General features: G+C 67.5%; 50 protein-coding genes (2 of these 50 cut by a window edge). 38 read left to right on the forward strand and 12 right to left on the reverse strand.

Annotated elements, in window-relative coordinates; translation table 11 throughout:
• Positions 1–215: the 3' end of an SDR family oxidoreductase gene (locus tag ACSQ19_RS09385; protein WP_435996528.1), read on the forward strand. It extends 790 nt beyond the left edge of the window; only the last 215 of its 1005 coding nucleotides appear in the window; its start codon lies beyond the left edge, outside the window; the stop codon is at positions 213–215.
• A gap of 174 nt (positions 216–389) precedes the next feature.
• Here the strand turns inward: ACSQ19_RS09385 and ACSQ19_RS09390 are convergent, their stop codons facing one another.
• Together ACSQ19_RS09390 and ACSQ19_RS09395 are read right to left on the reverse strand one after the other, a co-directional pair.
• Positions 390–575: a hypothetical protein gene (locus tag ACSQ19_RS09390; RefSeq protein WP_435996530.1), complete on the reverse strand. Its 186-nt coding sequence runs from the start codon at positions 573–575 to the stop codon at positions 390–392.
• Positions 576–958: 383 nt separating this feature from the next.
• Positions 959–1702 (reverse strand): CPBP family glutamic-type intramembrane protease, encoded by a 744-nt coding sequence (locus tag ACSQ19_RS09395; protein ID WP_435996532.1) that lies wholly within the window; start codon positions 1700–1702, stop codon positions 959–961.
• Between the two features lie 95 nt (positions 1703–1797).
• On the opposite strand from ACSQ19_RS09395, the gene ACSQ19_RS09400 reads away from it, so the two are divergent.
• The 3 genes from ACSQ19_RS09400 (at position 1798) to ACSQ19_RS09410 (ending at position 4583) form a co-directional block, all read left to right on the forward strand.
• Positions 1798–2811, forward strand: a complete 1014-nt coding sequence (locus ACSQ19_RS09400; RefSeq protein ID WP_435996534.1) for a L,D-transpeptidase — start codon at positions 1798–1800, stop codon at positions 2809–2811.
• Positions 2812–3028: 217 nt separating this feature from the next.
• Positions 3029–3790 (forward strand): hypothetical protein, encoded by a 762-nt coding sequence (locus ACSQ19_RS09405; protein ID WP_435996536.1) that lies wholly within the window; start codon positions 3029–3031, stop codon positions 3788–3790.
• A gap of 250 nt (positions 3791–4040) precedes the next feature.
• Entirely contained in the window at positions 4041–4583 is a 543-nt protein-coding gene (locus ACSQ19_RS09410) for a DUF2878 domain-containing protein (RefSeq protein ID WP_435996538.1), read from the forward strand.
• 59 nt (positions 4584–4642) lie between these two features.
• On the opposite strand, the gene ACSQ19_RS09415 is transcribed toward ACSQ19_RS09410, so the two are convergent.
• Positions 4643–6880 carry a CocE/NonD family hydrolase gene (locus ACSQ19_RS09415; protein ID WP_435996540.1) on the reverse strand — a complete coding sequence of 746 codons (2238 nt, stop codon included), beginning with the start codon at positions 6878–6880 and terminating at the stop codon, positions 4643–4645.
• Between the two features lie 374 nt (positions 6881–7254).
• Between ACSQ19_RS09415 and ACSQ19_RS09420 the strand changes: the two genes are divergently transcribed.
• A complete protein-coding gene (locus tag ACSQ19_RS09420) occupies positions 7255–9390 on the forward strand; it encodes a TonB-dependent receptor family protein (protein ID WP_435996542.1) in 2136 nt (711 codons plus the stop codon).
• Between the two features lie 11 nt (positions 9391–9401).
• Here the strand turns inward: ACSQ19_RS09420 and ACSQ19_RS09425 are convergent, their stop codons facing one another.
• Both ACSQ19_RS09425 and ACSQ19_RS09430 read right to left on the reverse strand, forming a co-directional pair.
• The gene (locus ACSQ19_RS09425) at positions 9402–10232 is read right to left on the reverse strand and encodes a polysaccharide deacetylase family protein (protein WP_435996544.1); all 831 of its coding nucleotides are present in this window, start codon (positions 10230–10232) and stop codon (positions 9402–9404) included.
• 2 nt (positions 10233–10234) lie between these two features.
• Positions 10235–11698 (reverse strand): glycoside hydrolase family 30 protein, encoded by a 1464-nt coding sequence (locus tag ACSQ19_RS09430; RefSeq protein ID WP_435996546.1) that lies wholly within the window; start codon positions 11696–11698, stop codon positions 10235–10237.
• A gap of 345 nt (positions 11699–12043) precedes the next feature.
• On the opposite strand from ACSQ19_RS09430, the gene ACSQ19_RS09435 reads away from it, so the two are divergent.
• The 7 genes from ACSQ19_RS09435 (at position 12044) to ACSQ19_RS09465 (ending at position 22251) form a co-directional block, all read left to right on the forward strand.
• Positions 12044–13054 carry a LacI family DNA-binding transcriptional regulator gene (locus ACSQ19_RS09435; protein WP_296279215.1) on the forward strand — a complete coding sequence of 337 codons (1011 nt, stop codon included), beginning with the start codon at positions 12044–12046 and terminating at the stop codon, positions 13052–13054.
• 342 nt (positions 13055–13396) lie between these two features.
• The gene (locus ACSQ19_RS09440; protein WP_435996549.1) at positions 13397–16432 is read left to right on the forward strand and encodes a TonB-dependent receptor; all 3036 of its coding nucleotides are present in this window, start codon (positions 13397–13399) and stop codon (positions 16430–16432) included.
• Positions 16433–16562: 130 nt separating this feature from the next.
• Positions 16563–18116, forward strand: a complete 1554-nt coding sequence (locus ACSQ19_RS09445; protein ID WP_435996551.1) for a tryptophan halogenase family protein — start codon at positions 16563–16565, stop codon at positions 18114–18116.
• Positions 18117–18129: 13 nt separating this feature from the next.
• The gene (locus ACSQ19_RS09450) at positions 18130–18831 is read left to right on the forward strand and encodes a SapC family protein (protein ID WP_435996553.1); all 702 of its coding nucleotides are present in this window, start codon (positions 18130–18132) and stop codon (positions 18829–18831) included.
• A 10-nt stretch (positions 18832–18841) separates the two neighbouring features.
• On the forward strand, positions 18842–19834 hold the full coding sequence (locus ACSQ19_RS09455) for a cupin-like domain-containing protein (RefSeq protein ID WP_436000920.1): 993 nt from the start codon (positions 18842–18844) through the stop codon (positions 19832–19834).
• A 22-nt stretch (positions 19835–19856) separates the two neighbouring features.
• Positions 19857–21365, forward strand: a complete 1509-nt coding sequence (locus ACSQ19_RS09460; RefSeq protein ID WP_435996555.1) for a tryptophan halogenase family protein — start codon at positions 19857–19859, stop codon at positions 21363–21365.
• A 16-nt stretch (positions 21366–21381) separates the two neighbouring features.
• The gene (locus ACSQ19_RS09465) at positions 21382–22251 is read left to right on the forward strand and encodes an NAD-dependent protein deacetylase (RefSeq protein WP_436000922.1); all 870 of its coding nucleotides are present in this window, start codon (positions 21382–21384) and stop codon (positions 22249–22251) included.
• Here ACSQ19_RS09465 and ACSQ19_RS09470 read toward each other — a convergent pair.
• Positions 22226–24409, reverse strand: a complete 2184-nt coding sequence (locus tag ACSQ19_RS09470) for a sensor domain-containing protein (RefSeq protein WP_435996557.1) — start codon at positions 24407–24409, stop codon at positions 22226–22228. The genes ACSQ19_RS09465 and ACSQ19_RS09470 overlap by 26 nt on opposite strands.
• Before the next feature lie 479 nt (positions 24410–24888).
• On the opposite strand from ACSQ19_RS09470, the gene ACSQ19_RS09475 reads away from it, so the two are divergent.
• From ACSQ19_RS09475 to hemC, 4 genes are all read left to right on the forward strand, one after another.
• Positions 24889–25611: an energy transducer TonB gene (locus ACSQ19_RS09475; protein ID WP_435996559.1), complete on the forward strand. Its 723-nt coding sequence runs from the start codon at positions 24889–24891 to the stop codon at positions 25609–25611.
• A gap of 120 nt (positions 25612–25731) precedes the next feature.
• A complete protein-coding gene (locus ACSQ19_RS09480; protein WP_299344288.1) occupies positions 25732–26418 on the forward strand; it encodes an alpha/beta hydrolase in 687 nt (228 codons plus the stop codon).
• A 95-nt stretch (positions 26419–26513) separates the two neighbouring features.
• A complete protein-coding gene (locus ACSQ19_RS09485) occupies positions 26514–27245 on the forward strand; it encodes a LytR/AlgR family response regulator transcription factor (protein ID WP_296279224.1) in 732 nt (243 codons plus the stop codon).
• A gap of 37 nt (positions 27246–27282) precedes the next feature.
• Positions 27283–28191, forward strand: a complete 909-nt coding sequence (hemC, locus tag ACSQ19_RS09490; protein ID WP_296279225.1) for a hydroxymethylbilane synthase — start codon at positions 27283–27285, stop codon at positions 28189–28191.
• A 16-nt stretch (positions 28192–28207) separates the two neighbouring features.
• Here the strand turns inward: hemC and ACSQ19_RS09495 are convergent, their stop codons facing one another.
• Entirely contained in the window at positions 28208–28954 is a 747-nt protein-coding gene (locus tag ACSQ19_RS09495) for a DUF481 domain-containing protein (RefSeq protein ID WP_436000924.1), read from the reverse strand.
• Positions 28955–29262: 308 nt separating this feature from the next.
• Complete coding sequence (locus tag ACSQ19_RS09500) at positions 29263–29601, reverse strand: hypothetical protein (RefSeq protein ID WP_435996562.1); 339 nt, start codon at positions 29599–29601, stop codon at positions 29263–29265.
• 595 nt (positions 29602–30196) lie between these two features.
• On the opposite strand from ACSQ19_RS09500, the gene ACSQ19_RS09505 reads away from it, so the two are divergent.
• A complete protein-coding gene (locus ACSQ19_RS09505) occupies positions 30197–31168 on the forward strand; it encodes a helix-turn-helix transcriptional regulator (RefSeq protein WP_296279228.1) in 972 nt (323 codons plus the stop codon).
• A 115-nt stretch (positions 31169–31283) separates the two neighbouring features.
• Here the strand turns inward: ACSQ19_RS09505 and ACSQ19_RS09510 are convergent, their stop codons facing one another.
• Positions 31284–31868: a lipocalin family protein gene (locus ACSQ19_RS09510; protein ID WP_299344299.1), complete on the reverse strand. Its 585-nt coding sequence runs from the start codon at positions 31866–31868 to the stop codon at positions 31284–31286.
• 142 nt (positions 31869–32010) lie between these two features.
• On the opposite strand from ACSQ19_RS09510, the gene ACSQ19_RS09515 reads away from it, so the two are divergent.
• The 13 genes from ACSQ19_RS09515 (at position 32011) to ACSQ19_RS09575 (ending at position 44525) form a co-directional block, all read left to right on the forward strand.
• On the forward strand, positions 32011–32325 hold the full coding sequence (locus tag ACSQ19_RS09515; protein ID WP_435996565.1) for a hypothetical protein: 315 nt from the start codon (positions 32011–32013) through the stop codon (positions 32323–32325).
• Between the two features lie 76 nt (positions 32326–32401).
• Complete coding sequence (locus ACSQ19_RS09520) at positions 32402–34507, forward strand: prolyl oligopeptidase family serine peptidase (RefSeq protein ID WP_435996567.1); 2106 nt, start codon at positions 32402–32404, stop codon at positions 34505–34507.
• A 65-nt stretch (positions 34508–34572) separates the two neighbouring features.
• The gene (locus ACSQ19_RS09525) at positions 34573–36744 is read left to right on the forward strand and encodes a S9 family peptidase (protein WP_435996569.1); all 2172 of its coding nucleotides are present in this window, start codon (positions 34573–34575) and stop codon (positions 36742–36744) included.
• A 252-nt stretch (positions 36745–36996) separates the two neighbouring features.
• Positions 36997–37401 carry a YbaN family protein gene (locus tag ACSQ19_RS09530; protein WP_435996571.1) on the forward strand — a complete coding sequence of 135 codons (405 nt, stop codon included), beginning with the start codon at positions 36997–36999 and terminating at the stop codon, positions 37399–37401.
• A gap of 40 nt (positions 37402–37441) precedes the next feature.
• Positions 37442–37651, forward strand: coding sequence for an LPS translocon maturation chaperone LptM (gene lptM / locus ACSQ19_RS09535; protein ID WP_435996573.1), 210 nt, complete (start codon positions 37442–37444; stop codon positions 37649–37651).
• Entirely contained in the window at positions 37644–38507 is an 864-nt protein-coding gene (gene dapF, locus ACSQ19_RS09540) for a diaminopimelate epimerase (protein WP_435996575.1), read from the forward strand. The genes lptM and dapF overlap by 8 nt, the downstream gene beginning before the upstream one ends.
• A complete protein-coding gene (locus ACSQ19_RS09545; protein ID WP_299344317.1) occupies positions 38504–39178 on the forward strand; it encodes a DUF484 family protein in 675 nt (224 codons plus the stop codon). Before dapF ends, ACSQ19_RS09545 begins: the two co-directional genes overlap by 4 nt.
• 41 nt (positions 39179–39219) lie before the next feature.
• On the forward strand, positions 39220–40098 hold the full coding sequence (xerC, locus tag ACSQ19_RS09550; protein ID WP_296279237.1) for a tyrosine recombinase XerC: 879 nt from the start codon (positions 39220–39222) through the stop codon (positions 40096–40098).
• A 185-nt stretch (positions 40099–40283) separates the two neighbouring features.
• Positions 40284–40835 carry an ATP-dependent protease subunit HslV gene (hslV, locus tag ACSQ19_RS09555; protein WP_056879246.1) on the forward strand — a complete coding sequence of 184 codons (552 nt, stop codon included), beginning with the start codon at positions 40284–40286 and terminating at the stop codon, positions 40833–40835.
• 38 nt (positions 40836–40873) lie between these two features.
• Entirely contained in the window at positions 40874–42265 is a 1392-nt protein-coding gene (hslU, locus tag ACSQ19_RS09560; RefSeq protein ID WP_435996579.1) for an ATP-dependent protease ATPase subunit HslU, read from the forward strand.
• Between the two features lie 95 nt (positions 42266–42360).
• Positions 42361–42699, forward strand: a complete 339-nt coding sequence (locus ACSQ19_RS09565; RefSeq protein ID WP_435996581.1) for a zinc ribbon domain-containing protein YjdM — start codon at positions 42361–42363, stop codon at positions 42697–42699.
• 43 nt (positions 42700–42742) lie between these two features.
• Positions 42743–44059: a DoxX-like family protein gene (locus tag ACSQ19_RS09570; protein ID WP_435996583.1), complete on the forward strand. Its 1317-nt coding sequence runs from the start codon at positions 42743–42745 to the stop codon at positions 44057–44059.
• A gap of 1 nt (position 44060) precedes the next feature.
• Positions 44061–44525 (forward strand): DUF2269 family protein, encoded by a 465-nt coding sequence (locus ACSQ19_RS09575; RefSeq protein WP_435996585.1) that lies wholly within the window; start codon positions 44061–44063, stop codon positions 44523–44525.
• Positions 44526–44542: 17 nt separating this feature from the next.
• Here the strand turns inward: ACSQ19_RS09575 and ACSQ19_RS09580 are convergent, their stop codons facing one another.
• Positions 44543–44998 carry a nucleoside deaminase gene (locus ACSQ19_RS09580; RefSeq protein ID WP_435996587.1) on the reverse strand — a complete coding sequence of 152 codons (456 nt, stop codon included), beginning with the start codon at positions 44996–44998 and terminating at the stop codon, positions 44543–44545.
• Positions 44999–45137: 139 nt separating this feature from the next.
• Here ACSQ19_RS09580 and ACSQ19_RS09585 point away from each other — a divergent pair, with 139 nt between their 5' ends.
• The 6 genes from ACSQ19_RS09585 to ACSQ19_RS09610 all read left to right on the forward strand — a co-directional run bounded on the left by ACSQ19_RS09585 (position 45138) and on the right by ACSQ19_RS09610 (position 53350).
• Positions 45138–46760 (forward strand): hypothetical protein, encoded by a 1623-nt coding sequence (locus ACSQ19_RS09585; protein WP_435996589.1) that lies wholly within the window; start codon positions 45138–45140, stop codon positions 46758–46760.
• 296 nt (positions 46761–47056) lie between these two features.
• On the forward strand, positions 47057–48676 hold the full coding sequence (locus tag ACSQ19_RS09590) for a hypothetical protein (RefSeq protein ID WP_435996591.1): 1620 nt from the start codon (positions 47057–47059) through the stop codon (positions 48674–48676).
• Positions 48677–48765: 89 nt separating this feature from the next.
• Positions 48766–49527 (forward strand): bifunctional demethylmenaquinone methyltransferase/2-methoxy-6-polyprenyl-1,4-benzoquinol methylase UbiE, encoded by a 762-nt coding sequence (ubiE, locus tag ACSQ19_RS09595; protein ID WP_296279245.1) that lies wholly within the window; start codon positions 48766–48768, stop codon positions 49525–49527.
• A 191-nt stretch (positions 49528–49718) separates the two neighbouring features.
• On the forward strand, positions 49719–51632 hold the full coding sequence (locus ACSQ19_RS09600) for a M1 family metallopeptidase (protein WP_435996593.1): 1914 nt from the start codon (positions 49719–49721) through the stop codon (positions 51630–51632).
• A 15-nt stretch (positions 51633–51647) separates the two neighbouring features.
• On the forward strand, positions 51648–52613 hold the full coding sequence (locus tag ACSQ19_RS09605; protein WP_435996595.1) for an alpha/beta fold hydrolase: 966 nt from the start codon (positions 51648–51650) through the stop codon (positions 52611–52613).
• Positions 52610–53350 (forward strand): hypothetical protein, encoded by a 741-nt coding sequence (locus tag ACSQ19_RS09610; protein WP_296279248.1) that lies wholly within the window; start codon positions 52610–52612, stop codon positions 53348–53350. The genes ACSQ19_RS09605 and ACSQ19_RS09610 overlap by 4 nt, the downstream gene beginning before the upstream one ends.
• Positions 53351–53440: 90 nt before the next feature.
• Here the strand turns inward: ACSQ19_RS09610 and ACSQ19_RS09615 are convergent, their stop codons facing one another.
• Together ACSQ19_RS09615 and ACSQ19_RS09620 are read right to left on the reverse strand one after the other, a co-directional pair.
• A complete protein-coding gene (locus ACSQ19_RS09615; protein WP_435996598.1) occupies positions 53441–54880 on the reverse strand; it encodes a diguanylate cyclase in 1440 nt (479 codons plus the stop codon).
• A 204-nt stretch (positions 54881–55084) separates the two neighbouring features.
• Complete coding sequence (locus tag ACSQ19_RS09620) at positions 55085–56017, reverse strand: carbohydrate kinase family protein (protein ID WP_299344349.1); 933 nt, start codon at positions 56015–56017, stop codon at positions 55085–55087.
• A 307-nt stretch (positions 56018–56324) separates the two neighbouring features.
• On the opposite strand from ACSQ19_RS09620, the gene ACSQ19_RS09625 reads away from it, so the two are divergent.
• Positions 56325–57371 carry a rod shape-determining protein gene (locus ACSQ19_RS09625; protein ID WP_192270868.1) on the forward strand — a complete coding sequence of 349 codons (1047 nt, stop codon included), beginning with the start codon at positions 56325–56327 and terminating at the stop codon, positions 57369–57371.
• A 115-nt stretch (positions 57372–57486) separates the two neighbouring features.
• Positions 57487–57671: the 5' end (the start) of a rod shape-determining protein MreC gene (mreC, locus tag ACSQ19_RS09630; RefSeq protein ID WP_435996601.1), read on the forward strand. 973 nt of this gene lie beyond the right edge of the window; the window shows 185 of its 1158 coding nt (coding positions 1–185); its start codon is at positions 57487–57489; the stop codon falls past the right edge of the window.

Genomic DNA, 57671 nt, shown 5'->3' on the forward strand with positions numbered 1-57671 from the left:
GCGTGAATGCGGTGGCGCCGGGCCCGGTGTGGACGCCGCTGAATCCTGCCGACAAGAAAGCAGAGGATGTGGCAACGTTCGGCAAGGACAGCGACATGGGACGCCCCGCGCAGCCGGAAGAAATCTCGCCAGCCTATGTGTTCCTCGCTTCGCCGATCACGGCGTCGTATGTCAACGGCGTGATCCTGCCCGTGATGGGGGGTCCCCGCGGCTGAACCAGCGGGATCTCCCTGCGGCCTTCGATGCAGTGCGATGCCGGTCCAGGACCCTGCGGTGCAGGCGAAGTCCGGACGGGGACAGCGTGGTCCGAGCGGTTGCTGTGCGACCCTCTTCACTTCGGGTGTTGGCGCAGCTCCGCGTTTTCGCAGAAGCTGGCACAACGCGATCCCTCAGGTCCCATGCTTCGCCTTGATGGTCTCCGTCGTCCGCTCACCGAAGACGACGCGCGGCGCTCGTGTTGCCTCTGGGCACGTCGGCATGATCGATGCGTCCGCGTTACGCAGTTGCTCGACGCCATAGACCTGCACGTTGCTGGTGACGTCGTAAATCAGGTCTTGCCCCTCTTTGGGGTGCATGCCGGATGCCAGAAGGTCACCGGTGGCAGGAGCGTGGCGGGGTCTCCGTGCGCACATCCGTGGCACCGTCGCCGACGCCCGTGCGTGATGCTGTCCGCCTTCGGTCGCCACACGCGCGGCTCGCTGGCACACGCAGCTATGCCGGCGCCTACGCCGTCGCATGGTGCAGGTCAATCAGCGTCGCGCAACACGTCGGCGCTGCGCGTGGACTTCTGCCCGGCAGGCGGTGTCGCCGCTGGCAGACTTCAGCTACGGCGATCCGGGCCTGCTGTTCTAGCCGGCGAAAAAGGAAGGGAATCTGGAGTGCGGATGCCGCGAGTGATATGTCGAGAGACTACGCAACCCTTTCCGCGTTCTTCCTCTTGACGATGACCACGCCCGTGTCAGTGCGACAGCGATCCCAGCAACAGTCCTGCCCCGAACAGCGTCCAGTCATTGAGCACATGCGCGCCGGTCGACACCCACAGATTCCGCGAGAACAGGTACGCCAGGCTCAGTACCAGCCGGGCGCTGCCGATGATCACCAGGCACTGCACCAGGTCCCACTGGTAGGTGGGCAGGTGCGCCAGCGCGAATGGGATGGCCGACAGTAGCCACGCCAGCACCAGGGCAGTGCGTCGCGCCAGCCTCATGCGGGTATGCAGCCACCACAGCAGTGCGAGCAAGGGCAGGATGGTCAGCAGCTCCTCGCCCAACAGCTGCGGCACCATCGCCGCGAACGCCATGACACGGGTGGCCGTATCCGCTTCGCCCATCGATTTGAACGCGGGATTGGCCGACCCATGGTCCATGCCGTTCAGCAGCAGCCCGATCAGCAGGGTGACCACCAGGTTCAAAGCGGCGATGCCGACCATCAGCAACAGGTCGCGGCCGCTGGGGCGATGGAACAAGGCCGTCCAGGCGCGACCGACAACGAGGGCCAGGGCGCACAGCGGCACGCCGCAGAAAAGCAGCACGGGAATCCACATGCCCCATGGCTGGGGAGGGCGTGTCCACGGTGCCACCAGCAGCCAGAACGCCAGCGCCACGCTCGCCATCACGACAAGCCATTGCGGACCGGAAAGGCTGACGGGCCTGCCGGCGTAAAAAGGAAAGTCGGGGCGATGCTGCAGACCGGGAGAATGCACGGGCGACTCCGGGAGTGAACGGCTGCATTTAAGCATGGGTCCATGCAATATGTGACACCACCTGATGCTCGTGCCATCTCGACAAGGACACCGCGATGATCCGGACCACACTGATCGCATGGCTGGGGCTCCTGCTGCTTCCCCTCTGTGCGCATGCCGTGCCGTCATGGGGGGCGAAGACTTCCAGCCCTGCCGGCACACCGCCGGCCGCACTCAAGCCCGGCGAATGGGTCTGGGGCGGCGATGCCAAGGACATGGGGCCTATGGCGGTGGTGGTCAGCCTGACCGAACAGCGCGCCTACGTGTACCGCAATGGCCTGTTGGTCGCGGTGTCGACGGTCAGCAGCGGCAAGCCCGGACATGAGACGCCGACCGGGGTGTTCACCATCCTGCAGAAGGACAAGGACCATCACTCCAGCAAGTACAACGATGCCCCCATGCCCTATCAGGAGCGCCTGACATGGGATGGCGTGGCGCTGCATGCCGGCGGCTTGCCGGGCTATCCCGAGTCGCACGGCTGCGTGCACTTGCCCACCGAGTTCGCACGACTGCTGTTCGACGCCACCAGCATGGGCATGGTCGTGGTGATCGCGAAGGAAGGGATGGCCCCTGAAGATCTCGTGCATCCTCCCGTCGCCAGCCCGATCGATCCCAGGACGGGGGCGGAGGACGCCGCCCCGCTGCTGGGCGCGGCCGAATCCTTCCGCTGGGAGCCGCAGAAATCGCCGACCGGTCCGCTGTCGATGGTGATGAGTACCGCGGACCGCCGCCTGTTCGTCTTCCGTGACGGCATCGAGATCGGACGCGCGCGTGTGGATTTCCGGGATGGTCCCGCGCCGCAAGGTACACACGCTTACCTCGTGTCCGGTGCCACGCCGGGTCAGGCGCCGACATGGCGCCGCATCGGCATTCCCGGCCGTGAGGACGAGGCCGGCCAGGAGGTCGCCGAGAAGGATGCGGCACGCATCGTGTTGCCGGCGGCTTTCACCGCTGCGGTCTTGCCGCTGCTGCGGCCGGGCGTCGTGCTGCTGCAGACCGACCTGCATGTGCTGCCGGAGACCACGGGCGCGACGGTACAGGTGCTCAACGGGGATGTGCCGACCCTGTAGCCACGCGTTCGGAGGTGGGTCTTCACGCTGCCGTGGTCGTCAGGAGGTGATGCTCGACCACGGTGGACGGCGAGCCTCACACCCGCTGCGCAGGTGGTAACGCGCATCAACGGGGACACGCACGTCAGGTGCGCCGCACGCAAGGAAGCACAACTCAGGCCCGATCGTTGATCCAGGCACGTACATCCCGAAGTCGAACCCCCTCAGGAGAATCGCCATGCGTAGTCGCCTTTCGCGTTCCGTCACTTTCTTCACCCTGCTGGCAGCGCCTTTCGTCGCAACCGCGCAGACGCCGCCCGATGTGGAAGACCTGGTCGGCGCGCGCGGTGCCGGCGGCGAAACCCAGCTGCAGTCGCGAGGCTATGAGCAGCGCGATTCCAACACCGTGCGCGACCAGCGTTTCACCTTCTGGTGGAACGCGAAGCGCAGCCAGTGCATCTCCGTCTCCACCATGGATGGCCGCTATGCCTCGATCCAGTCCGTGCCGGCCGCCAACTGTGGTGCGTCCGGGAGTGGATCAGGCGGCGCATCGTCGCGTCCATATTCGTCCAGCGAGCGCGACCCCAATTCGCTCGTGCTGGTCTGCTACGGCGCCGGCACGCGTCCGACGGTGACCAGCGAGCCGAACTACAGCTGGGACGACAAGCGCAACAAGTGGCACGAAGCCGATACCGTGCGCGCTACCACCGAAGGCTTCAGCAGCGACGTGCAGATCGAACTGTATGGCGACCACGGCCGGATCCACCTGGGTGCGCCGCTGATTCCGCCGATCAACTCGCACGGCGATCATGGCTGGTGGGATCTCGACAACCTGCAGGTCGGTTCCGACCGCATCACCGCGAGCTATCGCCTCAATGGCATGAACAAGCCGCGCCTGACCGTCGACCGCCGTTCCGGCCGCATCAACATCGAGGGTGGCACGACGTTCTCGGGCCAATGCGACATCGGCAACTATGGGGGGGGTCAACGCCGGTTCTGAATGAGCTCGACATGGCGGCGCCAAGGGAGTGGCGTTCGGTGCCGACACCGGCTGGCACTGGAACCACGTCGTGAGGTGTCAGCAGCACGTGCTGCGGTCGCTGTTGATCGGGATTGAAAAAGAGGAGTGCGAGAAAGGGGGCGATGCAACCCGCATCGCCCTCTCGCGTGCGAATGACGGAAGCCAGACAGGGCCTGCATCTGCCGCGTGAGGCCATGCGTATGTACGGCAGCCCTCACGGAACGACGCAATGCGTGCCGATGCGACACGTTTGATCCTCAATCTGCTCGGCAACCAGGTGGTGTGGTTCGTTGCCGTGATCGCCGCCGGGCGTGGACAGGCATGGCCCGGGGTGCTCGCGGCGTTCGCCTTTGTCGCGTTGCATCTGCGAAGCGCGCCGCGGCCCGGGGACGAGATTCGCCTGGTGGTACTCGCGGTGCTGTGCGGGGTGGTCGTCGACGGCGTGGCGGCGTGGCAGGGTTGGGTGGTCTATCGCGCCGCCACCTTCGGTAGCGCGATGGCGCCACCGTGGATCCTGGCGCTGTGGGCATCGCTGGCGGTCACGGCCCATACGGGCATGCGGTCGCTGCAACCGCATCCTTGGGCCGCCGCGTTGCTGGGGGGTATCGGCGGTCCCTTGGCCTACCTGGCAGCGACCCGCGGATGGGACGCCGCGCAGTTCCCCGTGCCAGCGTGGCGGGGCGTGTGCTGGCTCGCGATTGCGTGGGCGATGGCACTGCCTTTGTTGCTGGGTGTCGCGAGACGGCAGGTGACGCGCAGCGCGCTGCGTTGAGCGGCACGGGCCCGCGCGGTCAGCGTTCGGCTTTCTCCCGCAAGCCGTCTTCGTTCTTGTCAGTCGCGTATCCCGAAGGTCAGGCAGCTGCTGCCCTGCCACTGGATCTCGAGAGGCTCGCCGGCGTCTTCAACGGTTTCGACGGAAGGATCCTTGCCGCTGCCCAGGTTGAGTTGGCGGTCGGCTTGCTTGCTCACGCCGATCGTCACCACCAGCCGGCTGCCGGCGGCCAGCTTGCGTCCGATCACGCGCGTGTCCTTCACGACAAGGCGTTGGAGCTCGCCCGGCTGCAACAGGCGCCGCTGCCGCCGGTCTTCGCTGTAGCTCGCTCGTTGTAGCCACCATGCAAGATCGAGGTATTCGCCGTCCGCATTCCGTTCGTAGACGCCGATGGTCAGGTCGACATCTCGCTTGTTGACGGTGAAGTCGAGCACGCCACCGAACGGGCCCGCGAGTTCGATCTCCTGCATCACGGCGTCGCCCACGAATGCCAGGCCCAGGTGCGGATCCAGTCCGGTCGTGACAACCTGCTGCGGCGGTGCCCAGTCCGCGTCTCGGCGGTCGCTGAAGTCAACGCGTTGCGACGCCACAACGCCTGGACGCGATCGCGGGGAAAGCGTGTAGGTGTCGATCGTCGCGCCAGGCGCCAGACACCACGACTGCGTGCGTGTGGCCATCGTCTCCAGCGTGTCAGCATGGCGCCACGCATCGGCACCCATGACCTGCCAATTCACGCGGCCGGCGAGCAGGTCGGGTTTCGGTGCGCCTTTGAAGACATGATCGAACCAGGCTAACCGCAGGGCCTGGAGGTTGATGCGCGCAGCGGCATCCGGTGCATAGCCCTGCACGCTCGGAGGCACGCCCGCCTGCATGGTGATGTGTTCGTAGGGACCGATGACCAGCGTGTGGTCGGCGTCCGCGCGGTGGCGCAGGTGCTGGCGGAAATAGTGCAGAACGCCCGCCTGCGCACCATCGAAGTAGCCCGTCGTCGCCAACACCGGGACCCCGATACGGGCGTACTCCTCGCCCTGGGGGATCATCGACTGCCAATACGCGTCGTAATCCGGATGCTGCAGCCATTCCAGGAACAACGGATTCGCGCTGCCATCGACCTGTGGCCGATCCCGGTACGCGAGACCGCGGGCATAGGCCTCGCGGTCGAGCTTGAGCCAGCGTTCGCCATCGCCATACCGTGCGTTGTCCAGCCAACGGTTGCTCGCGGTGTACAGCGGCCAGGGATACATGAAGTTGAGGAAGACGTTGCCTTCCATGGGAATGTCGATGCCGGGCGCCGCCGAGGCGGATGTGGCGATGGCCTTCAATGCCGGCGGCAGGTGCTTCAGTGCCGCCCACTGCGCGAAGCTGTTGTAGCTGCCGCCGAACATGCCCACGCGTCCATCGCTCCAGGGCTGTGTTGCGATCCAGCCGATGACCGCGGCGGCATCGGTTCCGTCGTGCTTGAACGGGGCGATGGCATCCGGACTGCGGCCCTTGCCGCGACTGTACGCCACCGCGCCGACATAACCGTGCGCGGCCATCGTCTTGGCATCGCCCCAAGCCACGTCATCGTCGGCGTAGACGGTGAACTGCAGCAAGGTGGGCAGTCGAGGGGCCGCCGCCGGGCGTACGACGAGGGTGGCGATGCGTGCGCCGTCCGGCGTGGGCACCAGGACATCACGATCAATGCGGTAGCGAAGGGCGTCGTCTTCCCGTAGCGCATCCGCGAACAGCGGTTGCAGCGCCACGTAGACACGATGGACCTGGTACGCACGGATAAGGTCGATCGCGTCCGGCAGCGTGACGCGTCGTTTCCCCGCGATCTTCGCCAGTGCCGCATCCAGATCGCCGCGGACGCGCGTCACCGATGTTCCGAAGGCGAACTCCGCCTGCAGGGCTCTCCTGTCGTCGAGCGCACCGAACCGTTGCGCGAACGCGTGGCGCCACGCGTTCGTGAAAGACATTCCCTGCTGCGCCTGCAGGACGTTCGCGCGCGCGTGGATCTCGTACTGGAGGAAGACCGGCGGCTGCGACGGCGGATCGTTGCGCAGCAGGCGGAGTGCATCGATGCTTTCGATCGCCTGCGCGTACTGGCCGGCGACCATCTGCAGCCGGAATTGCGTGCCGAGATAGCGCGCCCGGTCCTCGTCCTGGTGCAGGCTGAGTACGTCCCGCGCGAGGCCGGGCATCGCTTGGTCGATGTCGCCACCTTGGAGTCCTGCAGGAACCGGCACTTCCGGTACCTGTGCGAACGACGGCAGACAGAGGATCGTAAGGATAAGTCCCAGCAGTAGTTTCATATCGGCCGGAGTCAGGCATACCGGCATGCAGCTTGGCATGCTGCCCTTGCAGCAGGGAAGTGACCAAGGCATGCCGGCGCGAGGCGATGCATCTCGTAACCTAGTGCGGTGCCGACCCAGTGCCTCCGGCATACTGATGGCCTACCGCCCGGATAGCGAAGCATGACGGTGTTGAGCAGAAGCATGGACATTGAAGTGCAGGCGATGGGAGGGTGCCGTGCAGCCAGCGGCGCTGTCGCCCCGGATCTGATTCGTACTGTTTCGCAGGAAGAGCGCGCTGGCAGCGGACCGTCGACCAGCCGTGCACTCGTCGTCAGTGTTGGAAGGCAACGCCGCGTAGACGTGCCTCGCCCGGGATTCGGAACGATGCGCGCATGCCGTTGAAGTCGCGCTTCTGGCCGCTGGTGTGCGCCGCCTTGTGGGCACGGGCCGCGGGGGCTGAGCCGGCCGAACAGCCCGTCTTGCCGGCGGAAACGCTTGATCGTGTGGTCGTGACCGCGACGCGCCTGGAAACGGTCGAGGCGTTCGACACGCCCGCATCCACCGGTGTCGTGGCACTGGGCGATGGCGGTGCACGTCCGCAGGCAGCGTTGTCGGAGGTGCTCGAGGGCATTCCCGGCGTATTCGCGCGCGAACGGCAGAACCTCGCCCAGGACACGCAGTTGTCGATTCGTGGATTCGGCGCGCGGTCGACGTTCGGCGTGCGCGGCTTGCGCCTGTATGCCGACGGCGTGCCGGCGACAATGCCGGACGGTCAAGGCCAGGTGTCGCACTTCAACCTGCTGAGCGCGGATCGCGTGGAGGTGTTGCGCGGACCCTTTTCCGCCCTGCATGGCAACTCGTCCGGTGGCGTGATCCACTTGTGGAGCGACATTCCTGACGACGGGCGCGAAGCGCGTGCGCAGGCCAGCGTCGGCAGCCACGACAGCACCGTGATCGGTGCGCGCGTGCGCGGCGCGGGCGACGTGCTCGGCTACTCGGTGTCGGCATCGGTACTGGATACGCAGGGCTTTCGGGACCACAGCGCCGCACGGCGGGAATCGCTCAATGCCCGACTGCGCTTGAAGCCGGGCGACGGCACGCTGGATCTGTTGCTCAACCATTTCGACGCGCCCGACGCCCAGGACCCACTGGGCCTGACGCGGGCGCAGGCATGGCAGGCACCGCGCCAGGCGGCGCCCGTCGCAGTGCAGTACGACACGCGGAAGTCCGTGCGCCAGGATCAACTGGGCGCGGTCTACGAACGGCCCCTCGCCGCCGGCCACCGGTTGCGCGCGATGGCCTACGGCGGCCGTCGCGATGTCGAGCAGTACCTCGCGCTGCCGATCGCGGCGCAGGGCAATCCGCTCAATTCGGGGGGTGTGATCGACCTGGCCAACGATTACGGCGGGGCCGATCTCCGCTGGTCATGGACAGGCGACCTGGCGGGCCGACCGTTCGAGCTGGCGGCCGGTATCAACGCGGACCGCCAGCGCCAGCATCGGCGTGGCTACGAGAACTTCGTCGGCGCCTCGCTGGGCGTGCGCGGTACGCTGCGGCGGGACGAACGCAACCAGGTCGGCAACGCGGACCAGTATGCACAGGCGTGGTGGCGCCTGGCGCCACGCTGGTCGCTGCTGGTCGGTGTCCGCCACAGCCGTGTCGACTTCCGTTCCGACGACGCTTACGTCACGGCCACCAATCCCGACGACAGCGGTCGCGTGGTGTACGAACGGACCATGCCCGTCGCGGGCGCGGTGTTCGCGCCCACCGATGCCTTCCGCATATATGCGTCCACGGGGCGCGGCTTCGAGACGCCGACCTTCAACGAGGTCGGCTACCGTGCCGACGGCGGTGCGGGCCTTGCGTTCGACCTGCGCCCGGCGACCAGCCGCAACACCGAACTGGGCGTGAAGTGGCGGGGCCGGCAAGGCGCGCGCGTCGAGGCGGCGGTGTTCCGCGCCGACACCGATGACGAGCTCGCAGTCGCGCGCAATGTCGGCGGGCGCAGCAGCTTCCGCAATGTCGGCGCCGCGCGTCGCGAAGGTGTCGAGCTCCAGGCGGACCTGCCACTCCATGAGGCGTGGCAGCTGCAACTCGCCTATACGTGGCTGGATGCGACATTCCGCGACAGCTTCCCCATCTGCACCGCGAGCGGTTGCGCCTCGCCTGTCGTGCAGGTCGTGGCCGGCACCCGCATTCCCGGCATCGCCCGCCAGCAGGCATCGGCACGCTTGCGTTGGCAGGGTGCGCAATGGAGCGTCGCTGCCCAGCTGTCGGCGATCGGCAACGTCACGGTGAACGATACCGGCAGCGAACGCGCGCCGGGCTACAGCGTGCTGAACCTGGAACTGGTGCGCGACTGGGCGCTGCGGCAGGGCCGGCTGCAGGCATTCGCGCGCGTCGACAACGCACTGGACCGGTTCCATATCGGTTCGGTCATCGTCAACGAAGGCAATGGACGCTTCTACGAACCGGGCACCGACCGCACGTTCACACTCGGGCTGCGCTGGCTGTGGGCGGAGGACTGATGCGTTGGATGTCAGCGCGTCGGCGTGGGTGCACCTGATCGGTGGGAGGCGACGTATTTCATGATGTCGATGAAGGGCGCCACCCAGTAGTCGTCGGGGTGCGCGGCGAGATAGCGCAGCAGTTGTTCGTGCGCTTCGCGCGACACGGCAAGGTGATCGCCGCCGATGCCGTGGAATGTGAAGTTGACCATGGTGCCCTGGCGCGCCGCCTGCTCGACGCGTGCGATCAGCTGGTCGCCGGTGACGCCTGCAGGTACATCCACCGGCACGGCGGCCAGGTCGATCGCCGCCATGTCGTCGATGACGCCCCCTTGCCCGAGCTTGATCGCGACGAACTCCGATGCGACGGCATCGACGTAGTTGCCATCGCTCGCCTGCGTATCGCCGCAGGGGACGGTCATCGTCCGCTCGGTCCTGCCATCGAGCATGGCCAGCATCGCGTTGGCCAGCCGCACCTGGTCGACCAGCTGGGCGATCGTGGTGGTATCCAGGTTGCGATGCGGGACGACCCAGCCGCGATCGGGTAGCGACGCCGAGCACGCATGGAACAGCGTGTGGTTGCCGAGCTCGTGCCCGTTGCGCGCAGCGGCCGCCCATTCGCGCTGGCGCGTGCGGAGCGTGTCCGACGCCAGGGTCAGATAGAAGCTCCCCTTCAGGCCGTAGCGATCGAGCGCCGGAATGGCGTGGTCGAGCTGCGAAGGGACGGCATCGTCGTAGGCCAGGCTCACCGCCGCCGTGCGTCCGTCGGGCCAGGGATACGGTTCGCCGGCCTGCGCGGCAGTGGCGGCCCCCGCCAGCGCCAGCAGGGCGAGCCGGGCGATCCCCCGCCGGAACGCGGACATCCCTACTGCACCAGCGTCTGGATCGCGCGCGCGGGAATCGTCACCACGCCCGAGGCCTGGCCGACGTAGAAGTTGTATGCGATCTCCTTGTCGGTCGGATTCATCACCACCGTCGCCAAGCGTCCGTCCGGGTTCACGAAGGACGTCGCCAGCAGCGTGCTGCGGCTGGTGGCGGTGCTGACGCGGCGCGCGTCGGGCCGGATGAACTTCGAGAAGTGGCCGATGTAGTAGTAGCTGGGCGTGTAGATGAGTTCCCCCGAGCGGGTGTCGGCGTGCAGTGGCGCGAAGCAGTAGTTGCCCACGTGGTTGGGGCCGCCTTTCTCGTCGAGCAGCATGTTCCAGTCGGTCCAGCCCACGGCGCCGTTGTTGAAGTCGTTGATCATCGACGTGCCGTAGCGTTCGGCGTTCGGCCAGTGCTGGTAGCGCGCGGGGTCGAACTTCTCCACGGCGGCTTCGGTCAGCAGCACCGGCTTGTCGGGGAAGGCTTCCGTCACCGCGGCCACGTTGCGGAACATGGGATCGAAGCCGGCCCATGTCTCGTACCAGTGGAAGCCCAGTCCCCATGCGTACTTCGCCGCTTCCGGGTCGCCCAGGATCACCTGTGCGCGGTACAGCATCATGTCGCGGTTGTGGTCCCACACGATGATCTTCTTGTCGGCGTAGCCCGCCGCGTGCATCGTCGGGCCCAGGTGCAGCTTGAGGAAGTCGCGCTCCTCTTCGGCCGTGTACAGCATCGATTCCCATGTCTGGGTGGCCATCGGCTCGTTCTGCACCGTGATGCCCCAGACCGGAATCCCTTCCTTCTCGTAGGCCTGGATGAACTTCACGTAGTAGTTCGCCCACGCCTGCCGGTACTCGGGCAGCAGCGCGCCCCCCTTGAGCATGTGCCCGTTGGTCTTCATGAAGGCCGGTGCGCTCCACGGGCTCGCGTACAGCGGCAACGCGCCACCCGCGGCGGCGATCGCCTGCTTGATCATCGGGATGCGCGCCTTCCGGTCATGGTCGACGGAGAACGTCGCCAGCGCCTTGTCGCCCTCGTCGATGTACGTGTAACTGGCGGAGCTGAAGTCGGAACTGTGGATGGTGGTGCGCGCCAGCGAGTAGCCGATGCCGTCCTTTCCGTCGTAGTACGCGCGCATGAACTCGGCCTGCTTCGCCGGCGACAGCGTCGCGTAGACCTCGGCCGTGGAATCGGTGATGGCACCCCCGATCCCCAGCAGGGGCTGGAATGTCTTCGTGGGATCGACGAAGACCGAGTTCTCGACCTCCGTCAGTCGGTGCCCCGCCGTCAGGGTGACGGTCCCGGTCTGGCTCAACCGGTGCGCGGTGCCCTGCGCCGTCGTGTAGAGGGTCACGGTGGCAGGTCGCATGGGCGTCTCCTTGGGTTCGGCGGCGCTGGCGCCTGTCCATGTGGCGGCGAGTGCCATGCCGATCGCGGCAGCGGAAGAGAGTCGCGTGTAGCGCATGCAGGAACCTCGCAGGGGTGGGAACGGTCCGATCCCGCGTCGCCGCGTCGGACGCGTGGTAGTTGACAGCGCTGTCATACCGTTGCTACATCTCGCTGTCAATCGATGGCTCGGGGTAGTGCGGGAAGCGTGCGTGCGTCGTGCTTTCCGTGCGCGTCGTACGCAGGCGCGTGTTGCCGTGCAGCACGTGTTTGCGTGCAAGGCGCCGAGGATCGAGTCGCCGGTCGGATGGCGTCGATGGCGAAGGGTGATGGGGGGCGGCGATGTGTATCCAAGCGATGGTCATCGCTGTCAGAATCCGGCGTCGTGCCGGGAGGGTGGTCGGAATGGAGTGGGAGCAACCCCATGCGTAGTCGGATCGAGGACGTGGCCGCCGCCGCCGGCGTGTCCATGAAGACCGTGTCGCGGGTGCTCAACAACGAACCCAACGTGCGCGAGGAAATGCGCCAGCGGGTGATGAAGGCGGTCGAGAAGCTGCAGTACCGGCCCAACCTCTCCGCGCGGAGCCTCGCCGGCCAGCGCTCTTACGTGGTCGCCCTGGTATACAACAATCCATCGCGCAACTACCTGATGGAAATCCAGAGCGGCATGCTGGATGCCTGCCGGGACCACCACTACAACCTGGTGCTGGCGCCGGTCGCTTCACCGAAGCAGCGCAAGGCCGACGACCTGAAGGTGGTGTTCGAGCATTTCGCGCCGGATGGCGTGGTGCTCATTCCCCCGCTGACCGACGACCCGGTGGTACTCGCGTTCCTCGAAGAACACCAGGTGCCCTATGCCAGCATCGCGCCCAAGCATCCGGAAGGCAGGATCGGCGTGATGATGGACGAAACCGCGGCGGTACTCGAACTGATGGCCGGCCTGGTGGCGCAGGGTCACCGCCGCATCGCGCACATCAAGGGTCCGCCCGCGCATGGTGCCTGCCAGTGGCGCTACAAGGGCTATCGCGACGCGTTGAAGCAGGCCGGCCTGGCCTACGACGCGGATCTGGTCGTGCAGGGCGCGTTCTCGTTCGAGTCGGGCATCGAGGCGGGCAATGCGCTGCTCGATCTCCAGCAGCCGCCCACGGCGATCTTCGCCGCGAACGACGACATGGCGGCCGGCGTGATCCGCGCCGCCTGCGAGCGCGGCCTGGTGGTGCCGCGCGACATATCCGTCTGCGGCTTCGATGACACGCCCATCGCACGGCACATCTATCCCGCACTCACCACCGTGCGCCAGCCCACCTCCGAGATGGGCAAGCTCGCGACGCTGCAGTTGCTTTCGCGCATCCGCACGGCCGGTGGCGGCGGCATGGTGCACGTCGAGCACGAAGTGCTGTTCCGCGAGTCGACGCAAAGCCCCGCCAGGCGCTGATCCCCGCGTGCCCGTCGCCGTGGCGTGGCTGCGTCGCGGCTCATGCTGCGTGCGTGCGATGGTCGACGCACATGCCATACCAATAGAAAACCTTACGTACGTTCCGGCGGAAATTCTTTCGCTGATCGATGGATGTGTGAGTTTCGAGAAAACGATTTCAGCTGCGTCGCACCATCAATTTCGCAGCTGAAAACAAGGGATTTTTCGCAAAACGAAAGCGGATTTCCGGAAAGTTGACAACGCTGTCAATCGCGCGTCCAATGCGCCCCAATGTAGGGGGAGGCGACAACCTGCGTTCCAGTCCAAGACATCGTTCGTGAATTTCCGGAGAGGGGAAAGTCCATGAAGCAAGTGCAATCCGTTCCAAGAAAGCGGGTGCTGACATCCGCATTGCTGCTGGTCATCGCAGGTCCCGCGTGGGCCCAGCAGTCCGAGCCGCAAGGCACCGCCACGCCGGCGCCGGCCACCGCCGAGCCGACCGAACTCGACACCATCGTCGTCACCGGTATCCGCGCCAGTCTCGAATCGTCGATGAACCTCAAGCGCGATGCGCAGGGCGTCGTCGATGGCATCGTGGCCGAGGACATCGGCAAGTTCCCCGATACCAACCTGGCAGAATCCCTGCAGCGCATCAGTGGCGTGTCGATCGATCGCACGCCCAGCGGCGAGGGCTCGAAGGTCACGGTGCGCGGCATCGGTCCCGATCACAACCTGGTGCTCCTCAACGGCCGCCAGATGCCCGGCGCGCTGTTGAACGGGTTCTCGGCATCCAATTCGCGTGCATTCGATTTCGCCAACCTGGCGTCCGAAGCGGTATCGGCCATCGAGGTCTACAAGACCGGCCTGGCTTCCAATCCGACCGGCGGCATCGGCGCGACGATCAACATCAAGACGGCCCGGCCGCTGGAAAGCGCGCCGCTCCTGAACCTGGGCGTCAAGACCGTCCACGACACGTCCAACGGCAACCTGCCCAAGATCATGCAGGGCGACGACTGGACCGGCGAGATGTCGGGCATCTTCAGCCAGACCTTCGCCGACGGAAAGTTCGGCATCGCCGTCAACGGCAGCTACCAGGAACGCGACAGCGGCTTCAGCCAGGTCGGCGTGACCGCCGGCTGGCGTACCCATTTCGGTGGCGAAGGCGGTTGGGGCGCGATCGCACCCGGCACGCCGGGCAACGACAACCTGCCGGGCCCGACCGATCTGTACTCGGTGCCGCAGAACCTCAACTACAGCGTCAACGGCATCCAGCGCCAGCGCACCAATGGTCAGGTCACGCTGCAGTGGGCGCCGTCGGATCGCATCACCACGACGCTGGACTACACGTACTCCGAAAACAAGATCCAGCAGCGCCGCAACGAGATGTCGGTGTGGTTCAACTTCGTCGGCCAGGAAAGCGCCTGGACCGACGGTCCGGCCGCAGGCCCGGTGTTCTACCGCGAACTCATCCCGTGCACCGGCACGCAGAATCCGAATGGCACCTACGAAGGGTGCAGCGACCTGGCGATGGCGGGCGGCATCAGCGCGACCAAGGCGGAGAACGAGTCGGTCGGCTTCAACGTCGAGTGGGCCGTCTCCGACGCGCTGGACCTGGCGTTCGACTACCACCGCTCCACCGCCGAACTCTCGCCGGACAGCGACTGGGGTTCGCAGGGCAACATCGGTACGGCCGCGTGGATCCGTGGCGATACCACCGTCTACTTCGACGGTGAGCTGCCGATCCTGAACTACACGCTGGCGCCGGGCGTCACCGGTGTCGATCCGTCGCAGGCGCGCGTCACCGGCCGCCAGTTCGTCAACGGCTATTCGCGCGGCGAAGTCGACCAGGGCCAGCTGAGCGGCACCTTCAAGTTCGGCGACTACTCCGACCTCAAGTTCGGCGTGGCCAACACGGAGGTCAAGAACCGTACCGCGTGGGGCATCAACGAAGCGGCCGACTGGGGCGGCATCGGGCTCGCGTCGGACTTCGACGACAGCCTGTGGCAGATCGACGACATGGCGCGTTACTTCGACGCGTTCCCGGGTTACAAGGATCCGCGTTTCAGCAGCCAGTTCCTGGTCTTCGATTACGAACGCATGCGCCAGGCCGTGGGCGAATTCACCGGCAGGCCCGACCTTGCCCGCCGCCCGGACGACTTCAATCGCGCCGACCTGCGGACCACCGAAAAGACCCGCAGCGCCTATCTGCAGTACAGCACCAGCTGGCAGACGCGCATCCCGATCAACCTGGCCGTGGGCGTGCGCTACGAGAAGACCGAGATCGAATCCGCGGCGCAGGTGGACACGCCGGTGCTCGTGCGCTGGGTGGCGGACAACGAGTTCTTCACCGACATGGGCGAGAAGACGTTCACCACCATGACCGGTGAGTACGACTATTTCCTGCCGAGCATCGACACCAGCTTCGAGATCACCGAGGACATGGTGCTGCGCGCCAGCTATGGCCACTCGCTCGGCCGTCCGGGCTGGCAGGACATCCAGGGCGGACAGACCGTCAGCCCGCTGCTGCGCGTCAACGGCGGCAGCGGCAACTCCGGCAATCCCAACCTGAAGCCGCTGCTCTCCAAGAACATCGACCTGTCGTACGAGTGGTACTACGCCGACGCCAGTTACTTCTCGGTGGGCTACTACCGCAAGAACATCTCGAACTACATCGACAGCGGCGCCGGCTCGTTCCAGGACACGCTCTTCAGCCTGCCGACGCCCGTCGGTGGCGCGTACTGGAACGCGGCGATCGCCGGCGGCTGCGGCAGCGCCGACGTGGGATGCATCCGCCAGTACATCTTCGCCAACTTCGATGGCCAGCCGGGCGTGGACAGCACCGCGGGCTCCAACGGCGAGATCACCGGCGTCCCCGGTGATCCGCTGACGGTGTACAACGTCACCATCCCGGGCAATGCGGGCTCGCACAAGCTCAACGGATTCGAGCTCGCCCTGCAGCACATGTTCGGCGACAGCGGTTTCGGCGTGGCGGCGAACTACACCATCGTCGACAGCGACAGCCTGTCCTACGACAACAATGCGAAGGGCCCGCAGCAGGTGCTCATCGGCCTGAGCGATTCGGCCAACCTGGTGGGCTTCTACGACAAGGGACCGTGGCAGGTGCGCCTGGCGTACAACTGGCGCGACAAGTTCCTCAACGGCCAGTACGACGGCGATGCCGCGGACCCTGCGAAGAACAACCCGGTGTATGTGGAATCATACGGCCAGTGGGACCTGAGCGTGGGTTACAAGTTCAGCGACCGCTTCACCGTGCAGTTCGAGGGCGTCAACCTGACGGACGAGACCGCGCGGCTCAGCGAGCGCAACGAGAACATCCTGTTCTACGGCACCCAGACCGGCCCGCGCTACATGCTCGGCTTCCGCTACAACTTCCGCTGACGTTCGACGACATGCCCGGGTCCGGCCAGGACCCGGGCAGCATCGCCCAAGCCGCTGGTCTCCAGCGGCTTTGGTTTTGGGGGCGGACCGTCCGGGTTCCGCCCGTCGGTTGCCAAGACGAGGTAGCGGCGTGGATTCTCCTGTCAGACATGTAGTCATTCTCGGCGGCGGTTCGGCCGGCTGGCTTACCGCCGCCGTGCTGGCCGCCGAACACCAGGCCGCATCGGCTGCCGGACTGCGGATCACCTTGATCGAATCGCCCGACGTGGCGACCGTGGGCGTGGGCGAGGGAACGTGGCCCACCATGCGCGATACCCTGCGCAGGACGGGCGTCAGCGAAACGGATTTCATCCGTGAGTGCGACGCGGCATTCAAGCAGGGCTCGAAGTTCGTCCGCTGGCGCGAAGAGGTCGAAGGCGACTACTACCACCATCCGTTCGTGCTGCCCCCGGGCTTCCTGGAAACCCATCTGGCCGCCGGCTGGATGGCGCACCGCGACGTGCCCTTCAGCCTGCTGACCTGCTTCCAGGCGCACCTGTGCGAGGCGGGCAAGTCGCCCAAACAGTTTTCCACACCGGAATGGGCGTCCGTGGCCAACTACGCCTACCACCTGGATGCGGCGAAACTGGGCGTCTTCATGCGGCGGCACTGCGTGGAGAAGCTCGGCGTGCGCCATGTGTCCGACCACATGGTCGAGGTGGTGGCGCACGAGAACGGCGACATCGCGGGATTGCTCACGCGCGAGCATGGCCTGATCGAGGGCGACCTGTTCGTGGACTGCAGCGGCATGCGCGCGCTGCTGATCGGCCAGCACTACGGTGTCGGGATCGAGTCGCAGAAGGACGTGCTGTTCAACGACCGGGCCATCGCCACGCGGGTGCCCTATGCCGACCCCACCGTCGAGATCGCCTGCCAGACGATCTCGACGGCGCAGGAGGCAGGCTGGATCTGGGACATCGGCTTGCAGAGCCGTCGCGGTATCGGCCACGTCTACTCCAGCACCCATACCAGCGACGAGGCCGCCGAGGCCGCATTGCGACGCTACATCGTGGCGACCGGTGGCCGCGAGCAGGACATCGACACGCTGCCGAAGATCGTGATCCGACCCGGCTTCCGCCGGGGGGCGTGGCACCGCAACTGCGTGGCGGTCGGACTCTCTAGCGGTTTCATGGAGCCCCTGGAAGCATCTTCGCTGGTGATGGTCGAGCTGGCCGCGGGCCTGCTCGCCGACCAGATGCCGGCCACGCGCGCCGCCATGGACATCGTGGCCAGGCGCTACAACGATACCTTCAGCTACCGCTGGGACCGCATCGTCGATTTCCTGAAACTGCACTACGTACTGAGCGAAAGGGACGACAGCGCCTACTGGCGCGACAACCGCCGGCCCGAGACGATACCCGAGCGCCTGCGCGACCTGCTCGCGTTCTGGCGCCACCAGCCCCCGTCGCGCTACGACCTCAACCGGGTCGAAGAGGTGTTCCCCTCCGCGAGCTACCAGTTCATCCTCTACGGCATGAGGTTCACGCCGGAGGCGCGGCCCACCACGCGTCGCATGGACGACGTGCGCCGTTCCGAAGAGTATTTCCGCCAGTCCGCCGACATCGCGAGGAAGATGCTGTCGGCGTTGCCCGGGCATCGCGAGATGCTCGATCATGTGATGACGCGCGGAATGCCGCGCATCTAGGACGAATGCCCGCATGCCACGACACGCCCAGGTCAACAACATCGACCACAGGGACCTGCGAATCGATACCCGGCGCGGCGCGCACCTGGGCGATGACGTCGGTTTCGCCGCCACGTTCCCCGCCGAGTTCCGCGACCTGCAGGCCTGCTATCCCATCGTGTTCCGCAAGGACGCACGGGGTGCGTTCTCGCCCGTCGCCCTGCTGGGGTTCGAGGAGGGACGCAACCTGTTCCTCGACGGCGAACGCTGGGACGCCCACTACCTGCCGCTGGCGATCGAGCGGCAGCCGTTCCTGATCGGCCGCGCCGGCGACGAGATGACGGTGCACATCGACCTCGACCATCCCCGGGTGGGCAGTGCCGACGGCCAGCCGCTGTTCCGCGAACACGGCGGCAACACCGAGTACCTGGACCGCATCGCCTCGGTGCTGCTCACGCTGCACAACGGCCTGGAGCGCGTGCCGGCGTTCGTCGATGCGCTGCTCGCGCTCGACCTGCTGGAATCGTTCGCGCTCGATGTCGAACTGGACGATGGGTCGCTCAACCGCTTGGCCGGCTACTACACCATCAACGAAGACCGCCTCCGCGACCTGGACGCGGCGGCGCTCGGCGGGCTGCATGCCGCCGGCCACCTGGAGCCGGTGTTCATGGCGGTGGCATCGATCTCGAACTTCCGCGGGCTGATCGACAGGATGAACCGGAGCCGTGCTCGCTGACGCTGAGCCCATCCGGGAGTTCCGCGGCGACGCGCGCGACGCCCTTTCCTTGCCGGCATCGTCGGGCCCCGTCGTCCTGCGGGGCCTGGTGGACCACTGGCCGATGGTGGCGGCTGCACGCGAATCCATGCGTGCGGCCGTGGCCTACCTGCATGGCTTCGTGCGCGCGGACGCACCCCCCGTGGTCGCGACGGTCGCGGCCCCCGCGACCGGTGGCCGGGTGTTCTACAACGAGGATATGAGCGGCATGGACTTCCGCCGGGAGCAGATCCCGTTGCCCACGGTGCTCGACACGCTGGTCAAGTACGCCGACCACGCCGCGCCGCCCATGATCTACGTGGCGTCGACGACCCTCGACACGTGGCTGCCGGGCTTCCGGCGCGAGAACGACCTGCCGTTGCCCGGGCGTGATCCGCTCGCGAGCATCTGGATCGGCAATCGCACGCGCATCGCGGCGCACCAGGACGTGCCGGACAACCTCGCCTGCGTGGTGGCCGGGCGCCGCCGCGTGACGCTGTTTCCCCCCGACCAGCTGCGCAACCTGTACATCGGTCCGCTCGACTTCACGCCGGCCGGGCAGGCGATCAGCCTGGTCGATTTCGCCGCGCCGGACCTGGTGCGCTTCCCGCGCTTCGCCGAGGCGATGCGGCATGCGCAGGTGGCCGACCTCGGGCCCGGCGACGCCGTGCTGATCCCCAGCCTGTGGTGGCACCACATGGAGGGACTGGAGCCGTTCAACGTACTGGTCAACTACTGGTGGCGCGACGTGCCCGACTGGATGGACACGCCGATGAACGCCCTGATGTACGCGCTGATGACGGTGCGCGACCTTCCGCGGCACGAGCGCGACGCGTGGAAGGACGTCTTCCGCCACTACGTGTTCGAGGCCGACGACGACACCGCCGCCCATATTCCCGAGCAGGCACGCCGCCTGCTGTCCCCGCTGGACGAGGCACGTGCGCGCGAACTGCGGGCACGCCTGCTCAAGCGCATCAACCGCTGACCGCAATCCCAGGAACCTGCCCGTGAGCAACGAGATCCACGATTCCAGCAACCGACCCGTGAAGCGCGTGGTCATCGCCGGCGGCGGCACGGCCGGATGGATGGCCGCGGCGGCGATATCGCGCGTACTGGGCAAGACGCTGGACATCACGCTGGTCGAGTCCGAGGAAATCGGCACCGTGGGAGTGGGCGAAGCCACCATCCCCACCTTGCTGAGCTTCCACCGGATGATCGACATCAACGAGCAGGCGTACATGTCGGCGGTGCAGGGCACCATCAAGCTCGGCATATCGTTCGAGAACTGGCTGGACAAGGGGCACCGCTACATCCACTCCTTCGGCTTCAGCGGCAAGGAGCGCGGAACCACGGGGTTCCAGCACTTCTGGCTGCGTGGCCGCCAGGAAGGCATGGCCAGCGGCTACGAGGACTACTGCCTCGAGCTGAAGGCGGCCCTCGGCGATCGCTTCGCGCATCTCCCCCATGGGGGGCTGCACTATGCGTACCACATGGATGCCAGCCTGTACGCGAAATTCCTGCGGGAATTCAGCGAGCGCCACGGCGCCCGGCGCGTGGAGGGCAAGATCGCCGAGGTGCTGACCGAGGCCGGCTCGGGTTTCATCACCGCGCTGAAGATGGAGAACGGCGACATCCTCGAAGGCGATCTCTTCATCGACTGCACCGGCTTCCGTGCACTGCTGATCGGCAAGACGCTGGGCGTGGGCTTCACCGACTGGTCGCACTGGCTGTTCAACGACAGCGCCCTGGCCACCCAGACCACGGCGGTGCGCGACGCGGTCCCCTACACCCGTGCCATCGCCGGCAAGGCCGGATGGCAGTGGCGCATTCCGTTGCAGCACCGGGTGGGCAACGGCATCGTCTATTCCAGCCGGCACATGAGCGACGACGAGGCGCGCGAAGAGTTCCTCGGCAGCGTCGAGGGCGAGGTCATCAAGCAGCCGTGGCCGATCCGCTTCCGGCCCGGGCAACGGCAGCAGTGCTGGGCGAAGAACTGCGTGGCGCTCGGCCTGGCCGGCAGCTTCATCGAGCCGCTGGAATCGACCACGATCCACCTGATCCAGCGCGGCATCGTGCACCTGCTGCAGAACTTCCCGCAGGTGGTCACCCAGCCGGCGATCGATGAGTACAACGCGCGCCTGGACGAGGAGCTGCAACACGTCCGCGACTTCGTGGTGATGCATTACCACCTCACCGACCGGCGTGATTCGCCGTACTGGCGGGAGATCGCGGAGATGGACATCCCCGCCACGCTGCGCCACCGCATCGACCTGTTCCGCGAGACCGGCACCGTCTTCCACGTGCCGGGCGAACTGTTCGGCGAGAACTCCTGGATCCAGGTGATGATGGGCCAGGGCATCATGCCCAAGCGCTACCACCCGACGGCGGACGCGATTCCCCCGGACGAGCTGCGCAGCTTCCTCGACGACATCCGCAGCCGCGTGGTGGGCACTGCCCAGCGGATGCCGGCGCACATGGATTACCTGCGCAGCTACTGCCCTGCGCCCCGGCCCTGAGCACGCCAGCCTGCGCATCGCCTATGCTGCGGGCATGAGCGATACGCGACTCGAGGATTTCGTGGCGGCGCACCGCCAGCTCTTCGTCCTGACAGGGGCGGGGTGCAGCACCGCGTCCGGCATCCCCGACTACCGGGACGAGCAGGGCGCGTGGAAGCGCACGCCGCCGGTGACCTACCAGGCCTTCACCGGCGACACCGCCACGCGCCATCGCTACTGGGCGCGCAGCACGATCGGCTGGCCGCGCGTGGCGACGGCACGGCCGAACGATGCGCATCGCGCGCTGGCGTCGCTGGAAGCCCAGGGGTGCTGCGAAGTGCTGCTGACGCAGAACGTCGATGGACTGCACCAGGCCGCCGGCAGCCATGCGGTGATCGACCTGCACGGGCGGCTCGATGGCGTCGTCTGCCTCGCCTGCGGCGAGGTGACGCCGCGCGCCGCACTGCAGGCCCGGTTGATGCAGGCCAATCCCGGATGGATCGACCTGCAGGCGGGGACGGCACCCGACGGCGATGCCGACCTGGAGGAAAAGGAGTTCGAGCGCTTCCACGTGCCTGCATGCGAAGCGTGCGGAGGCATGCTGAAGCCGCACGTGGTGTTCTTCGGCGAGAACGTGCCGCGCCAGCGCGTGGAAACGGCGATGGCCCACGTCGACCGGGCCGATGCGCTGCTGGTGGTCGGTTCGTCGCTGATGGTCTATTCGGGGTTGCGCTTCGTGCACGCGGCCGTGCGCAGACGGATCCCGGTGGTGGCAGTCAGCCTGGGCCGTACGCGCGCCGACGATCTGCTGCAGTTCCGCATCGCCGCGCCCTGTGGGGACGCCCTCGCCTTCCTGCTCGAACGCGAGGGCGGCGCAGCGGTCAGGCCTCCGGTGGTTGCAGGCTGACCCAACGTTCCAGCGAGTGCGGTGAAAGCGGGCGCGAGACGTAGTAGCCCTGCAGCAGATCGCAATTGAGCGAAGCCAGCACCGCGCGCTGCGCCGCATTTTCCACGCCCTCCGCCACCACCTTCAACGACAGGCTGTCGCCGATGCGCAGGATGGACGTCGTCAGCGCGCGTGCAGACTCGCTGTGCTCCAGGTCGCGCACGAAGCTCATGTCCAGCTTCAGTTCGCTGATCGGCAGGCGATGCAAATGGCTGAGGCTGGAGTAGCCGGTGCCGAAGTCGTCGATGGACAGGCTGACGCCCATCCGGTGGATCGCATCGATGTTGGCCAGCACTTCCGGCTTCTCCGCCAGCATCACGCTCTCGGTCACTTCCACCATCAGTTCGTCCGGCGACAGTCCGCACTTGCCCAGCACGTTGCCGATGAAGGCCGGCAGGTCCTGCTGCTCGAAGTTGATCGCCGACAGGTTGACCGAAACGCGCGGTACCGGCACGCCGCGACGGCGCCAGTCCGCCATCTGCGTGCAGGCCTCCTCCAGCGTCCACCGGCCCAGTTCGTCGATCAGTCCGCACTCCTCGGCCATCGGAACGAAGGTGGCGGGCGATATCTCGCCGATCTCCGGGTGTCGCCACCGCAGCAGGGCCTCCACGCCATGCAGGGTCGCGTCCTCGTCGAGTGCGACCTGCGGCTGGTAGTGCAGGCGCAGCTGGCCGCTGCGGACCGCCTCGCGCAGCGCATTTTCCAGCGCCAGGCGCTCCTGCATGGCCTGGTTCATTTCCAGGCTGTAGAACACGATGCGCGCGCCGCCTTCGGACTTGGCGCGGTACATCGCGATATCGGCGTGCCGCACGAGCGAATCGACGTCCCACCCGTCGGCGGGAAACATCGCCACGCCCACGCTGGCCTGCGGCGTCAGCATCATCCGCCCCGCGTTGAGCGGCTGGGACAGGCGCGCCATCAGCCGGTCCGCGAGATTGGCGGCTTCCTCGGCCGTGCGACCGGGGACGGCTAGGACGAATTCATCGCCCGCCAGCCGGGCCACCACGTCGCCGTCGCGGAGTTCGCCGCCGAGCCGTTTCGCCAGCTCGCGCAGCAGGGTGTCGCCGGCCGTATGGCCCTGGGTGTCGTTGACGATCTTGAAGCGGTCGATGTCGACGAACAGCAACGCCACGGGACTGTCGCTGCGTGCCGCGGCCAGCAGCATCTGCTCGACCTTGCTGTTGAACAGCGCGCGGTTGGGCAGGCCGGTCAGTGCGTCGAAGAAGGACAGCTGGTGCATGCGTACGCGGGCGCGCTCGCGTTCCATCGCCAGCGCGCACAGGTGCAGGCACACGTCGACCACGCGCTGGTGGAAGTCGTCCGGCGCGCGGTTTTCCCAGTAGTAGAGGGCGAACGTGCCCAGGACGCGTCCGTCGTTGCCCTTGATGGGGCTGGACCAGCAGGCGCGGATGCCGACGGCGAGGAAGGGTGCGTTGTAGGCCTGCCAGCGCGGGTCGCGTTCGATGTCGCTGCATTCGACCGGTTGTCCGCTCCAGGCCGCCGATCCGCAGGCACCGACCATCGGCCCGGCGAGTTCGCCATCGATCATCGCCCCGATGGTCTCGGGCAGGCTGGGTGCCGCCAGCGGACGCAGGCGGCCGTAGTCGTCCAGGCCGATCACCGAGGCCACCGCTTCCGGCATCACCTTCTCCACCTCCCGGCAGACCAGGGTCAGCACGTCGTGCACGGGCTGTTCGCGGACGATCGCCCCCAGCACCTTGCGGTGCAGTTCCTCGTGCAGCTTGCTGTGGGTAATGTCGGTGTAGACGCCGAGCAGATAGCGGCTGTCGCGGTCCGCATCGAACACCGGGTTCACTACCGCGGAAATCCACAGGGGCACGCCGTTCTTGGCGTACACCAGCAGTTCGGTGCGGTAGCCCTGCTGCGTGTGCAGCTGCCCGCGGACCCATTCGACCGTTTCCGGGTCGGTGTGCGGCCCGGCGAGGAAGTCGCTCGGGCGCCTTCCCACGACTTCTTCCTGCGTGTAGCCGAGCATGCGCGTGAAGCCCTGGTTGATCCAGGTGATGCGCGCGCTGTCGTCGCACACGACGATGGCGTTGTCGCTGTGGTCGATGACCCAGGACACATCGGGCTCGCCATCGGCGAGACGGGACGGCATGGCGATGGCAGTGGGCCTCACGGTCGGTTCTTCCCCAAGAACGGTTGCCGCCTGATGGACCGGGTTCGCCACCGTATTCCCTGTGCAGTCGTTCCCGAGAGGGACGATATACCGCGTTAACGGCCCGAGCTCGCCGCACTTTACCTGAAGTCCCGCGTGCTGCGGACCGCGGCGGCGCGTGCAAACGGTTCCAGCGATGGCCCGGCATCGGGCAGCCCGGCAAGGACCTCCCCGTGGACCCTTTTTCCGTCAGGGTCGCGGAGCATGACGCAGGGTGCGGACACGGCTGACGCACCCCGGTCATGAGCGCCGCCTAGGCTTGCCGGCCGCGAAAGGGGGTGCGCATGAGAACGAGCTGGGTGTGGATCGGGATGGGAGCCGTGCTGTGCATGACGGCGTGCCGGGAGGTCTCGCCGCCCCCGGCGGTCCTTCCGGCGGGAGCCTCGTCCGCGGGAATCGTGACGGTGGATGCCGGGGACGTGTCCACGGATCCCTATGCGCGCGCCACGCGCGCACTGTCCGAGCACCGGATGCTGTCGCCTGCCGGCAACAATGCCGTGGAGCACTATCTCGCGGCCCGCGCGGCGGCGACAGACCAGGGGCGCGCGGATGCCGCGCTGGCCGAGCTGCAGCCGTACGTGCTGATCGCGGCCGAGCAGGCGATCGCGCGCGGCGACGGCGTAGAAGCCGTGCGCTTGCGGAACCTGATCGAACGCATCGATGCGCGGGCACCCGCGCTGCCACGCTTGCGCGAGGCAGTGGCGACCCTCGCCCGCGCGCAGGCCGCCCAGGCGACGGTCGCCGTGCAGACCTCGACCATCGACGCCGCGGCGCCCGCCCGCTCCGCGGCGTTGGCCGCTGTCGCGCCTGCGACCACGGCCGTGCCGTCGAGGGACGTCGAATCCTCGCCGACATCGCCGCCGCCCGCGTCCACGCAAACAACCCAGGCGACGCAGGAAACGCCGCAGCTGCCCGCTCCACCCGACGCGACGCCTCGCATCGTCCAGGCGGCGCGCGTGCCGCGGCTGGTGCAGGACGCGCAACCCCGGTATCCGCTGCCCGCCCTGCGCGCCCGCATCGAGGGGCAGGCCGACGTGGCCTTCACCATCCAGCCGGATGGCAGCGTGCGCGACGTGCGCCTGGTGTCGTCGACGCCGTCCGGCATGTTCGACGCGTCGGCGCTGGCCGTCGCGCAGCGCTGACGCTTCGAAGCCACCGGCCAGGCCCATGCCTCGAGCCGCACCGTGCGGTTCCGGCTGCCGGACGCGGAGAAAGGCGGCGGCTGAGTGGTGTCCGTGCGCCTCTGCGGCGAGAATGGCGGCATGACGACCTCTTCCGCCTCCCCCATCCTCGATGCTGTCGAACAGGAAACCGGCCCCGCGCCTTCATGGTCGGTGCTGTGGCTGCATGGCCTCGGCGCCGATGGCCACGACTTCGCACCGCTCGTGCCCGAGCTGGTACGGCCGGGCTGGCCGGCGTTGCGGTTCGTGTTCCCGCATGCGCCCGTGCGCGCCGTGACCATCAACAATGGCGTGCGCATGCGCGCCTGGTACGACATCGTGGGCATGGACTTCCCGACGCGCGCGGACAGTGCCGGCATCGAGGAATCCATCGCCCACGTGGATGCGCTTATCGAGCGCGAGCAGGCACGTGGCATCGCGCCGGACCGCCTGCTGCTGGCGGGGTTCTCGCAGGGCGGCGCGATCACGCTGGCCGCCGGGCTTCGGCGGCAGGTGCCGCTGGCCGGGCTGATCGCGCTGTCGACCTATCTGCCGGGTGCCGCGCAGGCCGCAGGTCACCTGGCCCAGGCGGCGACGGCGCAACCGGTGTTCATGGCGCACGGTGCCGCAGACCCGGTGATTCCGCTGGTCCACGCGGAACAGAGCGCCCGGGTGCTCGGCGACCTGGGCTTTGCGGTGCAGTGGCACCGCTACCCGATGGCGCATCAGGTCTGCGCAGACGAGATCCGTGACCTCGGTGACTGGATGGCGCGGCGGTTTGCGTTGTAATTCCCCCGCGTCCCCGGAAGGATGACGCAGGGCGCGGCGATGGGTAACCTAGGCCGCGGGGGATCACGCCAACGTTCATCGAGGACGCCTTTGCCGTGAAAGTGGTCATTGCCGACGACGAGTCCCTCGCCCGCGAGCGCCTGCGCGCGTTGCTGGCCGAGCACCCGGGCATCGAAGTGGTCGCCGAGGCGGAGAACGGCCTGGACGCCTTGCAGGCCTGCTCGCAGCATCGCCCCGACATGGTGTTGCTCGACATCGCCATGCCCGGCGTGGACGGACTGGAGGCCGCCCGCCACCTGGCGGCGTTCGACCCGCGGCCGGCCGTGGTGTTCTGCACCGCGTACGACGAGCACGCGCTGTCGGCGTTCGAGGCCGCGGCCATCGACTACCTGATGAAGCCGATCCGTCCTGAGCGCCTGGCCGCCGCGGTCGAGCGCGCGCGTACCTTCATCGCCGGACGCGAAAGCCAGCCGCCCGCCGCCTCGAACAGCCAGCCGCGCACGCACCTTTGCGCACGCCTGCGCGGCAGCCTGCGCCTGATTCCGGTGGACGAAGTGCACTACCTGCAGGCCGAGGAGAAGTACGTGGTGGTGCACCACGCGCGCGGCGAGGACCTGATCGAAGAGTCGCTGAAGTCGCTGGAAGAGGAGTTCGGCGGCCGCTTCGTGCGCATCCACCGCAATTGCCTGGTCGCGCGCCACGAACTGGTCGAGATCAAGCGCATCGGCGATGGCCATGTCCAGGCCATCCTGCGCCACGGCAAGGCCCCGTTGGAAGTGAGCCGCCGCTGCGTGGCCGGCCTGCGCGAGACGGTCAAGGCGCTCTGATCGCCGCCGCGATGGCGGCATGCGGGATAATGGCCGCATGACCACCCTGCGCATCGCCACCCGAAAGAGCCCGCTCGCCCTCTGGCAGAGCGAACACGTCGCCGACCGCCTGCGTGACGCGCATCCGGGGCTGGCGGTCGAGCTGGTGCCGATGAGCACGCGTGGCGACGAGGTGCTCGACCGCTCGCTGGCCGCGATCGGAGGCAAGGGGCTGTTCCTCAAGGAGCTCGAACTGGCGATGCTGCGCGGCGACGCCGACTGCGCCGTGCATTCGCTCAAGGACGTGCCGATGGAGCTGGAAGGGCCGTTCGCGCTGCCCGCCATCCTGGCGCGAGCGGATCACGCCGACGCTTTCGTATCGAACCTGCATGCCGGCATCGACGCGTTGCCGCACGGCGCGCGCGTGGGCACATCTTCGCTGCGGCGGCAGGCGCAGCTGCGTGCGCAGCGGCCGGACCTGGCATTGGTCGACCTGCGCGGCAACGTCAATACGCGCCTGGCCAAGCTCGACGCCGGCGAGTACGACGCGATCATCCTGGCGTGCGCCGGCCTGGAACGGCTCGGGTTCGCCGCGCGCATCCGCGCGCGCCTGGACGCGCCGCACTGGTTGCCGGCGCCGGCCCAGGGCGCCGTCGCGGTCGAGTGCCGTGCCGACGATCCCGCGATGCACGCACTGTTCGCCGCGCTCGAAGACACCCCCACACGCATTTGCGTGGAGGCGGAGCGGGCGATGAATCGCGCCCTGCACGGCAGCTGCCACGTGCCCGTAGCGGCCTTCGCGCGGCGCGAAGGCGACGACCTGGTGCTGTCCGGGCTGGTCGGATCTGCGCAGGACGGCCAGGTCCTGCGTGCCGAGGCCCATGGCCCGCTCGCCGATCCCGACGCGCTCGGTCGCCGCGTCGCCGCTCGGTTGCTGGAGCAGGGCGCAGGCGCGTTCCTCGCCTGAGCGTCGTGCGGCGCGCTTACTTGAAGCGGTAGACCACGTTCATGGTGGTCAGCGTGTCGGTGCGCTTGCGGTCCGGCGCCACGTCGCTGTTGTGGCGCGCCTGCCAGCCGGCTTTCAGCGCCAGGTGGGAGTTCATCGTCACCGACACGCCCAGGTCATTCTGCGCGAAGGTGTTGTAGTCGCCCGACTCCACCAGCAGTTTGTTGACGATCTCGGTGTTCTCGCTCAGTGCGTAGCGCACGTCGATCAGGCCACGACCGATGAAACCGGCTTCCGTGCGCGCATCCAGCGTGTCGTAGGCACGGCGGTAGCCCGGCCCGACCTGCAGGTCCAGGTGCGCGCGTTCGTTTTCGATCACGCGGTTGCCGTAGCTCAGGCTGACCGACTGCTGCCGGCTGTAGGTGCCGAAATCGTCTTTCTCATGGCGCACCGAAGTGTTCAGCGTGCCGCGATCGTCCATCAGGTAGGCGCTGTTGGCGGTCACCGTGTAGCGATTGGCCGTGGTGCGCGTGTCGCGGACGGCACTGCCGTCTTCCTGCGTGCGCATGTATTCCGAACGCGAGTGCAGGCCAAACAGGCTGCCGCTGTGGCGCCATGCGCCGCCATCGGTGTAGGTCAGGTCCAGCCGTCCGTTGAAACTCTCGTTGTTGCTGTTGCCGCTGGCGGCGGCGAAGCCGAGTTCGCCCCCGCCGGTGAGCTTGGGGGTCGGCGGAGGAGGGGCGGCGGGTGTCGGGGGGGTCTCGGGGATGGGACGCACCGCCATCGAGACCACCGGAAGCGCCATGCCCTCCTGCTTGCCGAAACCCTTGCCCGCCTTGGGCGCGTCGACCTTTTCGTTGCGGGGCAGCAGCACATCGGTCGCGTGCGCCTGCAGTACACCGCTTGCCGACAGTGCAAGGGCGAGCAGGGTAAGGGGCATCCGGGGGGGCATGGCGGATCTCGCAGAGAGGAGTGACTGAAACCGGTTACATGGTAGGCAGGGCAGACGTCGGCCACAACCCAAGTGCTTGTTCCGATTCAGGTTCGCGGCCTAGATTCTGCCACGCCCGACGGCCTGTTCCCGGAACCCTGTCACGGTCGGCACCGGTCCCGGTATTCCCGCAGTTCCCACGCCAGCCGCCGGCGCCCCTCATCGCTGGTGTCGGTCAGCAGACCATGGACGTTGTCGTGCATGCGCGGGCAGGGGTCGGTGGTGTAGTCAGGCCCGGCCAGCATCCTGCCGATCGCCTGCAATCTCCTTTGCGGCGATGGTGGCTCTCGCATGTGGAAGCGGCCGCCGGAAGCACCGCCAGGTAGCCTCGGAACACGGCTGGCCATCAGTCCGGGCTGGAAATCGGTCGCCGGCGCGCTTTCCGCCGCCCAGACGGCGCCTTGCGCCAGATAGTCGGGTGTCGATGCGGAGATCGCCACATCCGGAGGCCGCTGCGTGGGATCCAGCGACCTCGCCACACGACCCGGGTCAGGTGATGGTGCGGAAGGATCGGCCGAGGGCGCAGGCGTCGCATGCGCATCGGGCGGCGATGTCGGCAGGGCAGGCTGTGCGTGTTCGATCCACCGCACTCGCAGCACGGGTGACGGGGAACTCTTCCCGACAAGCCACCCCGGGGGGCGTACCAGTACCCATGTCACCGCTCCGTGGATCAGCACCACGATCACGGCCGCCACGGCGCGGCTCCGGCCTTCTGCTGACATCCTGTCACCCCCGCATCGCGTTGGCGGAGTCTGTGGCATCCAAAATGAACTGCCCGTCATCCGCTCGGCACGGCGACCGGACGGGAGGCGGCGTCGACACAGTGGCGACGAAGCGTGGTGTATCCCACCGCGACAGCGCCTTCGGTCCGTGCGTTGAGGGTGCCGCGACGGCGAGGACACGCCGCATCACCAGGCACCGCACGGGCCGAAGCCGCCGCCGGCGTTCGCCCCTTCACCGTCTCCAACGGCAGGCAGGCGACGAAAACGGCCACCCGTCGGTGATAATCCTCGAACGCCCCCTGCCGTGCCGACCATGGACAAGATCGAACGCATCACCGCCCTTCACCGCATCCTGAAGGCCGCGCGCTATCCGGTCACCGTGAAGCGTCTGCAGGAGGAACTGGGTTGCTCGCGCGCCACGGCGTATCGCGACCTGGCGTACCTGCGCGATGCGTTGATGGCGCCGATCGAGGGCGACGGCGAAGCGGGTTTCCGTTACCACGCGGCCGAAAGCGAACGCTTCGAGCTGCCTGGCCTGTGGCTGAGTTCGGAAGAGCTGTACGCCCTGCTCGCCGCGCAGCAGCTGCTGGTGCGCACGGGCGGCGGCGTGCTGTCCGGTGCGCTGGCGCCGCTGCAGAAGCGCATCGAGGGGCTGCTGGCCGACCACGCCGGCGTCGACCAGTGGCCGGTCGACCGCGTGCGCGTCATCCCGCATCGCGGCCGCACGCTGGACGAAGCCAGCTTCCGCACCGTCGCCTCGGCCGTGCTGGAGCGCAAGCAGCTGCACTTCGAATACCGGGCACGCTCCACCGACGAGCGCACGCGCCGCACGGTGTCGCCGCAGCGCATCACCCACTACCGCGACAACTGGTACCTGGATGCGTGGGACCATGAGCGCAACGCGCTGCGCAGCTTCGCGGTGGACCGCGTGGGCAACGCGAGGATGGTCGATGAACCCGCCCGTGACCTTCCCAACGACGAACTCAACCAGCACCTGGCGTCGAGCTACGGCATCTTCTCCGGCGAACCGAAAGGCTGGGCGACGATCCTGTTCAGTGCCAAGGCCGCGCGCTGGGTTGCCGACGAGCAGTGGCACTCGAAGCAACAGGGCCGGCACCTGCCGGATGGCCGTTACGAACTGAAGATCCCCTACAGCGTCTCTCGCGAGCTGCTGATGGACATCCTGCATTACGGCGCCGATGCCGAGATCGTCGAGCCTGCCGTGCTGCGCGAGCAGGCGAAGGCACTGCTGGAGCTGGCCCTGTCGAACTACGAGAAGAAGTAACGCCGCAGGTGATACGGGCGTGGGAGCGAAGTAAGTCGCGACCACCTTCCGGATGGACTGAAAAACTTCGCGACTTGCGTTGCTCGCACGTGAGCGGTTTCCCTCGATCCGCTCGTCACGGCTCCTTCGGCGCTCCGAACCCCGGCGTCCCCACCTGATCCGGCACCTGCGGCACGCGTACCAGCTGGCGCGCATTGATGCCATGGTCACGCGCTTTCCTGACCAGCTCCTGGTAGGTGGCATCATCCATGGTGGCGTCCCGCGCGAGGATCCAGCCCATGTCGCGGCCGGGATAGTCCGCCATCACCCAGGAGTAGTCCGGCGCCACCTCGACGATGCGCCACTTGGCCGGCACGACGCCGACGAACCAGAGGGTCCATTCGCGGTTGCCGCTGTCTTTCTTCACCGATGCACGTGCATCGCGCTGTTGCTCGGGCGCGTCGAAGCTTTCCCGGTAGTGGTAGGCCACGGCGACCTTGTCCGTGTCGCGCAGTGCGTACTCGTACCGCGCCGCCACGTGGCCACGCTCGGCAAAGTACGGGATGTGCGCGATCACGCGCCACGTACCCATGAGGCGCGGCAGGTCGATGGCCGCGGGATCCTCCCTGACTGCGCCACGATGCCCGCAACCGGCGACCACGAAGAGCAGGCACGCGGACAGGACGAAGCGGGCGGCACGGGAAAACAAAAGCATGGGCATGTGGAACTCCGTTCTCCCCGTCATACGGACACGCTAGCCATCAGGATGCGACGGAGATGTTAACCGCTGATGTCGCAACGCGTGAGATGGACCTGCGCGACTGTGACGTCCAGCCGACATCACGTCACAGGAGTTCATCGCCATGTCCTTCGTTTCCTCCGTCTCTTCCGTCGCGGCATCGTCCGACCGTCCCGATGCGACGCTGGATCGCATGCTGCGCAGGCTGGTCCTGACCGGCGTGGCGCTGGTACTGCTGCTGCCGCTGGCGCGCGCCAGCACCGACGCGCTGGGTTGGCTGCCGTTGTGGCTGGTGGGGATGCCCACCGTGGCATGGTGGGCCCTGCACCGGTTCAGGTTGCCGGGGCTTGCTGCCGTCGCAGCGTCATCGCGGCGTCGTCGCGGTCCGCAGGCGCGCCGGCTGCGATCCGCGCCAGCGCGTCTGTCCCGGGCGGCCTGACCTTCGGCAGGGGGTGGCCTCCGGGCCTTGTGCTAGCGTGACATGTTCATGAACTGCACCTCCGGAGCCACCCCTCATGCCCAGACTCACCCACGCCTGCCTGGCCGCCGGCCTCGCTGTAGCGGGCGCCCTGTCCGCCCCCGCGCACGCCAAGGAGGCTGACGTGTCCAACGACCCGTATGCCTGGCTGGAAGACGTCGAGGGCCAGAAACAGCTCGACTGGGTGAAGGGCGTCAATGCCAAGGCCGAGGCCGAGATCGCCTCGACCCCGGCCTTCAAGCAGCTGGAAGCGGACATCCGCGCCATCCTCGATTCCGACGCCAAGATCCCCGGCGTGCAGAAGATCGGCGACTACTACTACAACTTCTGGAAGGACCAGCAGCACGAGCGCGGCCTGTGGCGGCGCACCACCCTGGCCGAGTACCGCAAGGCCCAGCCGCAGTGGGAGACCGTGCTCGACCTGGACGCGCTGAACAAGGCCGAGGGCAAGAACTGGGTCTGGCACGGCGCCGACTGCCGCAAGCCCGACTACGCGCGCTGCCTGATCGCGCTGTCGCGCGGCGGGGCCGATGCCGATGAGACCCGCGAGTTCGACCTGACCAACAAGAAATTCCTGGCCGACGGGTTCTACCGTCCCGAAGCCAAGGGCGCGCTGGGCTGGAAGGACGCCGACACCGTCTACGTCTACACCGACTTCGGTGCGGGCAGCATGACCAGCTCGGGCTACCCGCGCATCGTCAAGGAGTGGAAGCGCGGCACGCCGCTGGACAGCGCGAAGGTCGTCTACGAAGGCAAGCCGGACGACATGTACATCGCCGCGTACCACGACGACACGCCGGGCTTCCAGCGCGATTTCGTCAGCCGCACGCTGGCGTTCTACAACGACGAGCTCTACCTCCGTCGCGCCGACGGCACGCTGGCCAAGGTCGACGCGCCGAACTCCGCCAACAAGGGCGTGTTCCGCGAGTGGCTGACGCTGGAACTGCGCGAGCGGTGGACCGTCGGTGGCAAGACCTATGCGGCAGGCTCGCTGCTGGCAGCGAAGTTCGACGACTTCATGGCCGGCAAGCGCACGTTCGACGTGCTCTTCGAACCGACCCCGACGACCTCGCTCGCCGGCATGTCGGTCACCAGGAACCACGTCGTGCTGAACGTGCTGGACGACGTCAAGAACAAGCTCAGCATCCTGACGCCGTCGGCGACGGGGTGGAAGACCAGCGCCTTCACCGGCGCGCCGGGCTTCGGCACCATCAGTGTCAGTGCGGTCGACAGCGACGACAGCGATGCGGTGTGGATGACCGTCACCGACTACCTGACCCCGACCACGCTGTCGCTGGTCGAACTGGGCCAGCAGCCGGAACAGCTGAAGTCGATGCCGGCCTTCTTCGATGCCTCGGGCAAGAAGATCGAACAGCACTTCGCCACGTCCAAGGACGGCACCAAGATTCCGTACTTCCTCGTGCGCCCGGACAACCTGAAGTACGACGGCAGCACGCCGACGCTGCTGTACGGTTACGGCGGCTTCGAGATCTCGATGACCCCGGGTTACTCCGGCGGTGTCGGCAAGGGCTGGCTGGAGAAGGGCGGCGTGTACGCGGTCGCCAACATCCGTGGCGGTGGCGAGTACGGTCCGCGCTGGCACCAGGCGGCGCTGAAGGCCAATCGCCACAAGGCCTATGAGGACTTCGCGGCGGTCGCGCAGGACCTGATCGCCCGCAAGATCACCTCGCCGAAGCACCTGGGCATCCAGGGCGGCAGCAACGGCGGCCTGCTGACCGGCAACATGCTCACGCAATACCCGGAACTGTTCGGTGCGGTGGTGGTGCAGGTCCCGCTGCTGGACATGAAGCGCTACAGCCACCTGCTGGCCGGTGCGTCGTGGATGGCCGAGTACGGCAATCCCGACACGTCCGACTGGGAGTTCATCAAGACCTTCTCGCCGTACCACCTGTTCGACGCGAAGAAGGACTATCCGCCGACCCTGTTCATGACCTCGACGCGCGATGACCGCGTGCATCCCGGCCATGCCCGCAAGATGGCGGCCATGATGCTGGACGCCGGCAAGGACGTGCGCTACTACGAAAACATCGAGGGTGGCCATGGCGGCGCGGCGAACAACGCCCAGGCCGCGCACATGAGCGCGTTGGCCTACACCTTCCTCTGGCAACAACTGTCCAAGTAAGTGCCTGGCGCCCCTCCCTCGCGGAGGGGCGCTGCCATTGCAACCCGCAATCCCGGACCCCATCCATGAAGCCGACTTCCTTCCTGCTTGCCGCGACCGTCCTGATGAGCACACCGATCACCTCCGCGCTTGCCGCCAGCGCCACCCCGCCCGACGTGGCCAAGAAGCCGCACGTGGTGAAGGCGCCCCACGGTGCCGAGCGCAACGACGAGTATTACTGGCTGCGCGACGACAAGCGCGAGAACAAGGAGATGCTGGCGTACCTCAACGCCGAGAACGCCTACACCGACGCGGTGATGGCGCCGTTGAAGCCGCTGGAGGACAAGCTGTACGACGAGGTCGTCGCCCGCATCAAGCAGGACGATGCGAGCGTGCCTTACCGCGAGCGCGGCTGGTGGTATTACGCGCGCTTCGTGACCGGCAAGGACTATCCGGTGCATGCGCGCCGCAAGGACGCCCCGGGCATGGATGCGGTCTCCATCCAGAAGGCCAACGAGGCCGGCGATTTCGCCGGCGAGCAGGTGCTGCTGGACGTCAATGCGCTGGGCGCCGGCAAGGACTACTACAACGTCGGCGACTACGAGGTCAGCCAGGACAACCGCCTGCTCGCCTACGCCGACGATACCAATGGCCGCCGCCAGTACACGATCCGCTTCAAGAACCTGGACACCGGTGAACTCCTGCCGGATACGGTCACCAACGCCGAACCGAACCTGGTGTGGTCGGACGACGGCCGCACGCTGTTCTACGTCGACAAGGACCCCGAGACCCTGCTCAGCAAACGGGTGAAGTCGCATGTGCTGGGCACGCCGGCCAGCCAGGACTCGCTGGTCTACGAAGAAGAAGACGACAGCTTCTACATGGGCATCGGCCGCAGCCGCGACGACAAGTTCATCTGCATCAGCGTCGAGAGCACCGTGTCGTCCGAGATGCGCTGCACGCCGGCCGCGAGCCCGGGCGTGTTCACCGTGCTGGCCCCGCGCGAGCGCGATGTGGAATACCAAGCCGACCACCTCGGCGACCGTTGGGTTATCCGCACGAATGCCGATGGCGCGACCAACTTCAAGATCGTGACCGCGCCGACCGATTCGACCTCGCGCAAGGACTGGAAGGACTGGATCGCGCACCGCAATGACGTGTTCGTCGAGGGCTTCGAACTGTTCGACGGTTTCAGCGTGGTGGCCGAACGCGCCAATGCGCTGGAGAGCCTGCGCGTGATCAAGGCAGACGGCAGCAGCGACTACGTCAAGGCCGACGAGCCGGCGTACTCGATGGGGCTGTCGGCCAATCCGGAAACCGGCACCGACTGGCTGCGTTACAGCTACACGTCGATGACCACGCCGGCGACGACCTACGAGATCAACACCAAGACCGGCGAGCGCCGCCAGCTGAAGCAGCAGCCCGTGCCCGGCTACGACGCCTCGAAGTACGTGACCGAGCGCGTGTGGGCACCGGCCCGCGACGGCAAGACGAAAATCCCGGTGACGCTGGTGTACCGCAAGGACGTCGCCCGCGACGGCAAGGCGCCGATGCTGCAGTACGCCTACGGCAGCTATGGCGCGTCGATGGATCCGAACTTCAGCATCACCAACGTCAGCCTGCTGGACCGGGGCGTGGTCTACGCGCTTGCCCATATCCGCGGCGGCCAGGAAATGGGCCGCGCGTGGTACGACGACGGCAAGCTCTACAACAAGGTCAACACCTTCACCGATTTCATCGATGTCACCGACTACCTGGTGAAGGAAGGCTATGCCGCCAAGGACCGCGTGGCCGCGATGGGCGGCAGCGCCGGTGGCCTGCTGATGGGCGCGGTGTCGAACATGGCGCCCGAGAAGTACAAGGTCATCCTGACCTTGGTGCCGTTCGTCGACGTCGTCACGACGATGCTGGACCCCACCATTCCGCTGACCACCAATGAGTACGACGAGTGGGGCAATCCGGAAGAGAAGGGCTACTACGACTACATCCTCACGTATTCGCCCTACGACAACCTGCAGGCCAAGGCCTATCCGGCGATGTTCGTCGGCACCGGCCTGTGGGATTCGCAGGTGCAGTACTGGGAGCCGGCCAAGTACGTCGCCCGCCTGCGCGACCTGAACACCAGCAAGAATACGGTCGTGTTCCGCACCAACATGGAAGCCGGCCACGGCGGCAAGTCCGGCCGTTTCCGCCAGTATCGCGAGCGCGCGGAGATGTACGCCTTCATGCTCGACCAGCTGGGCGTGGCGTCGAAGTAAGCCGCCATGCGAGCACGAAGAAAGCCGGGGCAACCCGGCTTTTTTCTTTTTCACGGCCAGCCGATGAGCGGCGCTCCAGTGTTGCGGCCCTCCCGCCGATAACCCGGGGAGAACAGCAGCGGAACGGAGAGGTGGGCCATGGCGAGGTGGGGCGCGGTCGTCCGCTGCGCGCACGTCGTGTTCGCGCCATCGGCGGCGGATTTGGGGTACAAGGGCGCGGTGCCCGATACGTCTTCCCCCAGACCCCGCGATATGCCCGATCCCAGGCCCGCCCGGTTCCGCTGGGCTTGGTGGCTGCTGGCGTACGCCAGCCTGGGCATGGGCATCCTCGGCGTGTTCGTGCCCGGGTTGCCGACGACGGTCTTCATCCTGATCGCGGCCTATGCGGCCTCGCGCGGTTCGGACCGGTTGCATCGTTACCTGGTCACGCACCCGCGTTTCGGCCCGATGATCCACGACTGGCACCTGCATCGCGCGGTGTCGCGGCGCGCCAAGTGGGCGGCGACGTGGGCGATGCTCGCCTGTGCCGCCCTCCTGGTCACGCTGATGCTGTGGACCGGATCGCACCGGTGGTGGATGGTCGCGCTTCCCCTTGCGTGCATGGCCACGGTCGACGCATGGCTGTGGCGGCGTCCCGAGCCACCACGCCCCGACTGAGCGTCCACCGCATTCATCGGGCTGTGGCTATACTCGCGCCATGAACCGGAATGTCCGCCTTGTCCTTGCCGCCGCCGTGATGGCGGTCCTCTCCGCCTGCGGTGCCAAGGGCCCGCTGTTCATGCCGGAGAAGCCGGTCGAAGAAGCGCCCGTGGCCCCCGCCGACGCCGTGCCGCCTGCGACCGATGGCGTCCCCGCCGACCCGCCGATCGACCCCGCGACGGTGCCCGCCACCGACGGGAATGGCTGAGTCGACGCACGCGCGGAGCACGTCGATGCGTTTCACCAAGATGCATGGGGCCGGCAACGACTTCGTCGTACTGGACCTGCGCGACGGCCTGCCGCCCCCGGATGCCGCGCTGGCCGCATCGCTCGCCGATCGTCACCGCGGCGTGGGCTGCGACCAGATCCTGACCATCGAACCCCCTCGCAGCGCCGGCGCGGTCGCGGCCTACCGCATCTGGAATGCGGACGGCTCGCCTTCCCAGCAATGCGGCAACGGGGCGCGCTGCGTGGCGGCATGGCTGGTGCGCGATGGCGCTGCAGGTGACGTGGTCTTCCAGGTCGACAGCCCCGTGGCAGCGCACGCGGTGGAGCGCCTCGCCGATGATCGCTATGCGGTTGCGATGGGCGTCCCCGAGTTCGTGCCGGCGCGCATTCCCCTCCGCGGCTTCGACGACGCGCGCGCCGAGTACGACGCGGATGTGGACGAAGGCGTGCGGGTACGCTTCGGCGCGGTGTCGATGGGCAACCCACACGCGGTGATCGAGGTCCCGTCCGTCGATGCCGCCCCGGTGCTGCACTACGGCCCCTTGCTGCAACGCTCGTGGCACTTCCCGGAATCGGTCAACGTCGGGTTCGCCGAAGTGGTCGCGCGCGATCGCGTAGGCCTGCGCGTGTACGAGCGCGGCGTGGGCGAGACCCTGGCCTGCGGCAGCGGCGCCTGTGCGGCCGCGGCCGTGCTGATCCGTCGAGGTCGCGTGGATCGCGACGTCGCCATCGTGCTGCCGGGTGGCGAGCTCCGCATCCGCTGGCCGTCCGACGACGCGCAGGTCATCATGTCCGGGCCGGCGGCATTCGTATTCGAAGGGGAATGGAAAGCATGAGCGAGACACTCGAAAAACTGGGCGCCCACGAGGTCGCAGCGTGGCTGCGTCGCCACCCGACTTTCCTGAAGCAGTTCCCCGACCTCGCGCTGAGCATGGTGGTACCGCGCGACGAAGGCCCCACGGCGTCGCTGGCCAGCTATCAGCTGGAAGTCTTGCGCGACAAGAACCGCGAGTTGTCCAAGCGCCTCGGCGACCTGTTCGCCAATGCACAGGAAAACGAGCGCCTGGCCGTGCGCACGCACCAGCTGGCGCTCACGCTCATGAAACAGAACACCGCGGCCGACACCGTGCGCGCGATGGCGGCGTCGCTGGCCGAAGACTTCAACGGCGACCGCGTCAGCATCGTGCTGCTGCAGCCAGTGGCCGGGCTGGACGAAGGCGAGTGGCTGCAGGTCATCCCGGCCGACAACCCGCACATGGCCCCTTTCCGCGACTGCCTGCGCGACGGCGAGCCGATCTGCGGGCGCCTGCAACCTGAGAAGCATGTGCTGCTGTATGGCGCGCGCGCGGAAGAAGTGGCGTCCTCGGCGCTGCTGCCCTTGCCCGGCATCGGCCTGGTCGCCGTCGGCAGCCGCGATGGCAACCGTTTCTACCCCGGCATGGGCACGCTGTTCCTGCGCATGATGGGCGAGACGCTGGTGACGGCGCTGAAGCGGTTCGATGGTTGAGCGCGCGCTGACGCCCGTTGCGGGAATGACGGACCACCGGAATGTACGCAGTCGCCGACTTCCTTGCCCATCTCGAGGTCGAGCGCCGCGTCTCTGCGCATACGCTGGACGCGTACCGGCGTGACCTCGCCGCGTTGACGGAATGGGCACAGGCCCAGGGCATTGCCCACCTGGTGGAGGTGCATGCGGAGCAGCTGCGCACGTTCGTCGCCAGCGAGCACCGTCGTGGGTTGTCGCCGAAAAGCCTGCAGCGGCGGCTCTCGGCGTGTCGCAGCTACTACCAGTGGCTGTTGAAACATGGCCGCGTGGCCGCGAGTCCCGCCGCAGCGCTGCGCGCACCCAAGGCGCCGCGCAAGCTGCCGCAGGTGCTCGATGCCGACGAGGCCGTCCGGTTGGTCGAGGTGCCGACCGATGCACCCCTGGGCAAGCGCGACCGCGCACTGCTCGAACTCTTCTATTCGTCCGGCTTGCGCTTGAGCGAGCTGTGCGCCCTGCGGTGGCGCGACCTGGACATGGCCGGTGGCATGGTCACCGTGCTGGGCAAGGGCAGCAAGGAGCGCAAGGTGCCGGTCGGCTCGCATGCGCGCAACGCGCTGGCCGAATGGCGACAGGAGCGACCGTCCGGCAACGAGGGCTTCGTCTTCCCCGGCCGTGCCGAGGGTCCCCTTTCGCAACGCGCCGTGCAGATCCGCATCAAGCAGCTGGCGCAGCGGCAAGGCCTGTTCAAGCACGTACACCCGCACATGCTGCGTCACAGTTTCGCCAGCCACATCCTCGAATCCTCGGGTGACCTGCGTGGCGTGCAGGAGCTGCTGGGCCACGCCGACATCGCGACCACGCAGATCTACACGCACCTGGACTTCCAGCACCTGGCCAAGGTCTACGACGCTGCGCATCCGCGGGCCAAGCGCAAGAAATAGGAAAGCCGTAGAGCCGTAGGCTGGGATGGAGCAACGCGTAATCCCAGCGCGTGCCTCCGACATCGCCGGGTTGCTGGGATTGCGCTTCGCTCCATCCCAGCCTACGGCCCCGGGTTGCTTCCAAAGGCCATGCTTGAACCGCGGAGCGGCGTCCCCACCTCTGGGGGAACACCCCGGAGGCCTCCATGGACCCCAGCCAGAATCCGAACGTCTTCCACGCCACCACCATCCTGTCCGTGCGCCGCAACGGGCATGTCGCCGTCGCGGGCGATGGCCAGGTGACGCTGGGCCACACGGTCATGAAAGGCAACGCGCGCAAGGTGCGCCGGCTCGGTCGCGATGGCCAGGTGCTGGCGGGTTTCGCCGGCGCCGCGGCGGATGCGTTCACGCTGTTCGAACTGTTCGAGGCCAAGCTGGAGAAGCACGGCCAGCTGACACGCGCGGCCGTGGAATTGGCGAAGGACTGGCGTACCGAGCGCCGCCTGGGCAAGCTCGAAGCGCTGCTCGCCGTCGCCGACAAGGAAACCTCGCTGATCATCAGTGGCACCGGCGACGTCATCGAGCCGGAGGACGGCATCATCGCCATCGGCTCGGGCGGTTCCTACGCGTTGTCCGCCGCGCGCGCGCTGCTCGCCCACACCGAGCTCGATGCGAAGTCCATCGCCGTCGAGTCGCTGAACATCGCCGGCGACATCTGCATCTACACCAACCGCAACGTGGTGGTCGAAGAGCTCTGAGCTCCGACGCCCGCTCGCATCCCAACGACTACATCGCCATGACAGAAAACACTTCATCCACGATGACCCCGCGCGAGATCGTGCAGGAACTCGACCGTCATATCGTCGGCCAGCACGCGGCCAAGCGCGCGGTGGCCATCGCGCTGCGAAACCGCTGGCGCCGCATGCAGCTGGACACCAGCCTGCGCAACGAGGTGATGCCGAAGAACATCCTGCTGATCGGCCCCACCGGCGTCGGCAAGACCGAGATCGCGCGGCGCCTGGCGACGCTGGCGAATGCGCCATTCGTGAAGGTGGAAGCCACACGCTTCACCGAAGTCGGTTACGTGGGCAAGGACGTCGAGCAGATCGTCCGCGACCTCGCCGATACCGCGGTGAAGATGTACCGCGAGCAGGCCAAGGCGCGCATGCGCACCCAGGCCGAGGAGCGTGCGGAAGACCGCATCCTCGACGCGCTGCTGCCGCGTCGCGAGGGCGCCGGCGGCGGGTTCGGCTTCGGCGCGAACACCGCCACCACCACCGTCGACATCGGCGCGGAACCGTCGTCGAAGGAATCCGAGACCCGGCAGAAGCTGCGCCGCCAGCTGCGCAATGGCGACCTGGACGAGCGCGAGATCGAACTCGAGCTCTCCGCCAACGTCGGCGTCGACATCATGACCCCGCCGGGCATGGAGGAGATGGGCCAGCAACTGCGCCAGATGTTCTCCAACCTGGGCGGCAGCAAGACCCACAAGCGCACCGTGACGATCAAGGCGGCGCGCCCGCAGCTGGTCGAAGAGGAAGCCGGCAAGCTGGTCAACGAGGACGACATCCGTGCGGCCGCGATCGAGGCCTGCGAGCAGCACGGCATCGTCTTCATCGACGAAATCGACAAGGTCGCCAAGCGCAGCGGCAACGTCGGCGGCGCCGATGTCAGCCGCGAGGGCGTGCAGCGCGACCTGCTGCCGCTGGTGGAAGGCAGCAACGTGTCGACCAAATACGGCACGGTGAAGACGGACCACATCCTGTTCATCGCGTCCGGCGCGTTCCACCTGGCCAAGCCGAGCGACCTGATCCCGGAGCTGCAGGGTCGTTTCCCGATCCGCGTCGAGCTGTCGGCACTGAGCAAGGACGACTTCATCCGCATCCTCACCGAGCCGAAGGCGGCGCTCAGCAAGCAATACGTGGAACTGATGAAGACCGAAGGCGTCGCGTTGCGTTTCAGCGATGATGCGATCGACCGTCTCGCCGAGATCGCCGCGCTGGTCAACGAGCGCCAGGAGAACATCGGCGCGCGCCGCCTGCATACGGTGCTGGAGCGCCTGCTGGACACGCTGAGCTACGAGGCGCCCGACCGCGATGGCCAGAGCGTGGTCATCGATCGAGCCTACGTCGATGCGCATCTCGGCGAACTGGTGCAGGACCCCGACCTCAGCCGCTACATCCTCTGAGTCCCGAACCCGGCGCGAGGCGGGTTCTTCGTTTCTGGGGTGCAGGGGGGGCGTCGGTTACAATCGATGCATCCCCGCACTCCTTCTCCTTTCCCATGAGTACGCTGCCTCCTTGCCCGCAATGCGCTTCCGCCTACACCTACGAGGACGGCGTGCAGCTGGTGTGCCCGGAGTGCGGGCACGAATGGTCTGCCGATGCCGCCGGCGGCGGCGATGAAGCGCGTGTCATCAAGGACGCGAACGGCAACCTACTGCGGGACGGCGACACCGTCACCGTCATCAAGGACCTGAAGGTGAAAGGTTCGTCGCTGGTGGTGAAGGTCGGCACCAAGGTCAAGAACATCCGCCTGGTCGACGGCGACCACGACATCGACTGCAAGATCGATGGCATCGGCGCGATGAAGCTCAAGTCGGAGTTTGTGCGCAAGGCCTGACACCCGCGTTTCACATCATCCTCGACGGACACGGAACGACCGCATGCAAATCCCTTCGCAGGCATCTCCGGACGGCAAGGTACGAACGGTGCTGGTGGTGGGTGGTGCGGGGTTCATCGGTGGCTACCTGGTGGCGGCGCTGCGCCGCCATGGCTGGCGCGTCCTGCGGGCCGTGCGGCCGAAGGGAAATCGGCTCGCAGATGACGAACGCCCTTGCGACCTGCAGGCGATGCGGCTGCCGGAGGATTGGGTGCCGCTGCTGGACGGCGTGGAGGCGGTGGTCAACGCCGCAGGCATTCTCCGCGAGGAAGCGGGGCAGACCTTCGAGGTCGTGCACGTGGCCGCGCCGCTGGCGCTTGCGAAGGCCTGCGTGGCGCGCGGCATCAGGCGCTTCGTGCAGGTATCCGCTCTGGGCCTGCCCGAGGATGGGCCGTTCATCGCCTCCAAACATCGCTTCGACGAACAACTCGGCGGGCTCGCGCTGTCGTCCGTCGTGCTGCGTCCGTCGGTGGTCTATACGGTAAGCGGCTCCTACGGCGGAACCTCGCTGTTGCGTGCATTGGCGGGCTTTCCCGGCGCGCAATGGCTGCCGGGCGACGGTCGATGGCAGGTGCAGCCCGTTGCGGCGGAGGATCTGGGCGAACTGGTCGCGCGCGCGGCCGACGACACGGTCAGTGGGATTTACGAAGTGGGCGGCCCCACGCCGATGTCGTTGCGCGACTACCAGCAGCAATGGCGACGTTGGCTGCGCATTCCCGGAGAGCGCGTGGTGGCCGTGCCCGAGGCCTGCGTGTCGCTTGCCGTGGCGACGATGGAGGCGGTGGGCCGCGGACCGGTGGGACGGACGATGTGGCGCATGCTGCGAAGGGGCAATACCACCGCGCCGGATGCGACAGAGCGGCTGGAGGCCACTTTCGGCCTGCGGCCTCGCGCGCTCGCCGAGGCGCTGGGCCAGGCGCCCAGCCAGGTGCAGGATCGTTGGCAGGCGCAGCTCTACTTCCTCGCGCCCGCCTTGCGTTGGGCCGTGGTGGGCTTGTGGCTGCTGTCGGCGCTGGCCGGCTTCATCACGCCGGCGGCAGACATCCTGCGCCTCGCGGCGGATACGCCGCTGGCGGCCTGGGATCCGGTGATGCTGGCGCGCGTGGGTGGGGCGGCCGACTTGGTGCTCGGCCTCTGGTTGGCGAGTGGTTGGCGATCGCGGACCGCTGTCGGCGCGATGCTGCTCTTGTTGCTCGCCTACACGCTGGTGCTGGGCGGCCTGGTGCCTGCCTCGTGGTGGGACCCGCTGGGTGGCATGGCGAAGAATCTGGTGCTGCTGCCGGCGTTGGCGGTGCTGTGGGTCCTGACGGAGCGGCGCTGAGATGACCTACCTGTGGGTGAAGTGGATCCATATCCTCGCTTCGACGCTGCTGTTCGGCACCGGGCTGGGCATCGCGTTCTTCATGTGGCTCGCGCACCTGCGTAGCGATGCGCGCGTGATCGCCGCGACGGCGCGGACGGTGGTGATCGCCGATGCCTGCTTCACCGCGCCGGCGGTGGTCGTGCAGCTCGCCACGGGCATCTGGCTGACGCATCTGCTCGGCCTGCCGCTGGACGTCTTCTGGGTAAAGGCGGCGCTGATGCTGTTCTTCGTGATCGGCGCGTGCTGGTTGCCCGTGCTGTGGCTGCAGGTCCGCGCGCGCAATCTCGCCCAGCGTGCCGTTGCGGATGGCGCGCCGCTGCCGCCTGCGTATCACCGCGCCATGCGGTGGTGGTTCTGGCTGGGTTGGCCGGCCTTCCTCAGCGTCATCGCCATTTTCTGGCTGATGGTGATGAAACCCGCCTGATCCGGCGCCTGGCGGGCTCAGTCCTCGCCGATGTCCTCGTTCCACACTTCGGGGTTGGCGCGGATGTAGTCACCGAGCATCGTGATGCATTCCTCGCTCTGCAGATCAATGACCTGGACGCCGGACTCGCGCAGCCAGTAGATGCCGCCCTGGAACGTCACCGACTCCCCCACGACCACCGTGCCGATGTTGAACTGGCGCACCAGCCCGCTGCAGTACCAGCAAGGGGCCAGCGTGGTGACCATGATGGTGTCGCGGTAGCGGCGCTGGCGGCCGGCCTTGCGGAAGGCATCGGTTTCGCCGTGCACGGAAGGGTCGCCTTCCTGGACGCGGCGGTTGTGGCCGCAGCCCAGCAGTCGGCCGTCCTGGTGGTAGAGCGCGGCACCGATCGGGATGCCCCCTTCGGCCAGGCCCTGGCGGGCTTCGGCGATGGCGGTCTCGAGGAGGGCGCGATAGTCGGGCGTCGTGCTCATGGCGGCGTTGATCGGGGTGGTCGGGCGCGCAGCATCACATGGTGGAGAGTGTGATGCCACTCACGGCGTGCGTGCGCCGGACTGGTTAGAACACTCGACGTGCCGCGTGACGCGCACGGTGACCAGGGGAGTCGGGAGCGTGAAAAGGGGATTCAAGGACGTATCGCGCCGTGCCGTCGGGTTGGCGGTGGGGTTCCTGCTAGTGTTGTCGCAGGCAGCGGGTGTGAAGGCGCAGACGATCGAGCAGGGGTTGTTGCAACTGGAGTGGGGCGACCCGCCGCGCGCTTCCGCAGGACAGCCCCGGCTCGCGCCCCGCTTCAATGCCTCGTTGCTCAGGGACGACGGCAGCCGCATCGCGCTCGATCCCGCGCAGGCGAAGCTGGCCGCCGGCGATCTCTACGTACTGGCCAATCGCCGCGTCGCCGTGGCGTTCGCGCCGCAGGGTCGCGTGATGTCGTCCGCGCCCGCGATCCAAGCCATCGTGCCGGCGGACCGCGTCACCCAGTCCGCGCCGGTGCAGGGCGCCAGCGAGCGGGTGATGGCGGCCGCTCCCATCAGCGGGACCACGCGCTGGGTGACGCTGATGTGCAAGTTCAGCGACGTGGCAGAGGAGCAGAAGGACCAGGCGTTCTTCCAGTCGCAGTACGGCGAGGGCGTGGGCCAACTCGGGCACTACTGGCGCGAGGTGTCCTACAACAAGATCAACCTGACCGGCAGCACCGCGCATGGTTGGTACGTGCTGCCGAGCCCGCGCTCGACCTACGTCACCATGGTCGACGGCAAGGAGAAGGCGGATCTGAACAAGCTGTTCGCCGACTGCGCGTCCGCGGCGCCGGCGACGCTCGACCTGAGTACGCCGGTCGGCATCAACATGATGTTCAATGGCCTGCTCGATGGCTATGCGTGGGGCGGACAGAGCTGCGCGACGGTGCGCGGCGTGCGCCTGTGCAAGCGGGTCACCTGGAACCCCCCCTGGTCCTTCGGCAACCTCGCGCCGCTGGCGCACGAAATGGGGCATGGCTACGGTTTGCCGCACTCGGACAATTCCGATGGGGACGACGACACCTACGACAATCCCTGGGACGTCATGAGCGATGGCTGGTCCAACGCGGTGGGCGATGCGACCTATGGCACGCGCCCCAAGCACATCAACATCTTCCAGCGAAACCGGTTGAGCTGGGTCGATGCGCCGCGCCAGCGGGTCGTCATGCTCGGCGACCTGGCCACCCGCGACATCACGCTGGACTATGCGCACCTGGCGGCGTCGGCGAACGTGCAGATGCTGGTGCTTTCGCTGTCGCCCCAGCCCGATCCCTATGCGACGGTGGTCTACACGCTGGAAGCTCGCAAGCGCGAGGGCACGTACGAGGGCAGGCTCGCCGGCGATGCGGTGATCATCCACAAGATCGAACGTTCCGGTACCGCCTACAGTGTCGATGCCGACGTGCCGCCGGCCAACCGCTCGAACAACGAAGGCTCGATGTTCAAGGTGGGCGAGCGCTGGGTCACGCCCGATGCTTCCTACGCGGTCATGATCAAGGCGCAGACCGCCACCGGCTTCGTGGTGACCGTCGGCCCCGCGCGGGTATCGGGCGGGCCATTGCCCGCGCTGGTCAAGCCCGCCACGGTGTCGGCGTCATCGACACCCGCGTCCACCACCACGCCACCGGGGCGCGATGCCGCCGGGCGTGACGTGGCGCCCTCGCGATGCAGCGCGCGGCAGGGTGGAAGAACTGCCAACTGCAGCGTGCGCGAGCGCTGACGCGTAGGGGTTTCCCCTACGTGATGCGGATATCCCCGACGCGGCGCGCGACGGCGCCGATCGACGAAAAGCGAAGGCGGTTCGCGCGCGAATGCTGACCTGCATCGCAGTTCGGAACATCCGCGCGAGAAACATGCGTTCGTGCGGTTCCGCGCCCTCAAGACCTCGTGATTCCCGCCGACACCCGACCATGGCGGCGTCATTTCGACCCGCTTCCATGAATGGGGTCGCGCGTGGTCACAAACGGATCGGGCGACATCCGGCGAACGCGTTGCCGCGCACTGTTCGCCGTCGGAATGTCGATCATCGGATGCATCGTTCCGCATCTTCCGCTGCGTGCGGAGACGGTGGTGCAGGGAACGCTGCAGCTGCAGTGGGCGGATCCGCCGCGTGCATTGCCCGGTCGCGTCCAGGCGGCGCCGCACCTCGATGCGTGGCTCGACATGGGGCCAGGGCAGCGCCTGCGCCTGGACGTGGGGCAGGCCAAGCGTGCGGCGGGCGACCTCTACGCGCTGGCCAACCGCCGCGTAGCGGTGTCGTACGCCGCGCACGGCGACGTGGCCGCCGGCGCCAAGGTGATGGCGTCGGCCGGCGTCGCGCCGTCGATCAGCGCCATCGTGCCCACCGACACCCTGAAACCGCGAGCGCTCGCAGCCGGAGCCGACGGCCGCGTCATGGCGTCCGCGCCGATCCTGGGCGCAACGCGCTGGATCACGCTGATGTGCAAGTTCGCCGACATCGACGCCGAGCAGAAACCGCGCAGCTATTTCCAGGAACAGTACGGCACCGCGCCGGGCCAGCTGGGCCATTACTGGTCCGAAGTGTCGTACGGCCAGGTCAGCCTTGCCGGCAGTTCCGCGCATGGCTGGTACACGCTGCCGAAGCCGCGCTCCGCGTACCTGGCCGATGTCAATGGCAAGCAGAAGGCGCAGTTGTCCGAACTGTTCGCCGACTGTGCCGCGGCGGCTGATGCCGAGGTCGGGTTCGCGGGCATCCAGGGTGTCAACCTGATGTTCAATGGCGAGCTGGACGGCAATGCGTGGGGCGGCGGTGCCTGCACCACGCTGGATGGCGTCTACACGTGCACGCGCGTGACGTGGAGTCCGCCGTGGTCGTTCGCCAATCTCGCGCCGCTGGCACACGAGATGGGGCACGGCTACGGACTGCCGCATTCCAACAATTCCGACGGCGACAGCGACACGTACGACAATCCCTGGGACGTGATGAGCGACGCGTGGCGCAATGCGACCAGCGACGCCACGTACGGTCTGCTGCCCAAGCACCCGAACATGTACCAGCGCGAGCGCCTCGGCTGGCTGCCCGCCGCGCGCAAGCGCGTCGTGGCTGCCGACAATCGCGACACGATGGAGTTCGTGCTGGATGCCGGCAGCGTGTCGAAGACGGCCAACACGCAGCTGGTGGTGCTGGCCCTGCCTGCGCAGCCCGACCCCTACAGGACGGTCATCTACACGCTGGAGGCGCGCCGCCGTACCGGCACGTACGAGGCCAAGCTGGCGGGCGATGCCGTGATCATCCACAAGCTGGAAGACTACGGCATCGCCTACAGCGTCGATCGCGATACGCCGGCGGCCAACTATTCCAGCAACGAAGGATCGATGCTGAAGGTCGGTGGACGCTGGAATACGCCCGATGAACTGCACTGGGTGGAAGTGGTCTCCGCCACGGCCGACGGCTTCGTCGTGCGGATCGGGCCGAAGCCGCGCTCGATGAGTTCGCCGGCGCCGGTCCTGGTGCGTCCCGCGACGGTCGCGGCGTCCTCGCCGCCGGCGTCGCGTCCGGCACCGTCGGTCCCCACCCCGGCCGCGCGCGCGGCGACCCCGCCTCGCCGGCGCGCCTGCGACGCGCTGCCGTCGTTGTTGCGCGTGGCGCCCCTGTGCACCTGGATGGAACGCTGAGCCACGCGCGATCGCGCAACCGGGTGGGGCGCGCTGCACCGCCGCGTCGTGCGTGGGCGGCCGACGGCGGGTAGTGCGATAATCCGGCCATGAGCGAATCCCCCTACGAACGCGGTACCACCCATTTCGGCTTCCGCGACGTCGCCGCCAAGGACAAGCAGAAGCTGGTGGGCGAAGTCTTCACGTCGGTCGCCGGCAAGTACGACCTGATGAACGACCTGATGAGCCTCGGCATCCATCGGGTGTGGAAGCGCTACTTCGTCAGCACCTGCCAGGTGAAGCGTGGCGACCGCGTGCTCGACCTTGCGGGTGGCACGGGCGACATCGCGGCGTTGCTGAAGGATCGGGTGGGCGATACCGGCCAGATCATCCTGGGCGACATCAACGCCGGCATGTTGTCGGTGGGCCGCGACCGCATGACCGATCGCGGCGTGGTGCAGGGGCTGGAGTACGTGCAGTGCAACGCGGAAGCGCTGCCTTTCCCCGATGCGAGTTTCGACCTGGTCACCATCGCCTTCGGGCTGCGCAACGTGACCGACAAGGAAGCGGCGCTGCGCGACATGTACCGCGTGCTGAAGATCGGCGGGCAGGCGCGGGTGCTCGAGTTCTCCGAAGTCACCGTCGACTGGTTCAAGCCGGTCTACGATTTCCACTCGTTCAAGGTGCTGCCGAAGCTGGGGCAGTTGTTCGCGCAGGACGCCGGCAGTTACCAGTACCTCGCCGAGAGCATCCGCAAGCACCCGCCGCAGGCCGAACTGCAGGGCATGATGGATGCGGCCGGCTTCGCGCGGACCGGTTACAAGAACCTGTCCGCAGGCATCGTGGCCATCCATACCGGCTACAAGGTCTGAAAAAGGCGCCGAGTGCTCTGCAGAAGCGCCGCATGGGCGCGATGCTTTTCCGTCACCCCGATCGAGGGCATCGCGGGCATGGCCCGCTCCTGCAAGGCGCCACGGAGCAGGCGCCCGACGGCCAACGGCAAGGCAGCCCCGGCCCGGCGCGGTAAACTAGGCACTTCCCCCGTATCGCTGGAAGTCCCCTGATGCGTTCTCTGGCTTTGCTGTTGTCCTGCGCCGCCGTGCTGGCGGCCGGTTGTTCCAAGGAACCCGAACCCGCCCCCGTGGCCGCCACGCCCAAGCCCGCCGCCGCTGCGCCCGTCGACCACGACGAGCACTCCTACGCCGAGCCGCAGAAAGTGGCCATCGACGACCTGGCGCTGGACATCGCGGTCGATTTCGACGCCAAGACCATCGGCGGGACCGCCACCTACACGCTGGACTGGAAGGACAAGGCCGCTACCCGCCTGGTGCTGGACACGCGCGACCTGACCATCGCGAAGGTCGAGGGCGAGGCCAATGGCGCCTGGGCGCCGCTGCAGTACGCCCTGGCCCCGAAGGACGCGGTGCTGGGCAGCAAGCTGACCATCGAAACGCCGGCACGCAACGCCAAGGTCCGCGTCACCTACACCAGTTCGCCGGAGGCTTCGGGCCTGCAGTGGCTGACGCCGGAGATGACCGAGGGCAAGCAGCTGCCCTTCATGTTCAGCCAGTCGCAGCAGATCCATGCACGCAGCTGGGTCCCGCTGCAGGACACGCCGCAGGTGCGCTACACCTACAGCGCGCACGTGACCTCGCGCCCGGACGTGATGGTGCTGATGAGCGCTGACAACGATCCGGCCGCGGCGCGTGATGGCGACTACACCTTCAAGATGCCGCAGAAGATCCCGTCGTACCTGATGGCGATCGCCGCCGGCGACCTGGTCTTCAAGCCGATCTCCGCGCGCAGCGGCGTGTGGGCCGAGCCGGCGATGGTCGACAAGGCCACGAAGGAGTTCGAAGACACCGAGAAGATGATCGCCGCCACCGAGCAGCTGTACGGCCCCTACCGCTGGGACCGCTACGACATGCTGGTGCTGCCGCCGTCGTTCCCGTACGGCGGCATGGAAAACCCGCGCCTGAGCTTCATCACCCCGACCGTGATCGTCGGCGACAAGACGCTGGTCTCGCTGATCGCGCACGAGCTGGCGCACAGCTGGTCGGGCAACCTGGTGACGTTCTCCAGCGCCAAGCATGGCTGGCTCAACGAAGGCTTCACCAGCTACGTCGAGAACCGCATCGTCGAAGCGCTGTACGGCAAGGAGACGTCCAGCATGGAGTACTCCATCGCCCGCAACAGCCTGAAGAAGGAAATCGGCACGATGCCGGAGGCGACGCAGTCGCTGGCGGTCAAGCCGGGCACGACGCTGGATGCGGATGATGCACTCAGCGCGGTCTCGTACGACAAGGGCGCCTGGTTCCTGCAGTTCCTCGAGGAGCGCTTTGGTCGCCAGGAGTTCGACGCCTTCCTGCGCGGCTACTTCGACCACTTCGCATTCCAGAGCATCACCACCGAACAGTTCCTCGACTACGCGAAGAAGAACCTGTTCGACAAGCATCCCAACCTGGTCACCGATGCCGAAATCCAGGCGTGGGTGTACGGCACGGGCATTCCGGCCAACGCACCGCAGGTGCAGTCGCGCGGCTTCTCCAACACCGATACCGCGCGCATCGCCTGGCAGGGCAGCGGCCAACTGCCCAATCCCCAGCTGACCAGCGGATGGGTCACCCAGCAATGGGTGCATTTCCTCGAAGGCATGGGCGAGAAGCTGACCGTCGAACAGCTCAAGCAGTTGGACGACGCCTACCACTTCACCGGCACCGCCAACGGCGAGATCGCGATGCGCTGGTACCCGCTGACCATCCGCAGCGGCTACGTCGAGGCGCGTCCGGAGATCGCCCGGTTCATCGAGCGCGTAGGACGTCGCAAGCTGATCATGCCGATCTACGAGGAACTGGTGAAGACGCCCGAAGGCTTGGCGCTGGCCAAGGAGAGCTTCGCGCGTGCCAGGCCGGGGTACCACCCGATCACGACCGGATCGGTCGAGGCCTTGCTGGCGAAGGCATCCGCGGCGCCCTGACGCATGAGGCGTCGCGTGCCCCGCGCATGGACGGCCGCCCTGGGGGTGGCCGTTCTTGTTTGCGCGCTGGCGCTGTGGACGTGGCGTGATCCGATGGCACCGCTGCGCGTGGGCATGGCCGCGGAGGGATGGTGGATCGGCCTGTCCGAGCATCGCGTCGTGGTCGGCGACCACCGCTGGGCGTACGACGAACGGGAGGCGGAGGCACCTGCAGCGCCCACCGTGGTGATGGTGCATGGGTTCACCGGCAGCAAGGAGAACTGGTATCCGCTGGCGGAGCGGTTGGGCGGGCACTACCGCCTGGTCATTCCCGATCTGCCGGGGTGGGGCGAAAGCCAGCGACGGGGCGGTGCCGATTACGGTTTCAAGGCGCAGGCCGCGCGACTGGCGGCATTCCTGCGGGAGATCCGCCGCGATGGCAGTCCGATCGTGCTGCTGGGGCATTCGATGGGCGGTGGCATCGTCGCGATCACCGCGGCCGATCATCCTGACCTCGTGGCGCGGCTCGGCCTGATCGACGCGGCGGGCGTGCGGTTCAAGGACAACACGTTCGGTATCGACGTGCTGGCGGGCGGGAATCCTTTCGCGGTCCACGATGCGGCATCGCTGCAGCGCTATCTGGACACGGTCTTCCACGACCGCACGACGCAACCCGCCATTCCCTGGCCCGCCTCGCAGGCGGTGATCGACTGGCGCATCGCACAGGCGCCGTTCGAACAGCGCGTGCTCGACCGCATAGGGCGCAGCGACGAGCGCTTCCTGCCCGGCGAGCGTGCGGCGCTGATCCGCCAGCCCGCCCTGTTGCTGTGGTGCCGGCAGGACCGCGTGATCGATCCCAGCGCGATGGTCCTTTACGCCGCAAAGATGCCGCAGGCGATCCAGGTTTCACTGGACGGTTGCGGCCATATGTCCATCATGGAAAAACCCGACGACGTGGCGGCCGCGGTCGCCCTGTTGATCCAGCGAGGCATCTCCCGATGAAGAAGAACACGACATCCCTCCTGTTGCTGGCCCTCACGTGTGCGCTGGCGACGTCCGGTTGCGGCGACCGCGAGGCCGAACGCGCCGCCGCGGCGGCGGCCGAGGCCGCCGCCGTCGAGCAGCAGGCGGACGAACTGGCGAAGAAGTACGACAGCGCCGTGGCCGCCAGCGACTGGGACATGGCGCGCATCCACGGCGTCGCACTCGTCGACCAGTATCCGCAGAGCGCCGCCGCCGCACGCATCGGGCCCTCGCTGGCCGAGGTGAAAGCCAAGGCCGAGGGCGCGCGCGAGCAGCGGCGGATGGAGATGCTGTGGGACTACTCGCAGGTCGCGGCCGACGGCGGCACCCAGCGCTCCGCTTCCATCCTGAGCAAGGAGCCCGTCGACGTGGACGGCAGCGGCGCCAAGCCGGTGCAACTGGTGTTCCGCGACCATCCCAAGTGGAAGCGCAGCAGCTACCTGGTGCTGCAGGCCAGCGACTTCGCCAAGGCGTGCTACGGCCGCTGCCAGGTCACGGTGATCGCGGATGCCGCCGCACCGAAGCGGATGTCGGCCAATCGGCCCGACACCGACGAAGCCATCGCGATGTTCATCGACGACAACAAGGCGCTGTGGCGCCTCGCGCGCAAGACCCGGGTCCTTGAGATCGAGTTTCCCGTGAAGGATGGCAGCACGCGCAAGGCCGTGTTCGAGACCGGCGGGCTGGATGGCAGCCAGATGCCCGGGTGGGACTGAGGGATCGGGAGGGCGGCCATCGTCGGAGCCGGCGGACGCGATCGCGACGCGCCGAGCTTCGCGGCCGTCGCCAGGCAGGCGCGCTGCCCGCTAGGCGACCACCCGGTTCCTTCCCATCGCTTTCGCGCGATACAGCGCGACATCGGCCTGGCTGAGCAGTTGTTCCAGTCCCGCGATGCGTGCCGGCCCCGAGGCGACGCCCACGCTGACGGTGATGTCGAGAAGTCGGCCATCCTCGAGCGGAATGGGATCGCTCGCCAGCCGGCGCAGGCGTTCGGCGACGACGCACGCGGCCGTGGCGTCCACGCCCGGCAAAAGCACGGCGAATTCCTCGCCGCCGAATCGTCCGAACAGACCGTCCTCGCGCAGGTGGTCGCGCATCCGGGCGGCGAACGTCGTCAGCACCGCGTCCCCCGCCGCGTGGCCGTGGCGATCGTTGACCGATTTGAAGTGGTCGATGTCCAGCATCATCGCGACGACCGTGCCGCCGCTCTGCTGCACCTGTTCCGCCAGTTCCAGGCCTCGTCGCAGGAAGGCGCTGCGGTTGAGCACGCCGGTCAACGCGTCGTGGTCGGCGGCATGGTTCAGCGTGGCCAGCAAGCGGTTGCGCGCCGCGTTCACGCTGGCCACGGTGAGCGGCGCCACCGCCAGCAGCGCCATGCCCATGCGCAGCGAGATGACCGGCTGCACGCTGGCATCCTGCAGCTGCAGGTCGATCCAGCCGGTGGCGATGGCGATCAGCGTCCACATGCACAGCAACGCCGTGACGAGCGCGGTGGTGAACAGCCGGTAGGCCAGGGCGCACCACAGCAGCGCGGGCACGGGAAAGGCGATCGCGCCGGGGCCGCCGACGGCTACGCCCAGCACCAGCGCCAGTGCCAGCGCGGCGAGCGGCAGGAGCAGCCGGGGGTGTGACCGCGCGCGGACCAGCGCGGCACGCAGTTCGCGCCAGGCGCCAGCAGGCGATGGCGCCAGCAGGATCACCGGCAACAGCGCCACGTAGCTGACCAGTTCGGCGGAAAACCAGAACCCGCTGGCCGTCAGGAACCCCATCCGCATCATCGCGTGCGAGCCCAGGCTGCCCGCCAGGCTCGCGCCCAGCGCCGCCACGGCCGAGACCGCCAGTACCCACAGCATCGACAGCGGATGCCGCAGCTGACGGTCGTCGTGGCGCACATGCCGGAGCAGCAGGTAGCCGGCCAGCACGCCGGCCAGATTGGCCGCGGTCAGTCGCAGCGTGGTGGGCAGGGAGGTGCCGGTCAGCAGGTCCGCCGCCACGTAGCCCAGCGCGGCGGCCGCCCAGCCGGCGGGTGACGCCAGCGCGGGCCGTCGCGCGAACAGCCCCAGCAGCAGGGCATTGGTCGGCCAGAAGGTGGCGAGCTGCTGTTCGGGCCGGGTCAGGATGCCCAGGCCACTGGCCAGGAAGACCACGCTCGCCACGAGCAGCGCCTGGGATGCGAGGCGGCGGAAAGTGAGCCATGCAGGTACATGGATGTCATGCGGATCCGGTTGCCGATGCTGCGCGACCATGCTGCCCCTGCCCGTTGCCGACTGCGCGGGGCATGGCCGTGCGACCCCGTCCCCGGCCTTACCTTACGTCACAAACGTGGGGGCGTGGCGACCCCGGGGTCCAGGCCAGCGTTTCCCGCCTGGCGCGCTGACGGAAGGTCGGACGCGCGGCGCGTGCATGCCCGGCAACGGGGGGTGGTCCCGCCGTCCGCCCGGCGTTCCGGCTTACAGCGCGTAACCGAACTGCTGCTTGAACTGTTCGTTGAATTCGTCGAAGTCGAAGCGCTGGTTCTGCGTCCCGGGATGCTCGACCTTCAGTGCACCCATCAGGTTGCCCATGCGGCCGATCGTCAGCCAGTCGTAGCCCTTCTCGATGCCGAAGATCAGGCCGGCGCGGAAGGCGTCGCCGCATCCGGTCGGGTCCGTCACCCGGCGCTCGTGCGCGGGCGGGATGTCGTAGGTCTTGTCGGGCGTGTGGATCTGCGAGCCGTGCGGACCGCGCGTGGTGATGTAGGCCTTCACGCGCTTGACGATTTCCGCCTCGTCCCAGCCGGTGCGTTCCTGCAGCAGGTTCGACTCGTAATCGTTGACCGTGACGTAATCGGCCAGCTCGATGAAGTGGCGCAGCTCCTCGCCGTTGAACAGCGGCATGGCCTGGCCGGGGTCGAAGATGAAGGGGATGCCGCCTTCGGCGAACTCGGCCGCATTCTGGATCATGCCCTCGCGCCCGTCCGGGCTGACGATGCCGAAGGTCACGCCGGCCACGTCCTTCACGTGGTTCTCGTAGCTGCGCATCATCGCGCCCGGGTGGAACGCGGTGATCTGGTTGTTGTCGTGGTCGGTGGTGATGAACGCCTGCGGGGTGAACAATTCGTCGATCACCTTCACCTGCGACAGGTTGATGCCCTGCTCGACGAAATGCTCGCGATAGGGGCCGAAGTCCTGGCCCACCGTGGCCATCGGGATGGGATCGCCGCCCAGCAGCTTCAGGTTGTAGGCGATGTTGCCGGCGCAGCCGCCGAACTCGCGGCGCATGCGCGGCACCAGGAACGACACGTTAAGGATGTGCACCTTGTCCGGCAGGATGTGGTTCTTGAACTGGTCCGGGAACACCATGATGGTGTCGTAAGCAAGGGAACCACAGATCAATGCGGACATCGGCAGACTCGGCTGGAGGCGGGCGCGGCCGCCCCGGGCCGCTGGAAAAGCGGGACGTGCGCCCCATTCCCGGCGCGCCGGTGCGAAGGTTACCGGCTGGGCCGTCCTGCGACCAGCCTTGATCGCGGCGGCCGCAACGCCGGCCGGCGGTGCCGGTGGCTCGGCGAAGCGCGTTTTTCCCCGTGGATTCACGAGATTTTTCCTTGCCCGCTCCATGCCGGATTGTTAGGCTAGCCGACTTCGTTTTTGCCCAAAAAATCGCCATTCCCGCGCGATTTTCCGGCCTCCAGCAGGAACCCGTCCCCCGATGTTCAAGAAGCTCCGCGGCATGTTCTCCAATGACCTGTCCATCGACCTGGGCACGGCCAACACCCTGATCTACGTGCGCGGGCAGGGCATCGTCCTCAACGAACCCTCGGTCGTGGCGGTACGCCAGGACCGTGCCATCGGCGGCTCGCGCTCGGTCGCGGCGGTCGGTGCCGAGGCCAAGCAGATGCTGGGACGCACCCCGGGCCACATCACCACCATCCGCCCGATGAAGGACGGCGTGATCGCCGACTTCACCTACACCGAGGCGATGCTGAAGTACTTCATCAAGAAGGTGCACAAGTCGCGCTTCCTGCGTCCGAGCCCGCGCGTGCTGGTCTGCGTGCCGGCCGGCTCCACCCAGGTGGAGCGCCGCGCCATCAAGGAATCGGCCGAAGAGGCCGGCGCGCGCGACGTCTACCTGATCGAGGAGCCCATGGCGGCCGCGATCGGCGCCGGCATGCCGGTGACCGAAGCCCGCGGCTCGATGGTCATCGACATCGGCGGCGGCACCACCGAGGTGGCCGTGATCTCGCTGAACGGCATCGTCTACTCGCAGTCGGTCCGCATCGGCGGCGACCGCTTCGACGAGTTCATCACCAACTACGTGCGCCGCAACCACGGCATGCTGATCGGCGAGGCCACGGCCGAGCGCATCAAGCTGGAGATCGGCTGCGCCTACCCGCAGGCCGACGTGCAGGAGATGGAGATCTCCGGCCGCAACCTCGCCGAGGGCGTGCCGAAGATGATCAAGATCAACTCCAACGAAGTGCTGGAAGCGCTGCATGAGCCGCTGTCCGGCATCGTCAGCGCGGTCAAGCTGGCGCTGGAGCAGACCCCGCCCGAGCTGTGCGCCGACGTGGCCGAGCGCGGCATCGTGCTGACCGGCGGCGGTGCGCTGCTGCGCGACCTGGACCGGCTGATCAGCGAGGAGACCGGCCTGCACGTGCAGGTCGCCGACGATCCGCTGACCTGCGTGGCCCGCGGTGGCGGTCGTGCGCTGGAGCTGGTCGACATGCACGGCAATGAGTTCTTCGCGCCGGAATGATGAAGCAGTGACGAGCGGAGAGGAGTGAGAAGTGAGTGGAAGAGACTCGCCTGCCGCCGTTCGTTTCGCCCCGTTCACTCCTCACTTCTCACTCCCCTCGACCCGTCTCTAGCCCGTGCCTTCCTACGCCGGTCCTCCCGTCGCCACCCGCGGTGAAGTCGCTAGCACGCTGCGGCTGTTGGGCTATCTCGCGCTGACCATCGCGCTGGTGATCCTGGACCACCGGGGTGGGTGGCTGTCGCACGTGCGCGCGCAGGCCAACGTGGTGGCACAGCCGCTGTGGTGGCTGGCGGGCCTGCC

Source organism: Pseudoxanthomonas sp. LjRoot127 (assembly GCF_964253495.1).
Taxonomy (GTDB): Bacteria; Pseudomonadota; Gammaproteobacteria; order Xanthomonadales; family Xanthomonadaceae; genus Pseudoxanthomonas_A.

Excerpts from the sequence above, each read along its gene's own strand:
- ACSQ19_RS09390 (WP_435996530.1), bottom strand. The coding sequence starts at position 575 with ATGCACCCCAAAGAGGGGCAAGACCTGATTTACGACGTCACCAGCAAC.
- ACSQ19_RS09400 (WP_435996534.1), top strand. The coding sequence starts at position 1,798 with ATGATCCGGACCACACTGATCGCATGGCTGGGGCTCCTGCTGCTTCCC.
- ACSQ19_RS09405 (WP_435996536.1), top strand. The coding sequence starts at position 3,029 with ATGCGTAGTCGCCTTTCGCGTTCCGTCACTTTCTTCACCCTGCTGGCA.
- ACSQ19_RS09410 (WP_435996538.1), top strand. The coding sequence starts at position 4,041 with ATGCGTGCCGATGCGACACGTTTGATCCTCAATCTGCTCGGCAACCAG.
- ACSQ19_RS09415 (WP_435996540.1), bottom strand. The coding sequence starts at position 6,880 with ATGAAACTACTGCTGGGACTTATCCTTACGATCCTCTGTCTGCCGTCG.
- ACSQ19_RS09420 (WP_435996542.1), top strand. The coding sequence starts at position 7,255 with ATGCCGTTGAAGTCGCGCTTCTGGCCGCTGGTGTGCGCCGCCTTGTGG.
- ACSQ19_RS09425 (WP_435996544.1), bottom strand. The coding sequence starts at position 10,232 with ATGTCCGCGTTCCGGCGGGGGATCGCCCGGCTCGCCCTGCTGGCGCTG.
- ACSQ19_RS09430 (WP_435996546.1), bottom strand. The coding sequence starts at position 11,698 with ATGCGCTACACGCGACTCTCTTCCGCTGCCGCGATCGGCATGGCACTC.
- ACSQ19_RS09435 (WP_296279215.1), top strand. The coding sequence starts at position 12,044 with ATGCGTAGTCGGATCGAGGACGTGGCCGCCGCCGCCGGCGTGTCCATG.
- ACSQ19_RS09440 (WP_435996549.1), top strand. The coding sequence starts at position 13,397 with ATGAAGCAAGTGCAATCCGTTCCAAGAAAGCGGGTGCTGACATCCGCA.
- ACSQ19_RS09450 (WP_435996553.1), top strand. The coding sequence starts at position 18,130 with ATGCCACGACACGCCCAGGTCAACAACATCGACCACAGGGACCTGCGA.
- ACSQ19_RS09470 (WP_435996557.1), bottom strand. The coding sequence starts at position 24,409 with ATGCCGTCCCGTCTCGCCGATGGCGAGCCCGATGTGTCCTGGGTCATC.
- ACSQ19_RS09480 (WP_299344288.1), top strand. The coding sequence starts at position 25,732 with ATGACGACCTCTTCCGCCTCCCCCATCCTCGATGCTGTCGAACAGGAA.
- hemC (WP_296279225.1), top strand. The coding sequence starts at position 27,283 with ATGACCACCCTGCGCATCGCCACCCGAAAGAGCCCGCTCGCCCTCTGG.
- ACSQ19_RS09495 (WP_436000924.1), bottom strand. The coding sequence starts at position 28,954 with ATGGCGGTGCGTCCCATCCCCGAGACCCCCCCGACACCCGCCGCCCCT.
- ACSQ19_RS09505 (WP_296279228.1), top strand. The coding sequence starts at position 30,197 with ATGGACAAGATCGAACGCATCACCGCCCTTCACCGCATCCTGAAGGCC.
- ACSQ19_RS09510 (WP_299344299.1), bottom strand. The coding sequence starts at position 31,868 with ATGCCCATGCTTTTGTTTTCCCGTGCCGCCCGCTTCGTCCTGTCCGCG.
- ACSQ19_RS09515 (WP_435996565.1), top strand. The coding sequence starts at position 32,011 with ATGTCCTTCGTTTCCTCCGTCTCTTCCGTCGCGGCATCGTCCGACCGT.
- ACSQ19_RS09520 (WP_435996567.1), top strand. The coding sequence starts at position 32,402 with ATGCCCAGACTCACCCACGCCTGCCTGGCCGCCGGCCTCGCTGTAGCG.
- ACSQ19_RS09525 (WP_435996569.1), top strand. The coding sequence starts at position 34,573 with ATGAAGCCGACTTCCTTCCTGCTTGCCGCGACCGTCCTGATGAGCACA.
- ACSQ19_RS09530 (WP_435996571.1), top strand. The coding sequence starts at position 36,997 with ATGCCCGATCCCAGGCCCGCCCGGTTCCGCTGGGCTTGGTGGCTGCTG.
- lptM (WP_435996573.1), top strand. The coding sequence starts at position 37,442 with ATGAACCGGAATGTCCGCCTTGTCCTTGCCGCCGCCGTGATGGCGGTC.
- dapF (WP_435996575.1), top strand. The coding sequence starts at position 37,644 with ATGGCTGAGTCGACGCACGCGCGGAGCACGTCGATGCGTTTCACCAAG.
- ACSQ19_RS09545 (WP_299344317.1), top strand. The coding sequence starts at position 38,504 with ATGAGCGAGACACTCGAAAAACTGGGCGCCCACGAGGTCGCAGCGTGG.
- xerC (WP_296279237.1), top strand. The coding sequence starts at position 39,220 with ATGTACGCAGTCGCCGACTTCCTTGCCCATCTCGAGGTCGAGCGCCGC.
- hslV (WP_056879246.1), top strand. The coding sequence starts at position 40,284 with ATGGACCCCAGCCAGAATCCGAACGTCTTCCACGCCACCACCATCCTG.
- hslU (WP_435996579.1), top strand. The coding sequence starts at position 40,874 with ATGACAGAAAACACTTCATCCACGATGACCCCGCGCGAGATCGTGCAG.
- ACSQ19_RS09565 (WP_435996581.1), top strand. The coding sequence starts at position 42,361 with ATGAGTACGCTGCCTCCTTGCCCGCAATGCGCTTCCGCCTACACCTAC.
- ACSQ19_RS09570 (WP_435996583.1), top strand. The coding sequence starts at position 42,743 with ATGCAAATCCCTTCGCAGGCATCTCCGGACGGCAAGGTACGAACGGTG.
- ACSQ19_RS09575 (WP_435996585.1), top strand. The coding sequence starts at position 44,061 with ATGACCTACCTGTGGGTGAAGTGGATCCATATCCTCGCTTCGACGCTG.
- ACSQ19_RS09580 (WP_435996587.1), bottom strand. The coding sequence starts at position 44,998 with ATGAGCACGACGCCCGACTATCGCGCCCTCCTCGAGACCGCCATCGCC.
- ACSQ19_RS09590 (WP_435996591.1), top strand. The coding sequence starts at position 47,057 with ATGTCGATCATCGGATGCATCGTTCCGCATCTTCCGCTGCGTGCGGAG.
- ubiE (WP_296279245.1), top strand. The coding sequence starts at position 48,766 with ATGAGCGAATCCCCCTACGAACGCGGTACCACCCATTTCGGCTTCCGC.
- ACSQ19_RS09600 (WP_435996593.1), top strand. The coding sequence starts at position 49,719 with ATGCGTTCTCTGGCTTTGCTGTTGTCCTGCGCCGCCGTGCTGGCGGCC.
- ACSQ19_RS09610 (WP_296279248.1), top strand. The coding sequence starts at position 52,610 with ATGAAGAAGAACACGACATCCCTCCTGTTGCTGGCCCTCACGTGTGCG.
- ACSQ19_RS09615 (WP_435996598.1), bottom strand. The coding sequence starts at position 54,880 with ATGGTCGCGCAGCATCGGCAACCGGATCCGCATGACATCCATGTACCT.
- ACSQ19_RS09620 (WP_299344349.1), bottom strand. The coding sequence starts at position 56,017 with ATGTCCGCATTGATCTGTGGTTCCCTTGCTTACGACACCATCATGGTG.
- ACSQ19_RS09625 (WP_192270868.1), top strand. The coding sequence starts at position 56,325 with ATGTTCAAGAAGCTCCGCGGCATGTTCTCCAATGACCTGTCCATCGAC.